Source organism: Methylophaga sp. UBA2012 (genome assembly GCF_002335235.1).
In the GTDB taxonomy this organism is placed as follows: Bacteria; Pseudomonadota; Gammaproteobacteria; order Nitrosococcales; family Methylophagaceae; genus Methylophaga; species Methylophaga thalassica.
Genome location: NZ_DDCG01000005.1, coordinates 173,411 through 229,751, shown reverse-complemented (window position 1 = coordinate 229,751; position 56,341 = coordinate 173,411). Strand labels below are relative to the sequence as shown.

General features: G+C 43.9%; 65 protein-coding genes (2 of these 65 cut by a window edge). 45 read left to right on the top strand and 20 right to left on the bottom strand.

The features are described from left to right. Nucleotides 1-410, top strand: the 3' portion of a protein-coding gene (locus tag B2248_RS05935) for a CsiV family protein (RefSeq protein ID WP_273182367.1). The gene continues 226 nt to the left of window position 1, outside the view; only the last 410 of its 636 coding nucleotides appear in the window; its start codon lies beyond the left edge, outside the window; its stop codon occupies nt 408-410. Here the strand turns inward: B2248_RS05935 and B2248_RS05930 are convergent. Both B2248_RS05930 and B2248_RS05925 read right to left on the bottom strand, forming a co-directional pair. Further along, nucleotides 407-1,153: an S-methyl-5'-thioinosine phosphorylase gene (locus B2248_RS05930; protein ID WP_273182369.1), complete on the bottom strand. Its 747-nt coding sequence runs from the start codon at nt 1,151-1,153 to the stop codon at nt 407-409. The two genes, B2248_RS05935 and B2248_RS05930, sit on opposite strands and share 4 nt — an antisense overlap. Continuing rightward, a complete protein-coding gene (locus tag B2248_RS05925; protein WP_273182372.1) occupies nt 1,154-1,693 on the bottom strand; it encodes a hypoxanthine-guanine phosphoribosyltransferase in 540 nt (179 codons plus the stop codon). Between the two features lie 60 nt (nt 1,694-1,753). Between B2248_RS05925 and B2248_RS05920 the strand changes: the two genes are divergently transcribed. The 4 genes from B2248_RS05920 to B2248_RS05905 are packed head-to-tail and all read left to right on the top strand — an operon-like array spanning nt 1,754 to nt 4,978. Continuing rightward, nucleotides 1,754-2,668: an ABC transporter substrate-binding protein gene (locus B2248_RS05920; RefSeq protein WP_273182374.1), complete on the top strand. Its 915-nt coding sequence runs from the start codon at nt 1,754-1,756 to the stop codon at nt 2,666-2,668. Further along, entirely contained in the window at nt 2,661-3,434 is a 774-nt protein-coding gene (locus tag B2248_RS05915; RefSeq protein ID WP_273182377.1) for an ABC transporter ATP-binding protein, read from the top strand. The genes B2248_RS05920 and B2248_RS05915 overlap by 8 nt, the downstream gene beginning before the upstream one ends. After that, the gene (locus B2248_RS05910) at nt 3,431-4,390 is read left to right on the top strand and encodes a FecCD family ABC transporter permease (protein WP_273182379.1); all 960 of its coding nucleotides are present in this window, start codon (nt 3,431-3,433) and stop codon (nt 4,388-4,390) included. The genes B2248_RS05915 and B2248_RS05910 overlap by 4 nt, the downstream gene beginning before the upstream one ends. Before the next feature lie 45 nt (nt 4,391-4,435). After that, nucleotides 4,436-4,978 carry a YcbK family protein gene (locus B2248_RS05905; RefSeq protein WP_273182381.1) on the top strand — a complete coding sequence of 181 codons (543 nt, stop codon included), beginning with the start codon at nt 4,436-4,438 and terminating at the stop codon, nt 4,976-4,978. On the opposite strand, the gene B2248_RS05900 is transcribed toward B2248_RS05905, so the two are convergent. Continuing rightward, nucleotides 4,975-5,391: a hypothetical protein gene (locus B2248_RS05900; protein ID WP_273182384.1), complete on the bottom strand. Its 417-nt coding sequence runs from the start codon at nt 5,389-5,391 to the stop codon at nt 4,975-4,977. The two genes, B2248_RS05905 and B2248_RS05900, sit on opposite strands and share 4 nt — an antisense overlap. 176 nt (nt 5,392-5,567) lie before the next feature. On the opposite strand from B2248_RS05900, the gene B2248_RS05895 reads away from it, so the two are divergent. Together B2248_RS05895 and ggt are read left to right on the top strand one after the other, a co-directional pair. After that, nucleotides 5,568-6,560, top strand: coding sequence for a rhodanese-related sulfurtransferase (locus B2248_RS05895; protein ID WP_273182387.1), 993 nt, complete (start codon nt 5,568-5,570; stop codon nt 6,558-6,560). A 1-nt stretch (nt 6,561) separates the two neighbouring features. Further along, a complete protein-coding gene (gene ggt, locus B2248_RS05890) occupies nt 6,562-8,226 on the top strand; it encodes a gamma-glutamyltransferase (protein ID WP_273182389.1) in 1,665 nt (554 codons plus the stop codon). On the opposite strand, the gene B2248_RS05885 is transcribed toward ggt, so the two are convergent. Both B2248_RS05885 and B2248_RS05880 read right to left on the bottom strand, forming a co-directional pair. Continuing rightward, entirely contained in the window at nt 8,227-8,697 is a 471-nt protein-coding gene (locus B2248_RS05885; protein WP_273182391.1) for a hypothetical protein, read from the bottom strand. Nucleotides 8,698-8,714: 17 nt separating this feature from the next. Next, complete coding sequence (locus tag B2248_RS05880; RefSeq protein WP_273182394.1) at nt 8,715-9,158, bottom strand: hypothetical protein; 444 nt, start codon at nt 9,156-9,158, stop codon at nt 8,715-8,717. 37 nt (nt 9,159-9,195) lie between these two features. Here B2248_RS05880 and B2248_RS05875 point away from each other — a divergent pair, with 37 nt between their 5' ends. After that, the gene (locus B2248_RS05875) at nt 9,196-9,960 is read left to right on the top strand and encodes a TatD family hydrolase (protein WP_273182395.1); all 765 of its coding nucleotides are present in this window, start codon (nt 9,196-9,198) and stop codon (nt 9,958-9,960) included. Here the strand turns inward: B2248_RS05875 and B2248_RS05870 are convergent. Next, a complete protein-coding gene (locus B2248_RS05870) occupies nt 9,957-10,253 on the bottom strand; it encodes a ferritin-like domain-containing protein (protein WP_273182397.1) in 297 nt (98 codons plus the stop codon). The genes B2248_RS05875 and B2248_RS05870 overlap by 4 nt on opposite strands. 130 nt (nt 10,254-10,383) lie before the next feature. Between B2248_RS05870 and B2248_RS05865 the strand changes: the two genes are divergently transcribed. The 8 genes from B2248_RS05865 to B2248_RS05830 all read left to right on the top strand — a co-directional run bounded on the left by B2248_RS05865 (nt 10,384) and on the right by B2248_RS05830 (nt 16,938). Continuing rightward, nucleotides 10,384-11,295, top strand: coding sequence for an AAA family ATPase (locus tag B2248_RS05865; RefSeq protein ID WP_273182399.1), 912 nt, complete (start codon nt 10,384-10,386; stop codon nt 11,293-11,295). A gap of 14 nt (nt 11,296-11,309) precedes the next feature. Next, the gene (locus tag B2248_RS05860) at nt 11,310-12,266 is read left to right on the top strand and encodes a DUF58 domain-containing protein (protein ID WP_273182402.1); all 957 of its coding nucleotides are present in this window, start codon (nt 11,310-11,312) and stop codon (nt 12,264-12,266) included. Then, a complete protein-coding gene (locus B2248_RS05855) occupies nt 12,253-14,301 on the top strand; it encodes a transglutaminase TgpA family protein (RefSeq protein WP_273182404.1) in 2,049 nt (682 codons plus the stop codon). Before B2248_RS05860 ends, B2248_RS05855 begins: the two co-directional genes overlap by 14 nt. A gap of 70 nt (nt 14,302-14,371) precedes the next feature. Further along, nucleotides 14,372-15,109: a tRNA threonylcarbamoyladenosine dehydratase gene (locus B2248_RS05850; protein WP_273182405.1), complete on the top strand. Its 738-nt coding sequence runs from the start codon at nt 14,372-14,374 to the stop codon at nt 15,107-15,109. Then, nucleotides 15,102-15,605, top strand: a complete 504-nt coding sequence (locus B2248_RS05845; RefSeq protein WP_273182407.1) for a hypothetical protein — start codon at nt 15,102-15,104, stop codon at nt 15,603-15,605. Before B2248_RS05850 ends, B2248_RS05845 begins: the two co-directional genes overlap by 8 nt. Nucleotides 15,606-15,738: 133 nt before the next feature. After that, nucleotides 15,739-15,993 (top strand): type II toxin-antitoxin system Phd/YefM family antitoxin, encoded by a 255-nt coding sequence (locus B2248_RS05840; protein ID WP_273182408.1) that lies wholly within the window; start codon nt 15,739-15,741, stop codon nt 15,991-15,993. Next, entirely contained in the window at nt 15,986-16,249 is a 264-nt protein-coding gene (locus tag B2248_RS05835) for a Txe/YoeB family addiction module toxin (RefSeq protein ID WP_273182409.1), read from the top strand. Before B2248_RS05840 ends, B2248_RS05835 begins: the two co-directional genes overlap by 8 nt. Nucleotides 16,250-16,443: 194 nt before the next feature. Then, on the top strand, nt 16,444-16,938 hold the full coding sequence (locus tag B2248_RS05830; protein ID WP_007145843.1) for an aminoacyl-tRNA deacylase: 495 nt from the start codon (nt 16,444-16,446) through the stop codon (nt 16,936-16,938). A gap of 74 nt (nt 16,939-17,012) precedes the next feature. Here the strand turns inward: B2248_RS05830 and B2248_RS05825 are convergent, their stop codons facing one another. Continuing rightward, on the bottom strand, nt 17,013-19,373 hold the full coding sequence (locus B2248_RS05825) for a mechanosensitive ion channel domain-containing protein (RefSeq protein WP_273182411.1): 2,361 nt from the start codon (nt 19,371-19,373) through the stop codon (nt 17,013-17,015). Between the two features lie 234 nt (nt 19,374-19,607). Here B2248_RS05825 and B2248_RS05820 point away from each other — a divergent pair, with 234 nt between their 5' ends. Both B2248_RS05820 and B2248_RS05815 read left to right on the top strand, forming a co-directional pair. After that, complete coding sequence (locus tag B2248_RS05820) at nt 19,608-20,825, top strand: MFS transporter (protein ID WP_273182413.1); 1,218 nt, start codon at nt 19,608-19,610, stop codon at nt 20,823-20,825. Between the two features lie 105 nt (nt 20,826-20,930). Further along, on the top strand, nt 20,931-21,392 hold the full coding sequence (locus B2248_RS05815; protein WP_273182416.1) for a DUF2846 domain-containing protein: 462 nt from the start codon (nt 20,931-20,933) through the stop codon (nt 21,390-21,392). Nucleotides 21,393-21,448: 56 nt separating this feature from the next. On the opposite strand, the gene B2248_RS05810 is transcribed toward B2248_RS05815, so the two are convergent. Continuing rightward, nucleotides 21,449-22,243 (bottom strand): SDR family NAD(P)-dependent oxidoreductase, encoded by a 795-nt coding sequence (locus B2248_RS05810; protein ID WP_273182417.1) that lies wholly within the window; start codon nt 22,241-22,243, stop codon nt 21,449-21,451. A 195-nt stretch (nt 22,244-22,438) separates the two neighbouring features. Continuing rightward, nucleotides 22,439-23,239 carry a response regulator gene (locus B2248_RS05805; protein ID WP_007145848.1) on the bottom strand — a complete coding sequence of 267 codons (801 nt, stop codon included), beginning with the start codon at nt 23,237-23,239 and terminating at the stop codon, nt 22,439-22,441. Between the two features lie 260 nt (nt 23,240-23,499). Here B2248_RS05805 and B2248_RS05800 point away from each other — a divergent pair, with 260 nt between their 5' ends. The 6 genes from B2248_RS05800 (at nt 23,500) to B2248_RS05775 (ending at nt 29,954) form a co-directional block, all read left to right on the top strand. After that, nucleotides 23,500-25,470, top strand: coding sequence for a methyl-accepting chemotaxis protein (locus B2248_RS05800; protein ID WP_273182420.1), 1,971 nt, complete (start codon nt 23,500-23,502; stop codon nt 25,468-25,470). Nucleotides 25,471-25,619: 149 nt separating this feature from the next. Then, a complete protein-coding gene (locus tag B2248_RS05795) occupies nt 25,620-27,152 on the top strand; it encodes a bifunctional GNAT family N-acetyltransferase/carbon-nitrogen hydrolase family protein (RefSeq protein WP_273182421.1) in 1,533 nt (510 codons plus the stop codon). After that, nucleotides 27,149-27,535, top strand: coding sequence for a YybH family protein (locus B2248_RS05790; protein WP_273182422.1), 387 nt, complete (start codon nt 27,149-27,151; stop codon nt 27,533-27,535). The genes B2248_RS05795 and B2248_RS05790 overlap by 4 nt, the downstream gene beginning before the upstream one ends. Before the next feature lie 31 nt (nt 27,536-27,566). Further along, nucleotides 27,567-28,154: a hypothetical protein gene (locus tag B2248_RS05785; RefSeq protein ID WP_273182424.1), complete on the top strand. Its 588-nt coding sequence runs from the start codon at nt 27,567-27,569 to the stop codon at nt 28,152-28,154. Between the two features lie 13 nt (nt 28,155-28,167). After that, nucleotides 28,168-28,590 carry an MAPEG family protein gene (locus B2248_RS05780; RefSeq protein WP_007145853.1) on the top strand — a complete coding sequence of 141 codons (423 nt, stop codon included), beginning with the start codon at nt 28,168-28,170 and terminating at the stop codon, nt 28,588-28,590. 113 nt (nt 28,591-28,703) lie between these two features. Then, nucleotides 28,704-29,954, top strand: coding sequence for an EAL domain-containing protein (locus B2248_RS05775; protein WP_273271297.1), 1,251 nt, complete (start codon nt 28,704-28,706; stop codon nt 29,952-29,954). 49 nt (nt 29,955-30,003) lie between these two features. Here the strand turns inward: B2248_RS05775 and B2248_RS05770 are convergent, their stop codons facing one another. From B2248_RS05770 to B2248_RS05750, 5 genes are all read right to left on the bottom strand, one after another. Next, nucleotides 30,004-31,947 carry a methyl-accepting chemotaxis protein gene (locus B2248_RS05770; RefSeq protein WP_273182771.1) on the bottom strand — a complete coding sequence of 648 codons (1,944 nt, stop codon included), beginning with the start codon at nt 31,945-31,947 and terminating at the stop codon, nt 30,004-30,006. 23 nt (nt 31,948-31,970) lie between these two features. After that, nucleotides 31,971-32,336: an MCP four helix bundle domain-containing protein gene (locus B2248_RS05765; protein ID WP_273182428.1), complete on the bottom strand. Its 366-nt coding sequence runs from the start codon at nt 32,334-32,336 to the stop codon at nt 31,971-31,973. 152 nt (nt 32,337-32,488) lie between these two features. Further along, a complete protein-coding gene (gene arsB / locus B2248_RS05760; protein WP_273182429.1) occupies nt 32,489-33,529 on the bottom strand; it encodes an ACR3 family arsenite efflux transporter in 1,041 nt (346 codons plus the stop codon). Beyond that, complete coding sequence (locus B2248_RS05755; RefSeq protein ID WP_273182430.1) at nt 33,526-33,936, bottom strand: arsenate reductase ArsC; 411 nt, start codon at nt 33,934-33,936, stop codon at nt 33,526-33,528. Before B2248_RS05755 ends, arsB begins: the two co-directional genes overlap by 4 nt. A 1-nt stretch (nt 33,937) precedes the next feature. Continuing rightward, nucleotides 33,938-34,315 carry an ArsR/SmtB family transcription factor gene (locus tag B2248_RS05750; RefSeq protein WP_273182431.1) on the bottom strand — a complete coding sequence of 126 codons (378 nt, stop codon included), beginning with the start codon at nt 34,313-34,315 and terminating at the stop codon, nt 33,938-33,940. Nucleotides 34,316-34,431: 116 nt separating this feature from the next. On the opposite strand from B2248_RS05750, the gene B2248_RS05745 reads away from it, so the two are divergent. Further along, nucleotides 34,432-35,094, top strand: coding sequence for an SDR family oxidoreductase (locus tag B2248_RS05745; RefSeq protein WP_273182434.1), 663 nt, complete (start codon nt 34,432-34,434; stop codon nt 35,092-35,094). Nucleotides 35,095-35,096: 2 nt separating this feature from the next. Here the strand turns inward: B2248_RS05745 and B2248_RS05740 are convergent, their stop codons facing one another. After that, nucleotides 35,097-36,152: an acyltransferase family protein gene (locus tag B2248_RS05740; RefSeq protein WP_273182438.1), complete on the bottom strand. Its 1,056-nt coding sequence runs from the start codon at nt 36,150-36,152 to the stop codon at nt 35,097-35,099. A 175-nt stretch (nt 36,153-36,327) separates the two neighbouring features. Then, entirely contained in the window at nt 36,328-37,074 is a 747-nt protein-coding gene (locus B2248_RS05735; RefSeq protein WP_273182439.1) for a ferredoxin--NADP reductase, read from the bottom strand. Between the two features lie 121 nt (nt 37,075-37,195). Here B2248_RS05735 and B2248_RS05730 point away from each other — a divergent pair, with 121 nt between their 5' ends. From B2248_RS05730 to B2248_RS05720, 3 genes are read left to right on the top strand one after another with little or no spacing between them, the layout of a single operon-like run. Next, a complete protein-coding gene (locus tag B2248_RS05730; RefSeq protein ID WP_007145862.1) occupies nt 37,196-37,654 on the top strand; it encodes a GNAT family N-acetyltransferase in 459 nt (152 codons plus the stop codon). Between the two features lie 12 nt (nt 37,655-37,666). After that, nucleotides 37,667-38,071, top strand: coding sequence for a hypothetical protein (locus B2248_RS05725; protein WP_273182441.1), 405 nt, complete (start codon nt 37,667-37,669; stop codon nt 38,069-38,071). A gap of 3 nt (nt 38,072-38,074) precedes the next feature. Continuing rightward, on the top strand, nt 38,075-38,437 hold the full coding sequence (locus B2248_RS05720) for a lysozyme inhibitor LprI family protein (protein ID WP_273182444.1): 363 nt from the start codon (nt 38,075-38,077) through the stop codon (nt 38,435-38,437). Between the two features lie 7 nt (nt 38,438-38,444). On the opposite strand, the gene ribF is transcribed toward B2248_RS05720, so the two are convergent. Further along, the gene (ribF, locus tag B2248_RS05715) at nt 38,445-39,377 is read right to left on the bottom strand and encodes a bifunctional riboflavin kinase/FAD synthetase (protein ID WP_273182446.1); all 933 of its coding nucleotides are present in this window, start codon (nt 39,375-39,377) and stop codon (nt 38,445-38,447) included. Nucleotides 39,378-39,504: 127 nt separating this feature from the next. On the opposite strand from ribF, the gene B2248_RS05710 reads away from it, so the two are divergent. From B2248_RS05710 to folE2, 5 genes are read left to right on the top strand one after another with little or no spacing between them, the layout of a single operon-like run. After that, nucleotides 39,505-39,750: an exodeoxyribonuclease VII small subunit gene (locus B2248_RS05710; RefSeq protein ID WP_273182447.1), complete on the top strand. Its 246-nt coding sequence runs from the start codon at nt 39,505-39,507 to the stop codon at nt 39,748-39,750. A gap of 26 nt (nt 39,751-39,776) precedes the next feature. Further along, complete coding sequence (gene ispA, locus B2248_RS05705) at nt 39,777-40,643, top strand: (2E,6E)-farnesyl diphosphate synthase (protein ID WP_273182772.1); 867 nt, start codon at nt 39,777-39,779, stop codon at nt 40,641-40,643. 12 nt (nt 40,644-40,655) lie between these two features. Then, nucleotides 40,656-42,479 carry a 1-deoxy-D-xylulose-5-phosphate synthase gene (gene dxs, locus B2248_RS05700; protein ID WP_273182449.1) on the top strand — a complete coding sequence of 608 codons (1,824 nt, stop codon included), beginning with the start codon at nt 40,656-40,658 and terminating at the stop codon, nt 42,477-42,479. Between the two features lie 44 nt (nt 42,480-42,523). Next, nucleotides 42,524-42,907, top strand: coding sequence for a 6-carboxytetrahydropterin synthase QueD (gene queD, locus B2248_RS05695; RefSeq protein WP_040576268.1), 384 nt, complete (start codon nt 42,524-42,526; stop codon nt 42,905-42,907). Continuing rightward, nucleotides 42,908-43,720 carry a GTP cyclohydrolase FolE2 gene (gene folE2, locus B2248_RS05690; RefSeq protein ID WP_273182452.1) on the top strand — a complete coding sequence of 271 codons (813 nt, stop codon included), beginning with the start codon at nt 42,908-42,910 and terminating at the stop codon, nt 43,718-43,720. 57 nt (nt 43,721-43,777) lie between these two features. On the opposite strand, the gene B2248_RS05685 is transcribed toward folE2, so the two are convergent. Beyond that, nucleotides 43,778-44,422 (bottom strand): retropepsin-like aspartic protease family protein, encoded by a 645-nt coding sequence (locus tag B2248_RS05685; protein ID WP_273182454.1) that lies wholly within the window; start codon nt 44,420-44,422, stop codon nt 43,778-43,780. Nucleotides 44,423-44,460: 38 nt separating this feature from the next. On the opposite strand from B2248_RS05685, the gene mobA reads away from it, so the two are divergent. The 3 genes from mobA to ttcA are packed head-to-tail and all read left to right on the top strand — an operon-like array spanning nt 44,461 to nt 47,713. Next, nucleotides 44,461-45,576, top strand: a complete 1,116-nt coding sequence (mobA, locus tag B2248_RS05680) for a molybdenum cofactor guanylyltransferase MobA (protein ID WP_273182456.1) — start codon at nt 44,461-44,463, stop codon at nt 45,574-45,576. Nucleotides 45,577-45,578: 2 nt separating this feature from the next. Further along, a complete protein-coding gene (locus B2248_RS05675) occupies nt 45,579-46,838 on the top strand; it encodes a bifunctional molybdopterin-guanine dinucleotide biosynthesis adaptor protein MobB/molybdopterin molybdotransferase MoeA (protein WP_273182458.1) in 1,260 nt (419 codons plus the stop codon). Further along, a complete protein-coding gene (gene ttcA / locus B2248_RS05670) occupies nt 46,835-47,713 on the top strand; it encodes a tRNA 2-thiocytidine(32) synthetase TtcA (RefSeq protein ID WP_273182459.1) in 879 nt (292 codons plus the stop codon). The genes B2248_RS05675 and ttcA overlap by 4 nt, the downstream gene beginning before the upstream one ends. A 250-nt stretch (nt 47,714-47,963) precedes the next feature. Here ttcA and B2248_RS05665 read toward each other — a convergent pair whose 3' ends face one another. Then, a complete protein-coding gene (locus B2248_RS05665) occupies nt 47,964-48,359 on the bottom strand; it encodes a VOC family protein (protein ID WP_273182461.1) in 396 nt (131 codons plus the stop codon). A gap of 75 nt (nt 48,360-48,434) precedes the next feature. Continuing rightward, nucleotides 48,435-49,316: a DMT family transporter gene (locus B2248_RS05660; protein WP_273182463.1), complete on the bottom strand. Its 882-nt coding sequence runs from the start codon at nt 49,314-49,316 to the stop codon at nt 48,435-48,437. A 72-nt stretch (nt 49,317-49,388) separates the two neighbouring features. On the opposite strand from B2248_RS05660, the gene dapC reads away from it, so the two are divergent. The 9 genes from dapC to B2248_RS05615 all read left to right on the top strand — a co-directional run. After that, nucleotides 49,389-50,582, top strand: a complete 1,194-nt coding sequence (gene dapC / locus B2248_RS05655; protein ID WP_273182465.1) for a succinyldiaminopimelate transaminase — start codon at nt 49,389-49,391, stop codon at nt 50,580-50,582. A gap of 23 nt (nt 50,583-50,605) precedes the next feature. Further along, entirely contained in the window at nt 50,606-51,427 is an 822-nt protein-coding gene (gene dapD / locus B2248_RS05650) for a 2,3,4,5-tetrahydropyridine-2,6-dicarboxylate N-succinyltransferase (RefSeq protein WP_007145878.1), read from the top strand. An 88-nt stretch (nt 51,428-51,515) separates the two neighbouring features. Beyond that, a complete protein-coding gene (locus B2248_RS05645) occupies nt 51,516-51,854 on the top strand; it encodes an ArsC family reductase (protein ID WP_273182468.1) in 339 nt (112 codons plus the stop codon). Then, nucleotides 51,832-52,344: a hypothetical protein gene (locus B2248_RS05640; protein ID WP_007145880.1), complete on the top strand. Its 513-nt coding sequence runs from the start codon at nt 51,832-51,834 to the stop codon at nt 52,342-52,344. The genes B2248_RS05645 and B2248_RS05640 overlap by 23 nt, the downstream gene beginning before the upstream one ends. Before the next feature lie 20 nt (nt 52,345-52,364). After that, on the top strand, nt 52,365-53,495 hold the full coding sequence (dapE, locus tag B2248_RS05635) for a succinyl-diaminopimelate desuccinylase (protein WP_273182471.1): 1,131 nt from the start codon (nt 52,365-52,367) through the stop codon (nt 53,493-53,495). A gap of 9 nt (nt 53,496-53,504) precedes the next feature. Continuing rightward, on the top strand, nt 53,505-53,795 hold the full coding sequence (locus B2248_RS05630; RefSeq protein WP_273182473.1) for a hypothetical protein: 291 nt from the start codon (nt 53,505-53,507) through the stop codon (nt 53,793-53,795). Between the two features lie 91 nt (nt 53,796-53,886). Further along, the gene (locus B2248_RS05625) at nt 53,887-55,254 is read left to right on the top strand and encodes an outer membrane beta-barrel protein (protein WP_273182474.1); all 1,368 of its coding nucleotides are present in this window, start codon (nt 53,887-53,889) and stop codon (nt 55,252-55,254) included. 9 nt (nt 55,255-55,263) lie between these two features. Further along, nucleotides 55,264-56,157 (top strand): metal ABC transporter substrate-binding protein, encoded by an 894-nt coding sequence (locus B2248_RS05620; protein ID WP_273182475.1) that lies wholly within the window; start codon nt 55,264-55,266, stop codon nt 56,155-56,157. Further along, nucleotides 56,154-56,341, top strand: the beginning of a protein-coding gene (locus tag B2248_RS05615) for a metal ABC transporter permease (protein ID WP_273182477.1). The gene runs 577 nt beyond the window's last position; the window shows 188 of its 765 coding nt (coding positions 1-188); it begins with the start codon at nt 56,154-56,156; its stop codon lies off the right edge, out of view. Before B2248_RS05620 ends, B2248_RS05615 begins: the two co-directional genes overlap by 4 nt.

Sequence of the window (56,341 nt, the reverse complement as noted above, 5' to 3'; positions counted from 1 at the left end):
CTGGCGTTGTATCACGACTCAATAATGCGTCCAATTATCGCGTGCTCTACCACCAAGCCTGGCAACAACCGATTATGAGTAAAGGCAGTGCAAGAAGTATTCAAATCAATTCAAGTAATGGTCTGGTCGAAGGCCAAATCAAACTGTATCGGGTTAATTATCTGCATGCTGATATTGATGTCTGGTTTAAAGAAAACGGTAATCTGCCTGTCAGCAGTACTGGCACAGCGACTGAATCACAAACCTACCCCAATAACCCACATCTGAGCCAAATTCGTCGTATCCGTAGTAAAAACTTAATTTACTTTGATCACCCACGTGTGGCAGCCATTCTGGAGATTGTTCCGGTAGCGACACCGGCTTCAGCGGTATCAAAAACACCGGAAACTTATTCTTTACCTGAAAACTAGCCTGATAGCTGTTTCATCACATTGGCGATGATGGTTTTCACATCATCAATGCCACCGGCAAGGGTTTGTTGAATTTCATCCATTGTCAGCACATTATTTGTAATGCCCGCTGCCCAATTAGCCACGACAGCCAATGTCGCATAAGAAAGCTCAGCTTCTCTGGCCAGGCAGGCTTCCGGCATTCCTGTCATCCCGACCAAATCACAACCATCTCTTGCTAAACGACGAATTTCCGCAGCAGTTTCCAGTCTCGGGCCCTGAACCGCGGCATATGTTGCACCATCTAAAGCTGTCAGGCCCGCATCAGCCGCAGCTTTTAATAATATTTCACGCAGTTCTCGATCATAAGGCCAGGTAAAATCAATATGATTATCAGCGCGGAATTGTTCACTAAAAAAGCTTTGTTCCCGACCATGGGTGTAATCAATAATTTGATCCGGCACAGCCAATACACCCGGTGCAAACTTATCTGTAATACCGCCCACCGCGGCAACAGCCAAAATATCGGTGACACCGATGGTTTTCAATGCATGAATGTTCGCCCGGTAATTAATGCGATGCGGCGGAATATTATGCCGATCGCCATGACGTGGTAAAAAAGCCACTTGTTTACCGTTCAACGTGCCTATTTTTATCGCTGCTGAGGGATCACCATAAGGTGTTTCGACGTGTTTTTGTTCCGTTATTTCCAAACCTGGGTACTGCGTCAGACCACTTCCGCCAATGATGCCTAATAAACGCATTTACGACTCCTTCAGAGCATATACAGCGGGCAGATTACGCCAAAAACCACCCATATCCATACCAAATCCAAATACATAGCGGTTGGGTACCGTTAGACCAATATATTCAGGACGAATGCCAACTTTATTATTGTGGTCTTTATCAAATAAACACACACATTTCACTGAAGCAGCCCCTTCACCGACACAATATTCTCTCAGTGCAGCCAAGGTCACACCTTCATCAAAAATATCTTCAATCAGTACCACATGCCGTCCTTGTAATTGGGTGACGGGTTTCGCTTGCCAACGAATATCACCACCCACGGTTTTATCACCATAACGCGTAGCATGAATATAATCCTGTTCCAGCTTAAAGTTCAGGCGAGGTAATAAATGACCCGCAGTGATAACCGAACCATTCATCACACACAGCATGACCGGTAGCTTATCGGCGTAATCCTGCTGTAACTGCTTTGCCAGACTATCCAGTGCGGCGCTTATTTGGTCCATATCAAAAAGCAAATCCGACTTGGATAGCAGTTCGTCATACTCTGTCATTGCATACTCTCTAATTGTAATTCAGGCCTTATAATGACCGATTTGTGCTTAGGATAATTTATGCGCCGTTTCTGGCCTTTAGTCGTGTTTATAATGATTTTTTGCATCGTCTGGCTACTCGCAGATAATGCACAGAAGCCTTTATCAACAGTAAAAAACTATCAGCGGATCATTACCTTATCACCTAGCCTGACAGAAACCGTGTTTGCATTAGGCCTGGGAGATCATGTTGTCGCGGTCACCGATTATTGCGATTATCCAGCACAAGCTCAAGCTTTACCAAGCGTCGGAAGTTACACCAATACCAGCCTTGAAGCCATTACCCGTCTGCAACCCGACTTGGTCATTATGTTAAACGGTCAGCAGCAGCGACAACAACAGTTGGAACAATTAGGAATAAAAACCTTAGTACTTGATAACTCGACGATTGCTGATATTAAAGAAACCATTCAAAAAATAGCGGATCTGACTGACAGGCAAAACGAAGCAGATAAATTACTTACCAGCATTCAGGCTCAGATTGACTACGTACACAACAAAGTCCGTGGCCTTGTCCCGGTCAGAACCTTGGTGGGTATCGCTCACTATGTAAATAGCGATCAACTTGATACAGTTTATATTGCCGGACAACATGACTTTTATAATGAATTACTTAAACTTGCCGGCGGTGTTAACGTATACACCGATACCACAGTTAAAGTCCCTTCCGTATCAGCAGAAGGGATTATTCGGATGAATCCGGATGCCATTATTGACGTTTTTCCGGAACAAAAAGATCATCAATCCGATATGAAACAGGTCATCAAGCAATGGCAATCCCTGCGCAATGTCAATGCAGTAAAACAGCAGCGGATTTATATCATTGAACATGATTATGCGAGCATTCCCGGCCCCCGGATTTTTAAATTATTACCTGAGATGGCGCAGTTATTACATCCAGAACTGGACTGGCAGGATCATCAGCTCAATGATTAAGGTCAAAAACCTCTCAGTACACATCCAGGACAAAATATTGCTGGAGAATATTCAACTTGATATCTCTGATGGCGATTACTGGGTCATTGTCGGTCCCAATGGCTCAGGCAAAAGTACCTTACTGAAAACCCTAATGGGTATTCAAGCTCCTCACTCCGGTCAAATTACCCTGAATCAACGTCATATCAAGCAATACAAACAACGTGAGCGGGCACAATTGATGAGTTATGTGCCTCAAAACAGTGGTCGGGAATTACCTTTCACCGTTGAAGAGTTTGTGAAGATGTCACGTTATAGCTATCACTCCCCATTATCAGAATGGTCCAAGCAAGATCAACTGGCTATTGAAGAAGCCTTGGTGATTACTGACACCCAGTCATTTCGCACACGCCTGATGAAAACCCTTAGCGGCGGTGAATGTCAGCGCGTGATGATTGCGGCCGCCTTAAGCCAACAAACACCGCTCATATTGTTGGATGAACCCACCAGCTATCTTGATCCTCACCATCAGGTAGAAATCCATCAGCTGATTAATCAGCTCAACAAAACACATCAGATGACCGTTATTGAAGTGAGTCATGATATTAATCATGCCGCACATCCTGATAAACAGGTATTAGCGTTACGCGAAGGGAAAGTCTTGTGGCAAGGCAGCGGCCCGGAATTACTCGATAAACAGCGACTGAAGCAACTCTACCAGCAAGATTTTACCTTTGTTGTACATCCGACTAATCAGCGCTTATTTGCAATGGCAGAAACACCATGACCTCATTGCATAAATTGATACTTATTACCCTGAGCAGTTTTGTCGTTGCTTTTGCTGCACCCTGGATAGGCCTAGGTGATATTAAAAATGTGATTGTTCAACAACAAATTCTGCTGGATATTCGCCTGCCACGGGTGTTGTTTGCCTTTGTTGCCGGTGCAGGCTTATCCCTCTGTGGCATGGTGTTTCAGGCCATGTTTCATAATCCTTTAGCCACGCCTTTTACACTCGGTGTCGCCAGTGGCGCTTCTTTTGGCGCAGCTTGTACAGTATTTTTGGGATTAAATGTCACATTACTTGGATTTGACGTTATTACCGTAGGTGCTTTTATTGGCGCGCTGGTCGCCATTACCTTTGTCTTTTTTATCAGCCAATTACAACGTGGTTTTTCCAGTGAAACCTTACTACTCACCGGTGTAGCGACCAGTTTCTTTTTCTCCAGTCTGATTTTGTTTATTCAATACCTCAGTGATATGACCGATTCTTTTATGATCATGCGGTGGCTGATGGGAGGATTGAGTTCAGCCAGTTATCACTCGCTATTACAGCTTATTCCGATAGTGACAATCAGTACGGCTATCATTTTATGGCTGAGCCGTGAATTAAACCTGTTAATGGCCGGTGACGATATCGCTTTAAGTCGTGGTGTTTCAGTAAAACAGGTACGTTACCTGTTATTTTTCTCCACCTCTTTATGTGTGGGTGGCATTGTCGCCTTATGTGGCCCGATTGGTTTTATAGGCATGATGGTGCCGCATATCTGTCGATTGTTAATCGGTACCGATCATCGCTGGTTGACACCTGCAACCCTTATGTTTGGCGGTGGCTTTTTAATTCTGTGCGATGCTGTTGCCAGACTGCTTATTGCTCCCGCAGAAATCCCTGTCGGCGTTATTACTACCCTGCTGGGCGGCCCATTTTTTCTGTGGCTGTTAATTAAACGTCGACAACGTTAATTCAGGATCTGCTACTCTCTGCCAAGATCTCAAAGGGCTATGCTGATGCAGACATCAAGACGACAGTTTCTACAATGGGGACTAACCTCAACATTGCTTTTACATGCGCCTTTATCACTGGCGGAAAAGCTAAAACAGCCGCCCAGACATATTGCTTTTGATAATCTGCATACCGGTGAAAAACTTGAGCTGACCTACTGGGAAGAAGGGTTTTATCAGCCCGAAGCACTGAAACAGGTCAATCATATTCTGCGTGATCATCGAACTGGTGAACAAATGCCCATCGACCGACATCTGATTGATTTACTTAACGTATTACATAAAAAAGTCGAGAGTAAAAAACCGTTTCAAATCATCTCTGGTTATCGCTCCAGTCAAACGAATTCCATGCTCAGAAAAACCAGCGATGGTGTGGCCAAAAAGAGTCTGCATATGGTCGGTAAAGCAATTGATGTGCGCTTAGCTGATGTGGAACTAAGTCAACTGCGTCAAGCAGCACTAGAGTTGAATGTCGGTGGTGTAGGGTATTATCCAAAATCGAATTTTATCCATCTCGACACCGGTCGGCCACGGCACTGGAAAGGTTAATCTAACTCGTTCAGTAATCGCTCTGCCAGCTCCCTGACACGCTGCATTTGTTTCTGATAATTTCGGGAAAAGCGCTCATGCTGTTTTTTCATTTCCTCATGTCTTAGCTGCATTTTTCGATGCATTTTCTGATGTTTTTCCAGATCGATATGGCTCGGGCAAGTCGTTAAACAATGTTCATCAAGGCCACACTCATAACGAACGATTTCCGTATTGTGCTCATCGATACGTTGTTTATGTTTTTCAATACTTGATGAATGCTCTGGTAAGGATTTTTCCAGTAAGTAAATGAGCGCCACCATACGCTGTGTTGAGTGCTGCCAGTGTTCAATTTCCTGCTGCCAGCGCTGATCATCTTCCTGCCACTTTTGATTATAGTGTTTGAGCTGTTCTCTTTCTTCCATTGCGTTCATACCAACACCCTTGTGTTATGCAGCTGCTTATCAAAATTATCTGACAAAAATATTAGCGCTGAAATTCATCAGTCAGCACGGTAAATTTGCCTTATTTTTTATGAATTATTCATAGCAGGACAGCGACGTTAAATAAACGTAAAATAACGAGATTTATTTCAGTTTCAGGAAACACCATGTCCCATATTGTCGTTTGTGCGTTATATAAGTTTGTCACGCTAGACAATTACACCGAGTTAAAAGCGCCGTTACTTGATTTCATGCTCGAACACGAGGTTCGTGGCACATTATTGCTGGCACAAGAAGGTATTAACGGCACCGTTGCAGGCTCAAGAGAAGCCATCGATGCCTTGCTGGCTTATCTGCAACAGGATCCGCGACTGGACCCGATAAGTTACAAAGAATCCTTCACGGATACCGCGCCCTTCATGCGTACCCGGGTCAAACTCAAAAAAGAAATCGTCACCATGGGTGTAGAAGGTATTGATCCAAAACAAGTCGTCGGCACGTATGTAAAACCCAAACAGTGGAACGAACTGATCTCTGCCTCAGATGTGTTATTAATCGATACCCGTAATGATTATGAAGTTCAGGTGGGTACTTTCAAAAACGCAGTTAATCCACAAACAGAGAGCTTTAGAGAGTTTCCTGATTATGTGAAATCGCATCTGGATCCTGAAAAACACAAGCGTGTCGCCATGTTCTGCACCGGCGGTATTCGCTGTGAAAAATCTACCGCATTCCTCAAAGAACAAGGGTTTGAAGAGGTATACCATCTGGAAGGCGGCATTCTGAAATACCTGGAAGAAGTCCCCGCAGAAGAATCCATGTGGGAAGGTGAATGTTTTGTGTTTGATGATCGCGTCACGGTGAATCACAACTTGGAAAAGGGCGATTATGACCAATGTCACGCCTGCCGCCTGCCCATCACTGAAGAAGAAAAACAAAGCCCGCTTTATCAAAAAGGCGTGAGCTGTCCGCATTGTTACGACAAAACCACACCGGAACAAAAAGCCCGTTATGCTGAGCGCGAAAAGCAAATTCAACTAGCCAGACAACGTGGTGAAGCTCATATCGGTGTAGAAACTCAGGAAGCAGTTGAAAAACATCGTGCAGAGAAAAAACGTCGTCGCGAATTAGATCGTCAGGCAGCCAATAAAAAGGCTTGATATGTATCTACTCCGCCTTCTCTGTCTGAGCTTTTGTTTAGGGTTTAATCCAGTCTGGGCTAGCGAACATGATGTTGCTGTCGCCACTGCTCACCCATTAGCCACACAAGCAGGTATTGAAATTCTACAACAAGGCGGCAACGCTTTTGATGCCGCTGTAGCCGTTACTGCCGCCTTAGCCGTAGTCGAACCAGCAGGTTCAGGTCTGGGTGGTGGCGGTTTCTGGTTGCTGCATCAGGCAGAAACCAATAAAGATATCATGCTAGATGGACGTGAAATGGCACCGGGTAAAGCCAGTGCAGATATGTATCTCAATAAACAAGGCGAGTTTAAACAATCACGTTCACTCAATGGCCCACTTGCTGCCGGCATTCCCGGTGTGCCTGCCGGTATCGTTTATCTAAGCGAACACTATGGCAAACTGCCCCTTAAACAAAGCCTGGCACCGGCTATTCGTTATGCCTTGGAAGGCTTCGCAGCGGGTCAGCACTACACAGATATGGCGCGCTTTCGGTTGCCGGTATTAAAGCAATATGCTGCCAGCCGTCAGCAGTTTCTTAAGTATGGGCAAGTCCCCAGTGCGGGCACTATCATTAAACAGCCTGATTTAGCGCATACTCTTAATAGCATTGCCGAACAAGGCAAAGCAGGTTTTTACCATGGCGAGATAGCCGAGCGTTTAGTGCAAGCTGTTCAGCAACAAGGTGGCATCTGGACTTTAGATGATTTACAGCGTTATGAAGTCAAACTCAGACAGCCTATAAAAGGTCACTATCAAGGTTATACCATCACCTCTGCAACACTTCCTTCTTCCGGCGGTATAGTGATGGTTAATGCATTAAATCAGCTCTCTGCTTTTGACTTAAGCGATACAGATATCACACAAAAACGTCATCTGGTGATCGAAGCTATGCGTCGGGCATATCGAGATCGTAGTCGTTTTCTGGGTGATGCTGATTTTGTAGCTATTCCTGACTACTTAACCTCAGTCGACTATGGCAAACAACTCAGTGACACGATTGATCCTGTCCATGCTACGCCTAGTTCAGATGTCGCAGACAAAACCATTGAAGGTGAAGACACCACTCACTTTTCCATAATGGACAGTCAGGGCAACCGGGTGGCCGCGACCTTAAGTGTGAATTACCCCTTTGGTTCAGGCTTTGTTGCAGAAGGTACCGGGGTCTTATTGAATGATGAAATGGATGATTTCTCTGCCCCTTCCGGTGCTGCCAATGTCTATGGTTTGGTAGGGAATGAAGCCAATGCTATCGCCCCCTATAAACGCCCGCTGTCGAGTATGACACCGACCTTTGTCGAAAATAACGATGAGTTATTAATTACTGGCACACCTGGTGGCAGTCGCATTATCAGTATGGTTTTACTCAGCGTGCTTGATTTTGTCGAAGGCAAAACTGCACAAGCTATCGTTGCCGCACCGCGTTATCATCATCAATATTTGCCAGATGAAGTGCAAGTAGAAAATGTCGGATTCAGTGAGCAGGAACTGGATGCACTGAAACAACGTGGTCATTACATCAGCCCGCTGTCACGCCAGTACGGTGATATGCACATTATCATCCAAGACAAACATAACGGCACACTGAGTGCGGCCAGCGATCCTCGTGGTGAAGGTCAGGCGACAGTCACCACGCTGAAAAAATAATCACAGCCGCATTTTTTGCGGCATGATGCCTTTTCTGGCTTGCGCTAATGCGCTGGTTTCTAAAATAATCAAACCCACCACGGTGAGTGAAATCGGGATCAGACAAAACCAGCCAATAACAGCAAGCTGAATGATTCGCATATTCGGATCTTCCTGTCCTTGTAACACCGCCCAGGCGATAATAAATAAGACGAGTGAGACGACATAGGACACGATAAGAAAACGACTACGTCGCCATGCACACTGCCAGTGAGCTAATACCAGCGCTGTTTTATTGGCTGGTCTATGCGCTTGAATCCAGATCGATAAAATCATCATCAGTGAACAAGCGATCGGCACAGCAAAGATCAGCCACAGATTTTCAGTGGCAAAAAGAACGGCAGGTAATAAAAAGTGAAAGATAGCGATATTAAACATCATCCGCTCATGCGGCTGACTGGCGAGATGTGCAGTGTTATCAGTTTCAGACATAAAGACTCCCCTATTGATTATTTCGCACCTTTGCGTGCATCAGATAAAGCGGTCATTTCCAACATAAATAAAACTAAAACCATCAATAAAATAGGCACAGCAGCAATTCGGCTAAACACCACGAGCATAATGGTCGCCATATTGTGATCCGGCTGAACAGACGAAAGCAGCCAAGCCACCAGCATAATCAGAGCAGACACACCATAGCTGATAAGCAACCACTGAGCATGTCGCCATGCCAACTGCCAATGCTGCTGAATCAACACAGTATCATATTGAGCAAACTTGGCTTTCCAGGCAATCCAGCCTATGCTGACTAAAGCGCCAATCAGTGCAACACTCAAAATCCAGGCAATATGCCCGGAGCTGAATGCAGCCACAGGAAGTAATAAATGAAACAAGGCAAGATTGATCATCATTCGTTCGTGCGGCAGACTGGCTTCTTTTATATCATTGTTCATCATTTCATCCATTAACATTTGCTAATATAGCTTTATGATGAACCTGATAGACAGTCATTGCCACCTTGATTTTGATGCTTTTGATGAAGACAGAGAAAAAATTCTTTCTGAATGTGCTTCTTCCGGCATCCAACAGATCATCGTACCCGGCGTTACTGTATCCCAGTGGCCAAAACTCATTAAAACGTGTGCCCAGTATCCGGCGCTTAGGCTGGCTTTGGGCTTACATCCGATGTTTATGGCAGAGCATAAGCCTGAGCATATTGATCAGTTACGCACAGCATTAATACAGAACAAAGCGATTGCGGTTGGTGAAATCGGTCTCGACTTTTTTATTGCCGATGCTGACAAAAATGCACAAACTGAGCTATTTAAAGCACAACTGAAATTAGCTGCTGAATTCAACTTGCCAGTGATTCTTCATGTGCGCAAAGCGCATGATGAAGTGTTAAAACTGCTGAGAGAAATTAAGGTGTCCGGCGGCATTGTGCATGCTTTTAATGGTAGCCTGCAGCAGGCAGAGCATTATCAAAAACTGGGATTTTTATTTGGGGCTGGTGGCGCCATTACCTATCCTCGGGCCAACAAATTGAAAAGCTTGTTTAGTCAATTGCCAGAAAAACATATTGTGCTAGAAACGGATGCGCCGGATATGCCTCTGGCGGGTTATCAAGGGCAGAGAAATACGCCAGAACGACTTCCCATGATTTTAAGCATGCTGGCGGAACTTCGTCAGGTATCAGAGCAATCGCTGGCAGCGGCTACCACAGCCAACTGCCAGAGAGTGTTTCATCTTTCTTAATCGTGATGACCAATTTCACCTTCCGTGAATAAATAGTCTTTCAACTGATCATTAAACTTAGGATCACGACGACGAATCCATTCCAAAGTCATCGCAGCATGTTCTTTTTCTTCATCACGATTATGTTCCAGAATCTTTTTCAATTCCGGATCATGACAGGCATCTACCCGTTGGTTGTACCAGTCAACAGCTTCAAGTTCTTCCATCAATGAAACAATGGCACGATGCATATCGCGAGTTTCATTGGATAATTCTTCAATAGGTTCGTGATAGCCTTCACTTGAACCGGCCATAAAAAGCTCCTCTCTCTTAAAAGTTGGTTGTATACGACGTTCTTGTGAACGATGCTAAAACTAGCATGTACAGCGATAAGTTGGCACTATCAAAGGTTAAAAAACACCATAAATAATTCTCGGGATAACCATGGCAAATAAAGATATTTCACTGATTCTAGATACTGTTAACGACATTATTATTGGAAAACAACAACCTATAAAACTGGCACTAGCCTGTCTGTTAGCCAGAGGCCATTTGCTGATTGAAGATCTGCCCGGTGTAGGCAAAACCACGCTCGCTCACACGCTTGCGGCCACCATGGGGCTGACTTTTCAACGCATTCAATTCACCAGCGATATGTTGCCAGCCGATATTATTGGTATCAGTGTCTATGATCGTGAATCGTCCAGATTTCATTTTCATCCCGGACCGGTTTTTACTCAGTTTATTCTGGCTGATGAAGTGAATCGCGCCTCACCGCGCACCCAAAGCGCACTGCTTGAAGCCATGGAAGAACAGCAAGTCACTGTAGATAACGAAACCTTAAATCTGCCTGAGCCATTTTTTGTGATTGCCACGCAAAACCCCAGCCATCAAATTGGCACCTTTCCCTTACCTGAGTCCCAACTGGATCGTTTCCTGATGAGGATTGAGCTGGGCTATCCCGATGCTAAAGCGGAACGACAATTACTGATGGGCTCAGATCGTCGTCAGCTGTTAAAACAACTTCAGGCGGTCACTTCAGCGGAATCATTACTGACACTGCAACAACAAGCCAGCCAAGTTATTGTGTCTCATGCGCTGGTTGATTATCTGCAAAAAATTCTGCAGCACACGCGTGAGTCTGGTCATTATCACCATGGCCTGTCTCCCAGAGCCGGCTTAGGTTTACTCAGTGCAGCAAAAGCCTGGGCGTTTATTGCAGGTCGCGATCATGTTTTGCCCGAAGATGTACAAGCTGTTTTACCTAGTGTGGTCAATCATCGTTTGCAATTAGTTGATGAAACACAAAAGCCAGACTGGATAGATAGTTTAATTCAACACGTCCCTATTCCTTAACGATGGTTAACAGCATGACTCAGCTCTGGCAAAAATGGCAGCAGCGTCAGCGGCAACGGATTTTTATCATGCCGTCAGCGTATGGTTATGCGTATGTCGTATTACTGCTAATCATGTTGCTGGGAGCGATTAACTACAATAACAGCCTGGGGTATTTACTGTGTTTTTTACTGGTCGGCCTGGGTCAGGTTGCCATGCACCACAGTCACCGCAATATCAAAGGGCTGAGTGTCAATGTACATGGGCTCGATTCTGTTTTTAGCGGCCAGCCAGCACAGTTTCGGCTGACTACCACCAATCACAAACCTTATCCCAGTTATCAGCTTGAGGTGCGGCATAAAAGCAGTGCCAAGAAGTCACGTTGGCCATTTATCAAACGCTATCAATCACTGCAGTCATTAGATGTGGTTGATAGTAATAATAACCAGTCATCAACCCTCAGCATTCCAACGCAACAGCGTGGTTGGCAGTCATTAAATACCCTCAGCCTTGTCAGTTTTTACCCTTTGGGTCTGTTTCAGTGCTGGACATTATATAAAACCACAGCTCAGGTGCTGGTTTACCCTAGCCCTGAAGGTCAAAAACCCCTTCCGATAACCGCTCAGACTGGACAGGAGTCACATCAAAAAGAACAGCATGGCGAAGATGACTTTGCTGGCTTAAGACCTTATCGTGAAGGCGAAGCTCTGCATCGCGTTGCCTGGAAAGCGATGGCACGTGATGATCAGATGCGCAGTAAACAATTCTCCTCTCCACAAGGCAGAGAGCTGCTATTTCGTTGGGAGGATGTGATGGATCTGAAAGACACTGAACAAAAATTATCTCAGCTCTGCCAGTGGATTTGTCAGGCAGAACAACAAGGCGATCGTTATGGCTTGATCTTACCTCAAACCAAAGTATCGCCTTCACATGGCCCATCACATCAGCAGCATTGTTTCAAACAGTTGGCATTGTTTGATGAAAAAAGCTGATTTATCGCCACCACAATCTACGATAAACGCATTAATTATCGCATTATCCATTGGCGCGATTCCGCATATCATCTATCAACCAGCGTGGGTGGGCATGATGTTTGTCATCATGATCAGCTGGCGCTTATTACATCACTGGAAAGGCTGGCCTTTGCCTGCAGCGAGTCGCTGGCTAAAAATGTTACACAACGGTACAGCCCTGCTGACCATCGTGATCCTGATCGCTCAATTTGGCCTCACAATTGGCCGTGATGCAGGTGCTGCTTTGCTGACTATGATGCTGGCGTTTAAGGTCGTCGAAATACGCTCTCTACGTGACTTTTACCTCAGCTGTTTCCTGGGTTTCTTTTTAGTTATCACCAACTTTTTTTATAGCCAAAGTGTATTTATGGTGATGTTAATGCTGATTGTTGTCATCGCTCTGGGGTATTGCTTACTCAGTGTGAACAGTCAGGCAAGCGCACTCAATATCAAACAACGCTTATGGTTATCCAGCAAAATGGTGTTACAAGCCACTCCGATGATGCTGTTTTTGTTTGTATTGTTCCCACGAATCTCTGGCCCAATCTGGGGTTTACCACAAGATGCTAATGCTAGTCAGTCTGCTCAAATGACAGAGCAACTGACCTTAGGTGATTTACCGCCATCACAGGGAATGTCAGGCATTAATGATCAGATCCAAATGGGTAAAATCAGTCAGCTTATTCAGTCTGACGCCATCGCGTTTCGGGTGAAGTTTACTGACAATGAGCTTCCGCCAAGTGCAAAACTGTATTGGCGTGGTCCCGTTTTGTGGACAACAGATGGCACCGTCTGGTCGCCAATAGCAGAAAAACAATTACAGTCACAACAACCCCATATTCAGGTTTCAGGATCGTCATACCGCTATCAGATGACCTTGGAACCACACAATAAAACCTGGTTATTCGCCCTCGACTTTCCAACAGAACAGCCACAACCCCTTGCAAGCCACCTCACCAGCGATGGACAATTAAATAGTGATAAGCCGATAAAACAACGCACGCAATATTCGCTGACATCCAGCCCGTCTTACACATTTAATGCAGCGGCAGAACCGAACCTTCATGCAGCATTGCAATTACCCGAAGGCAAACATCCCCAGACACTCGCTCTGGCAAAACAATGGCAACAACAGACCGACACGCCTCAGCAGTACATCAACACTGCGTTAGCATTTTTTAAAAACGATGGTTTTGTGTATTCATTAAGCCCGCCAAGATTAAATGGCGATACCGTCGATCAGTTTTTATTTCAAACCAAAGAAGGTTTTTGTGAGCATTATGCTGCCAGCTTTACCGTGTTGATGCGGGCAGCAGGCATTCCAGCTCGGATTGTCACCGGCTATTTAGGCGGCGATCTTAACCCTGTAGATGATGTGCTGACTGTCAGACAGCGTGATGCTCACGCCTGGACAGAAGTCTGGTTGCCCCAGCAAGGTTGGCTACGCATTGACCCTACGTCCGCAGTATCTCAACAGCGTATCGTTCAAGGCATTGGCCGGCTGTTACCTCCAGGCAGACAATCCCCGGCGATGCTGGGTGACAATAACCAACTCGTCGTCGCTTGGAATAGTCTGAAAAATAACTGGAATGCCTTTAATACCGCCTGGGATATGTGGGTCGTATCATTCGGGCCAGAACGTCAGCTTGAGCTGTTATCAAAACTCGGTATGTCCAATCCCAACTGGCAAAAAATGACTGTTGTGTTGACGCTCTTATTTGTTCTGACCGGATTGGTCATGATGCTCAGCGTCTGGTTTAAACGACCGCATCACGATCCAGGGGTAGCCTTGTATCAGCGATTCTGTAAAAAGCTTGCCAGACTAGGTATAGAAAAAGCAGACCATGAGGGACCACAGGATTTCGCCATGCGCGCGCAAGCGGCTTTACCCGAATATCACCATCAAATCGATAGAATTACCTCACTGTTTACAGCATGGCGTTATCGCCAGCAGGATGAACAGACACTGTCTTCCTTGCGTGAACAGATAAAGGCTTTTACTCCAAAGCGTTAAGTCGCTTTGCCAAGCAGCATTAATTTACGGAAAATAGGCAACCTTAATTCGTTGGTTTTAAGGAACACGCATGGCACATTCCAATCCCCTGTTCGAACGTACTCACATTTTGATTGGTGATGAAGGTATCGAAAAGCTGCAAAACAGCCATATTTTTCTTGCCGGTATTGGTGGTGTCGGTTCATACACAGCGGAAGCGTTAGCCAGAATGGGCGTGGGTAAAATGACACTCGTTGATCATGATGTGGTGTCAGGTTCCAATATGAACCGCCAGCTTGTTGCGCTGCGTTCTACAGTGGATGTACTAAAAGCAGACGTCATCGCAGATCGTATTAAAGATATTAACCCGGACTGCCAGGTCACCCTAATCACCGACTTTTTAACACCCGAATCTATTCCGACTGTTTTATCTCAAGGTTATGACGTTGTCATTGACGCCATCGACAGCTTGAGCAGTAAAGCCGCATTACTGGAAACCGCCTGGCGTAATGAAATGACCGTATTTGCTAGCATGGGCGCAGGCGGAAAACTCGATCCCACCCAAGTCAAAACCGGTGATTTAATGGATACCTCCATTTGTAAACTTGCTAAACACCTTCGTGGTCAATTACGCAAACGCGGTGTAGGCCGAGGTATTCAAACTGTGTATTCATTAGAAGCACCGCTGCCTCCTCTACCACCAGAACCTGTCAGTCGTGGTCGGGCACGTGCCGTAAATGGCACAGTCAGTTATATGCCGTCCATCTTTGGCTTAACCTTAGCAGGCCTGGTTATCAATCATATTATCGGTAACTCACGACGTGTCTGATCCGATAGATGTTATTAACTGCAACGACTTTATGTTGCATCAACTACACACCCTACTCAGCAAATACGGACTGGAAATAGAAAGAATCTCAAGTGATGAAACAATTCCCGGCAGCTTTTTTGGTGAACGTGAAGCGGGTTTAATTGGCAATAAACTTATCGTCCGTTCAGATACGCCAGTTCATTCTGTCTTGCATGAAGCGGGACACTATATCTGTATGGACCCAGAGCGTCGAGCCAACTTACATACTGATGCTGAAGGTGACTACGACGAAGAAAACGGCGTCTGTTATCTGCAAATTCTGTTAGCCAGTCATATCCAACAAATGGGCCGGGCTCGTATGCTCAGAGATATGGATCGCTGGGGTTACAGCTTTCGTCTGGGCAGTGCCAAAGCCTGGTTTGAACAAGATGCTGATGATGCTCGTCAGTGGCTTCAGCACTTCAATATTATTGATTCAGAACAACAACTCACCGGGCTGGTTCGTAACAGATAATCATTAAACCTATCCCTGTTTTCTTTTTATATATCAGTCCTTTTCGCTAAAATATAGAGTTGAACAACTTTCTGTACATGTATTAAATTCTTATCTATACTTGTCCAATAAGTTGTACATATTGAGGTGTGATATGAAAGTTGTTTCTTTTACCGAAGCGCGTAATAGTTTGAAGGCTGTTTTAGATCGGGTTATCAATGACGCCGACACTACGGTTATTACACGTCGTGACTCTCAGGATGCGGTGGTCATGTCATTAGATTATTACAATAGCCTAATGGAAACCGTTCATTTACTTCGCTCACCCGCAAATGTTGAGCATCTGAATAAATCCATTGCCCAGTATAGACAGGGAAAAGCGATACAACGGGAACTACTGGATGAGTAAACGACTGCTGACCTGGACAGATGAGGCATGGAATAGCTATTTATATTGGCAGACACAAGACAAAAAAACGCTCAAACGAATCAATAAATTGATTGCTGATGTTAAACGTTCTCCATTTGAAGGCATCGGTAAACCAGAGGCGTTAAAAGAAAATTTATCTGGCTTCTGGTCACGGCGAATCGACGATACCAACAGATTAGTCTACGCCGTAGATGACGGTGCTATCACCATTATTTCTTGCCGTTATCATTATTAAGGTCATATCGAAAAGAAAATCATCCATCGTTGGGTTTCGCTAGCGCTCTACCCAACCTACACAATAAAAAATTCTCTTTCGTAGGTTGGGTTGAAGCATGAAACCCAACAAATACAACTACTTCAAAAATCTCATTTTCACTGTACACTGACCACTAAAATCAAAACTTAATTAAGGCACTTACAGGAGGCACAATGAGTACGCCGATTTCTTCTCCCGTCACTGATTTATTGGAAGCACAAGGTATTACGTTTGAGGTGATTGAAATCCCCTTAACCGAAGATAAAAAACCAGTGCGTAATCTGGAAGAGCTGTTAAGCAGTCAGGGCCATGATCCGAAGTCTGTGGTGCGTAGTCTGCTCTTTAAAACGGGTTCTGATAATTATGTGCTGCTGGCCGTCGCCGGTGGTGGTCGTGCAGATTGGGGCATATTAAGAAAACATTTGGAAGAACGAAAACTGCGTATGGCCGAGTTTGATGAAGTGCCAGAAGCGACTGGCTACGTGGTGGGTGCTGTGCCACCGATTGCTTTACCTGATAGCGTGACAGTATTGCTCGATGAGAGCGTGACTCAGTTTGATAATGTGGTGATTGGCAGTGGCGTATTAGGTTACGCTTTAGGCTTAACCTCAGCCGACTTACAAAAAGTGATGGCTGATGTCGATCGCGGTACCTTTGTTAAAGAATAAATACCTGTATCGATAAAGAAAAAGGGCTGACATCTTTCAATGTCAGCCCTTTTTTTATGGCTTAAACCTAAAACTCAATCTGCGTCGTCAAAGTCCCCTTTCCGGGTGGGATTGGGTTTAGCAGACTTAGAACGTTTCTCAGCTTTTTCATGATGTGAGTCTGAATGCTGTTGATGATCAGATTCATCATTAAACAGCTCTTTCACTTCCACCTCATTCACCATACGCAGTGGTGCCGCAGGTGCTTTACCCTGTTTGTCCTCACCGAAGTATAAAGTGAGATGTGGGAAAGGAATTTCGATACCCGCCGCATCCAGATGACGTTTCACCAGACGGTTATAAGCACGACCAATACTCCACTGACTGCCCGGTAAGGTTTTGATCCTGACACGCACATTGACTGAACTATCTGCCAGCGCAGTGACCCCATGCACTTCCAGTTCTTCTATCAGGATTTGTGAACGATTAGCATCATCCGACATCAACTCAGCAAAGGCTTCACGTAATTTAACTATCACTTCATCGGTATCTTCACGATAAGCGACACCATACTCACCGACATGGTAGGCAAACTCACGCATATAGTTAGATACAGTACCGACAGATGAGAACGGAATAATATGGAAAGTGCCTGACAAGTCGCGCAAGCCCAGCGAGCGAATAGTCAGCTTCTCAGCCACACCGGTAATACCATCTGCAGTGACCACATCACCGGTATTAATCGCATTTTCTAACTGGATAAATATTCCGGTAATCACATCTTGCACCAGCTTCTGAGCACCAAAGCCAATCGCTAAGCCCATCACACCAGCACCAGCAATCAAAGGACCGATATTGATACCAATTTCAGACAGCACAATCATCGTCGTCATCACAATAATAGTGATGGCAATGGCATTTCTGAAAATAGTAAGTAAGGTTTTCTCTCTGGCGCTGGGCATGCGACCGCTTTCTTCCGGATTTAAGCGGTGCTCTATCCAGCTTGCCAACACGATCCAGGTCAACATGGCCACCGCAATAATGAAGAAAATCGAAATGGCTGAGGTGATCACATGCATACCAACTGGCGACGCAAGCCATGCAGCTAAATTAACGATGCCCCACGCATCCAGAATTGTGCTGATAATGAGCAGTACAACAATCAGTTTGAACACTTTGAATACTCGAGGCAGCTGCTCGTTTATTCGTGCCTCTGCATTGGCTAAGTGCTGGTTGAGGACATAAGGCAGTCTGATGTTATAGCCCGCTGCCATATCCAGTATAGCGATAATCCCCATACCTACTAATGCAGCGATCACCGTTTTCAGTGTGGCTAATAATATGATGGGTAAGGCTTCTTCAGAATTGACGAGTAAACCTGCACCCAGTACTAAAAAATACGCAATGGCAAACCAATGCCAGGTTTTCGCCAGCACACGCAGGGTGACATCATTCACACCAAAATGACTATGTTTCGCTGTAGCAATCAACTGCTCTCTCACGGTGTTTTTATTACGTAAAACCACACTTAACGCAAAAATCACCGTAAATAGAACAATAAACAAATTCGCTAATTGACTCAGGCTTTCTGAAATTGACATGGCAAGGAATGGCACGATAAACAACGTGCCATAACCCACTAATGAGACGATTGTTGAAAAGAAGCTAGACCAGTAACGGGCTGTTTCCGAGGACAGACTTAATAAACGTAACCCTTCGTTTCTGGACGCAAAGATCGCTCTGATAACAACTTTGGTTAATTCCACTGCCAGGAAAATATTCAAGAATAAGGTTTCAGAAACCGCGATTTCCCCCATTTTCCCGACACCTAACAGCGCCACGCCGTATCCGGCAAGCCACGCAAATGCCACTACGGCGATATCTACTACGGTAGCAATGATGACCGCGGTGACTTTGATAACCAGCGCATGGGTATTGTGTTCACGCAAGGCGAATTGGTTAGTACTACGGAAAATAATGCGGGCCAGTAAGCGAAACACGATAAAGCTGGCAATGGTAGCAGCCGCAACAATCGCCACTGTGATTAAATCTGAGAACCAGCCTTTAGTGGTTTTATCTGTGCCATCCCAGATTGAAGTCAGTGCCTGCCAACTTCCTGTTAACGTCGACATCATGGTTTGCACAACGGTCTGACTTTTTTCAGCAATGACTGCAGCAAAAGAATCATCTACTTTCTTTTCAGATGCTTTTGCTTTCTCAGCAGATGAAGTTTCAGTGCCCGGTTTATCCGCATTTTCGGATAAATCTTTTAGCTCTTTGATTAGCTTATCGCGAGAATCAGGATTTTCGATAATATTCGCTAAACTTCGATATACATCTGCCTGAGAGTCGCTACCGGAAGCGGCGGATTGTTCCTGAGCGGCAGTATCGGCCATGGCTTTGACCGGTAATGAAACCGCCAGCATAAAAATAAAGAGAAAGAAAAATTTAGTCACAGAATTCGTTATTAAAACGTTTGGCACAAAACACTCCCAAATTAGGCCAGATTAAATATTGCGAAAAAGATAATGGCATGCAACCTTACCAATTCAGCAAAGCACATACAAATTACTGTATATGAATGACAGTAAATAAATCGTGATGATTCCATCGCCTATCACACTGGTAGAATAACCCTACTCTTTACCAAAGACCATGACTAACCAGACGCATTAAATATAGGAATTATTATGGATTCTGATATCCGACTCAGCTACGCCGGATTGTTAAAAAATCATTTTGGATTAATTGCTGCAGCCTACCTGGCAGTGTTTACCGGTAATCTGGGACAAAGCTTTTTTATTGGTTTGTTCAGGACTGATATCAGCGAATACCTTAATATTTCTGCCGGTGAGTTTGGCTCACTCTACGCAGTCATTACTATGATAAGTGGTTTTCTGGTGATGCATTTTGGCCCTAAAATCGACTGGATAGCGCCCCGACGTTACGTACTGAGCGTACTCACGGCACTGACCATCGGCGTATTAATGCTCACCCTTTCTCCCTGGTGGGGGTTATGTATTTTCGGGCTGGGTCTACAACGTTTATGTGGTCAGGGCTTGATGACTCACTTTGGCAGCACCCTTGCCGGACGCGAATTTAAAACCAATCGTGGTAAAGCCCTAGGACTTGTCACTTTAGGCATGCCTACTGGTGAAATCATCTTACCGCCCATTATTGCTTTGATGGCCGTCAGCTACAGCTGGCAACAAGTCTGGTGGAGTATTCTGGCTGTACTTATTGTGCTGTGGGTGTTACTGATTCTATTTGTTGACTGGCCTCAAGCACCACGTCAAAAGCATGAAAATAAACAACATAAAGAAGCTGGCCCCAGCCCAACTCGCGATCTGCGTTTCTGGTTATTGCTGCCTATGCTGATGGTATTACCTATTACCCTGACCGGTATTTTTATCTATCAGGCTCAGATGACACTCGACTTATTAGCCAGCCCCACCACTTATGCACTGGCGTTAACTGGCCTCGGTATTGCTCGATTCCCAGGTGCATTATTAGGCGGCCGCTGGATTGATGAATACGGTGCCACCACACTCGCCAAACTCTATTTATTGCCGTTTGCTCTGGCCTTATTATTTGCTGCGATCATCGGTGGTGATATCGGGATCTGGGTATTAATGCTTGGAGCAGGTACTGCTCTGGGTATGTCCTCCCCTATCGGTGATACCTTATTAGTACGGCTGTGGGGACGTGATCACCTGGGCCAGGTACGATCATTAAAATCCGCTTTTTTAGTGTTTTCTACCGGTATCGCACCGGCATTTTTGGGCTTTATGATCGATGCTGGTGTGACCTTCCAGAGCATCCTGTTAGGTATGCTGACTTTTTTAGTCATCGCCTGGGTATTAGCACAGGGGCCAATCAAAGAGGCACATAAGACTACGGAGATATAATTTCTTTCATTCTACAGATTTTCCGTTATTATCAAATCAACCTTAAATAACCTACGTTATTTAAGGTTAATCATTCCCATTTAAATTTAAAAACAAGGAAAGTAGATGAAAAAAGTATTATTTGCTGCTGTTTTGGTAGCAGTAACATTCCTATCTGGTTGCGCTTCTGTTCCAATGGAAAGCAAAGAAAATACAGCGCTGGCAAAACAATTCAACACTCCCTCAGAAGGTAATTCAGGCTTGTATGTTTATCGCTCAGGCAGCTTTGGTGGTGCACTTAAAAAAGATGTGTGGGTTGACGGTGATTGCCTGGGTGAGACTGCACCAGATATGTTCTTTTACAAAGAAGTAAAAGGTGATGAGCAGCATAAAATTGCTACCGAATCAGAGTTCTCACCTAACGACTTGTTGCTGGACACAGAGACCGGTAAAAACTATTTCATTAGACAATATATGAAAATAGGTGTTTTTGTGGGTGGTGCCGGAGTAGAACTTGTTGATGAAGAAAAGGGCAAAAAAGACATTAGCTCTTTAAACATGGCAAAAATAGGAACATGCAGTAAATGATATTAAAAACCAATGAGGGATATCACTTCTCTCATTGGTTTGACTATTACTTCGTTCTAAGGGCAGGTATAACCACCATCAATCACCAAGTCTGTGCCAGTCATAAATGATGACTCATCAGAGGCCAGAAAAATCGTGCCGTAAGCGATTTCGTGAGGTTTACCAAAGCGTTTCATCGGCACCATTGAGATAAGCGGTTCCCATTCCTCTTTTGGCACACTGCTTTCAAATAAGTTGGTGTCAAACATCCCAGGACAAATGGCATTGACACGGATATTGTCACCGACAAATTCCATGGCCGCAGATTTGGTCATTAAACGCACAGCGCCTTTTGTGCTCTGATAAGCGGTTGAAACACCGGCCCCGGCAATACCGTAAATGGAAGCAAAGTTGACTATCGAACCACCACCAGCACGTTTCATCGCAGGCACGGCGGCTTTCATGCCTAATAAAACACCTAGCTGGTTAATATTTACTATCTGGTAAAACTTCTCGACGGTGTGTTCTAGTAAGCCCGCGTGATAATAAATCCCGGCATTATTCACCAGCACATCCAGACGACCAAAGTGCTTTTCGGTTTCCGCTACCGCCTCAATCCAGTCTTGCTCCTGGGTGACATCAAGTGCGACAGCAATCGCTTCGCCGCCATTCTGGTTTATTTCTTCAACCAGATTAACGGTCTTTTTCCAGAGGGCATCAGCAGGTTGTTCATCAGCAATGATCGGATCTTGCTTTAAGTTAGCAGCAACAATTTTTGCCCCTTCTTTTGCCATCATCCGAACCTGCTCACTACCCAGCCCACCACCCGCACCTGTGATTAAAATGACTTTATTGTCTAATCTACCCGCCATTATCGTTTCCTCTAATCTTTTTAAATAATGAAAAACAATGGAATTACATTGCTTGTTGGAAACATGGTATGAGCGAAAAAAAAGTGCCGCAAGACGGCACTTTTCAGAGACTTAGTTACTTAAAAGTAACCTATGGAATCGATTCAGAACGAGTTTTTTATCTAAGCCAAGAAAAAGACTGATGTGGCAGATAAATTAATCCGCATCAAACACCCTGACTAATAATTGGCGTATTGCTTCCGGTTCAAAGGGTTTATCACAAATGGCAGTCACACCTGCGGCTTTCACTTCACCCAAACGGGCAGCATCGTCATCACTGGTGACCATGATAATGGGAATAAACGCATTATTAAGTTCGTTACGCACATATTCCACTAATTGTTTGCCATCCATATTGGGCATATTCAAGTCGGTAAAAATAAGATCAAACTCATTATTTTTAACGGCTTCTGCCCCCTGCTTGCCATCATTCGCCTTGGAGATATCACTCATCCCCAGATTTTTTAACACACGAGTAATGTGGTTTCGGGCAGTCAGGCTATCGTCAACGACCAGCACTTTAAGTGCTGTAATATCATAGTTATCTAACTCAAGCCTGGCAGGTTCCATGAAGTCAATGGTGGTTGCCAGGGCTTTTTCTAAATCATGACTATCGAAAGGTTTTGGCAGCAGAGCCACAATTCCAGCTTGGCGAACATCGTCTAATTCTTCAAAACGGGTTTCACTAGAGACCAGCATAAAGTGAATATTGGTTTCACTTTTGATCTTACGAGCTAATGCAATCAGTTTTGCTGCATCCATATCCGGTAAATGCAAAGCACTAATCACCAGATCTGGCGGGTATTGCATCATGATTTTTAACGCTTCCATACCGGAAGCCACACCCTCAATGTTATATACACCGGCCTGTTGCAGGTGGGTGACAATAATTTTCCGTTGGGTTGAAGATGGCTCTACTAGAACAATCGACAAATCCGACAAACTCACTGAAGCCATAGTCCAACTCCGTTGTTATAAAACAGGCTAAGCCTAATATAGCAAGAAGAAACAAAGCTTCATAATCTAAAGTCGCGATTGTGCTTGTAGATTAATAGCAGTCAACTTTAATACTTTTCTCCTAACTATTAGCTAGTTAGCTTTGGATTAACAAAACTCATCATTAAATTACTAAATTTTCATTTTTTAAGGTCGTTAAGGATTAAAGGTAGTTATGAACCATGTCTTGCCAACTGCAGACGTTTTCTCGAGGAGTAAATATGAGCATAGGAAACATTTATCACAATGCATCAGTGATGAAAAAATCGATGATTCCACCTGCTGTCATGACTGTGATGCTCACTATCCTACTCATCGTCATCACAACAAACCTCAAAACTGTCTCTAATAACATTGATGATGTTGTTTACAACTTAGCACCGGATACGGATTTAGCTGCCCAAATCATGAACAAAGTGAATGAGAAAAGGCTGCAGGTGAAAAACTATATCAAGACTTCCGATAACAGTAATGTAGAAAAATTTAAGTCGATAGCTGACGAATTACAACAGCTTATTACTACGGCTCAGACAGACATTAAAGCATCAGATCGCGTCAAGCTGATTAATGAAATTGATGAATTAAACAGTCGTTATGATGAAGCTTTTCATAATGATGTTGTCGCTAACATGTCCATCAGAAATAACATCGTTTATGACAACTTAAATAAAAATGGGAAGTTAGCTGAAAAAAGTTTAGATGGCATACTGAATTCTGCCCACGATAACTATGATATCGAAGCCACTTTTTATGCAGGGGAAACACTTAAGTCTTTTTTATTATCACGACTCTATGTCTTCAAATATTTAGATACCAATAGTATTGATGATAACAACCTAGCTCAAAAAGAACTTGAATCCACCCAACAATGGTTAGAAGAATTACTCGCCAACACAATAGACAACCAAAGCTTGCAGTCTGCCCGTGAAGCAGCCATACAAATCGAAGCGTATAAAAACGGTTTTATCGAGTTAGTCGCAGCTATTACAAAAAGAAACAATGCTATCAATAATGTCTTGGACACAAATGGCCCTATCATTTCCAGTAAAACGCAGGCTCTGAAAGACAGTGTGTTTAAGTCAATGATTGAGCAGGGAGAACAGGCAAAAACAAATATCATCAAAACTGAACGCTTTAGCTACCTTGTCTATGCCATTGCGGCTATCGCTGGCATATTTATTTCTTTCAAACTCGCGCAGGGCATCGTTAACCCCATTGAAAAAATGAAAGGCGTTATGGACAAAGTGGCTGATGGTAACCTGACCCTGCGTATCGATATCAATAACAAAGATGAGCTGGGTCAATTTGCCGCAAATTTCAATCAATTTGTCGCTCAATTAGAACAGTTAATCAAACAGATTGCACTGGCAACAGAGCAGCTATCTACCGCCGCCGAAGAAACCTCCAGTGTGACAAGAGATTCCACACAAAACATCCTTAAACAGCAAAATGAAACCAGTCTGGTCGCCACCGCCATTAATGAAATGACAGCCACTGTTCGTGAAGTCGCCACCAATACGGAACAGGCTTCTCTAGCCGCATCCAATGGTGATCGCGAAGTTCGCTCAGGTCAGCTGGTTATCAAACAGATGGTGGAATCTATCGGGCGTTTAGTGAATGAAATTGAGGATTCATCGGGCGTTATTCAAACGCTCAAAACAGGTAGTGTCAACATTGAAACAGTGTTAGACGTGATTAAAAGCATCGCCGAACAAACTAATTTACTGGCATTGAATGCCGCTATAGAAGCTGCTCGTGCTGGAGAACAAGGCAGAGGCTTTGCTGTTGTTGCAGATGAGGTTCGCTCACTGGCGCAAAAGACACAAGAATCAACATTGGAAATTGAACAGCTTATCGCCACATTACAGTCCAATGCTGACGACGCAGTTAACTCAATGAATTCCAATAAGCTCAGCGTCAGTGCTTTGGCTGAGAAAACTAGCCAGGCAACCGAATCATTGAATAGCATCACTTCTGTCGTTTCATCCATCACAGAAATGAATGCTCAAATCGCCACAGCAGCTGAAGAGCAAAGCTACGTTGTCGAGGAAGTGAACAACAACGTCCACAATATTCAGATTATTTCAGAGAGTAATGCCACGGCTTCTCAACAAATATCATCAGCCAATAATGAAATTGCAGACTTAAGTGCCAAACTCAAAATTCAGGTAATGCGATTCCAGGTTTCCTAACTTATAAAGATGATCCAGCCAGTCTCTTTAAAGAGGCTGGCTATTTTTTTACTTCCCAACCCCTCATTTTCCTGTCAAATTTTTCACACTGACTTTTATATTATTAGTGACTCACCTATGCTGTATGTGTCAACTGATAAAGGAACCTTATGCCTGAAGATCTGCACATCAAGATTCGTAACTTGGAAAAATCCGATTATCCCCAACTCAAATTATTGATGGATAAAATTTACGATGATATTGGTGGCGCCTGGCCAGAACATACTATTTTCAAACTGATTGATGACTTACCTGAAGGCCAGATTTGTATTATCGATCACGACACCATTATCGGTGTGGCCTTGTCGGTACAAGTGAACTATCAACGTTTCAGTAATCCGCATACCTACGATGATTTAATCAGTAAAAAAGAAACCATTCTGAATAATAAAAATGGTGACGCTCTATATGGGCTGGATGTACTAATTCATCCGGATTATCGGGGTTACCGCCTAGGCCGTCGTTTATACGAAGCAAGAAAAGAGCTGTGTCGCCAACATAATCTTAGAGCCATTCTGGCCGGTGGCCGTATTCCAAATTATCACCAGTATGCTGACGAAATGACGCCTGCCGAGTATTTTGAGGCCGTCAAAAACAAACGTATTTACGATCCCATTCTCACCTTTCAGTTATCGAATGACTTTCAGGTGACGCGTTTATTAAAGCAATACCTGCCTGAAGATGAAAAATCTCAGGGTTACGCGACGTTGCTGGAGTGGCGCAACATTTTTTATGAACCGGAAAGTACCGTTATTGAGACCCGGAAAACTCAGGTTCGTATCGGCGCGATTCAGTGGCAGATGCGTGAAGTCGAGTCTGTTGAAGAATTGTTAAGTCAGGTCGAATATTTTATTGATGCCTTATCCAGCTATAAAAGCGACTTTGCTCTGTTCCCTGAGTTTTTCAACTCTCCATTAATGGGACTTAGCCCCGATCAACGCAATCAAACCGAAGCGATTCGTTTTTTAGCCAGCTTTACTGAACGTTTTAAAACAGAAATGTCGCAAATGGCTGTGAGCTATAACATCAATATCATCACCGGCTCCATGCCATTATTGGAGGACGATGTTCTCTATAATGTTAGCTATCTGTGCCGTCGCGATGGCACGATTGAACGACAAACCAAAGTTCATATCACCCCACATGAACGTCGTGACTGGGTGATTGAAGGCGGTGATCAATTACAAGTCTTTGAAACCGATGCAGGTCGTGTAGGCATATTGATTTGTTATGACGTCGAATTTCCTGAGCTGGCTCGTTTATTGGCACAACAGGATATGGATATTCTTTTTGTACCGTATTGGACTGATACCAAAAATGGTTATCTTCGGGTACGTCACTGTGCCCAGGCTCGCGCCATTGAAAATGAATGTTATGTAGTCATTTGTGGCAGTTGCGGCAACTTGCCTCAGGTAGAAAATTTGGATGTGCAATATTCTCAGGCGGCGGTGTTCTCCCCTTCTGATTTTTCCTATCCTCACGATGCCGTGATGGCTGAAACAACTCCAAATACCGAGATGATTATGTTCTCTGATCTGGACTTGGATAAACTCAAACTGACTCGCAGTGAGGGCTCGGTAAATAACCTAAAAGACCGACGAACTGAACTCTACACACTGAAGTGGAACGGCAAAACTAAATGACAGAGCATCCAATCATCAGTCAGATCAAAGCAGCAGACGAAGCCATCATCGCAGAAGACTTCGATACGTTATTAGATATTTACACTGACGATGCGCTGCTAGTGGTACAACCCGGCATGAATGCGATCGGCAAAGCTCAGATCCGTCAGGCATTTGAGAAGATTGCTGTTTATTTTCAACATGGTTTACAGATAAAACAGGCGGCATTAGAAATTTTAGAAACCGGTGATAGCGCTCTGGTACTAGCCAATACCATTATCTCTGCACCAGGTATCGAACCGACCACAAGACAAGCGACGTATGTCTTTGTTAAAAACAGCGATGATATCTGGCGATGTGCTATTGATAACTCTTATGGACATGCCATTCTTCAGAACAAATAAAAGCAGTGTTACTCATGAATACGAGGCTAAAATGGAATTAGAAACACAAACAGCTCATATCGCTATGGAAACGAATATTGACCCTGCTGCTGGAGATCAAGCCTATTTTTCTGTATCCACCACCAAGCTGAAATGGCTTTATCTCGCCACATTTGGTTTATATGGTATCTATTGGTTTTATAAAAACTGGAAACTTCAGCAGCCTTTTATCGATGGCAAAATTATGCCGGTGATGCGTGGCATATTTTCTATTTTTTTCACTCATGCATTAACTAAACGCATCAAACAGAGTATGTTGCGCCAAGACATTCCGGAGAATAAACATTTAGGTTTTCTCGCAACCATGTTTGTCTTACTGGTCATTCTTGGCAACCTCGCAAGCACCTTAGCTGATAATCATGTGGTACCTGAATATTTCAATATTATCTGGCTGGTATTGTTTTACCTGAGTGTTTACCCATTGATTGAGCTACAAGACAAAATCAATATGCTTAAGGACGACCCGATTGGCGCCATTAACTCACGCTACGACTGGCGAGGCTATGCCGCCTTATTAATAGGGGGCGTACTGTGGCTGTTGGCTATCCTTGGTGCAGTTGCCTTAATCGCACAAAACTAAAAGGAGACATATTGTGACATTAGAAAACGTATACCACATCGCATTTACCGGTTTATTTATCATCTTGTTAACGCTGTTAGTGCAATGGTTTATTGCCAGTAAAACCAAAGCCTCACAACCGGGTGCCATTCCAGGAAAAATTGATGAACACTTGAGTCATTCCTCATTTGTGTTCCGTGCCCACCGCACCTTTATGAACTCACTGGAAAACCTGCCTTTGATGCTTGGAACATCATTTATGGCAATTCTTATTGGCGCCAATGCTCTATGGACGGGGATTTTTATCTGGGTATTTGCCATCGCACGAATTATCCATATGGCCTTATATTACAAAATTGCCACTGAAAAAAACCCCAGCCCAAGAACAGTATTTTTCATGATTGGTTTACTGGCAAATATCGCACTATTGGTCCTGTGCGCCATCACACTTTTATAATGTTGTGTTGATTTAAAAAATCCAAAATTAACCAACGTTAAAAACACCACTCTCGACAAAATATAAAATATTGGTAATCATTCAACGACAATACCAAGGCAGGCCAATAGTAGATGGATAACATGGTAATGCGAGAGACCATCCTCAAAGGATTAGAAAACGAATTATCCTTAACAGAAGCAACAGAAATCACTGATAACTTAAGCTATATTTTGTCTGTTATCCGTAAACATCTGGAGATGGATGTTGCTTTTATCTCCGAGTTCACCGATCAAATACGAAAAATTGAAGTGGTCGACTCAGCAGAACGAGACATTTCTCTAAAACCCGGACACGCTGACCCTACTGAACTGACTTACTGTCGGAAGATTGTTGATGGTGAACTGGATGAAATCATTGCTGATACTTCAGAAAATCCATTGACTAAATCGATGTCGATTACACAAGAGCTGGATATTGGTAGCTACTTAGGTGTGCCCATCGTACTTAATGATGGTGAAGTCTATGGTACTTTCTGTTGTTTCAGTCATACGCCTGACACAACGCTAAGCGAACGAGACTTAGCATTAATGAAAATTTTTGCTGACATAGCTGCCCGTCAAATTGATAAGCAACTGATCAAGAGTCAGGAAGAAAATCAAATCAAAAGACGAGTCAGCAAAGTCTTGTCAGATAAACACATCAAAACTGTTTTCCAACCGATATATCACGTCGACGAAAAAAGAGTGATTGGTTATGAGTGTTTATCCCGTTTTCTCAACACACCATATCGCACGCCAGATATCTGGTTTGAAGAAGCTCAATTTGCCGGCCTGGGAGAGGAGCTTGAAATAATGGCTATTACAGCGGCCCTTGAAAAGATGAATCTTTTCCCAGCCGACATCAATTTTTCTCTAAACATATCACCTGAGTACGTAATAAATGGTGCCGTTGAAAGAGCTCTAGACCAGCATATATTTAATAAAAAAATTATTCTTGAAGTCACTGAACATGCTCAGATAACAGACTATCATGCCTTTCGTAAAGCTATAGAATCACTGCGAAAACAAGGTGTGCGTCTTGCCATTGACGATGTTGGTGCTGGTTATTCCAGCCTCCACCATATCTTGGAACTGGGTGCAGATATAATCAAATTGGACATCAGCCTAATCAGAAATATTGATACTGATACATCCAGAAAAGCACTAACCGCTGCGTTACTTGCTTATGCCAAAGAAACCTCATGCGAAGTTTTAGCCGAAGGTGTGGAAACCAAGCAGGAATTCTCTGAGTTGGTTCGACTTGGCATCAAGAAAATACAAGGCTATTTCATCAGCCAGCCGCTGGAGTTAGAAGACGCAGTGAATTTTATCTGCCCTATATAACAAATAACAGGCATACCATTACTGGTATGCCTGTTAATTTTTTAACTCATTAGACTTTAAACTGTTTAACCAAATCGTTGAGCGTCGTCGCAAGGCGAGCCAGATCTTTACTTGCCACAGAGGTTTGCACCGTCCCTTCAGCGGTTTGGTTGGTCATATCATTAATCGACACAATATTACGATTAATTTCTTCAGCCACCGCCCCCTGCTCTTCTGCTGCTGTGGCGATTTGACGGCTCATATCATTAATATGTGAAATGACTTCAGAAATCATTCTCAATGCCTCCTTGGTTGAATTCGCCTGGGTCAAAGCTTCATTGACTTGTTTCTGACTTTTCTCCATTGAATCCACGGCATTATTGGAGCCTTGTTGCAGCATATCAATCATATTGGTTATTTCACCAATCGAAGCTGTCGTTTTACTTGCCAGTGTCCTCACCTCTTCAGCTACCACAGCAAAACCACGACCATGCTCCCCGGCACGTGCCGCTTCAATAGCCGCATTTAATGCTAATAAATTCGTCTGCTCTGCAATATTGTTAATCACATCCAAAACAGTAGAAATATCCATACTGCGTTTTTTCAGTTGATTAATAGAAGCGACTGCCGTCTCAGTCACATCAGCTAGCTGTTGAACAAGTGAGGCTGTTTTATCCATCGCGACAATGCCTGTATCCACCTGCTCAGCAGCTTTGTCTGTAGCCATAGATGTATCACTGGTATTTCTTGCGACTTCTTGTACTGTAGCCGTCATCTCATTCATGGCTGAGGCGACCTGAGTGGTTTCACTCTGCTGTTTCTGAACTGCCTGGCTGGTTTGCTCTGTGATCACAGAGGTTTCTTCTGATGCCGCGGCAATTTCGCTACTCGCATCCGTGACATTGTTCATGGTTTTCTGCATCGTGATGAGCATATTATTGAGGGCTTTGCTGGCATCACCAATTTCGTCAGTACGCTTCATATCCAGCCGTGCGGTCAGATCCAGATCTTTTGCCACGCCAGAAATAAAGTTTGATATTTGCAGAATTGGAGTCGAAATCAGATTGGATGCTTTAACCGCAAACAGTACGGCTAATAAGGCGACAACAACAAGAATCGATAATCCATACAACCATAAACTGTTTGATAACTGATTAGCTGGTGCAAACGCTTCTGCTTCATCAATCTCCGCTAATATTGCCCAGTTCAAACCCGCAATATCCAGAGGAGCGAAAGCAGACAACACATGGGTGCCACGATAATCTGTAATGATGTCAAACCCTGACTTACCAGCCAATGCATCCTCAACACCATGACTGTTCACCGGCAAAATACCTAATGCTGTCCCCTTACGTTCAATCAAATTTCTGCTTTTATCATCGATAGCATGGGTTTCTGCCAACATCTCTAGATAAGCAGCTTTATCCTCAACTAAAAACCGGCTTTCACTACGTAAACGTTTATCAGGACCGACCAGATAAGCTTCACCTGAATCGCCCAACCCTGCTTCCATCCATTTTTTCTCAAAGGTCATAATCTGATTAATTCGATCCACAGGCATTTGGAAAATCAGTACCCCTTTTTTACTGCCATTCAGGGAAATCGGTGCTGCCATGAAACTGGCAGGGCTCTCATAGGAAGGCAAATATGGAGCATAATCAACCATCGCTACTTGTTCATCGGGCCCCAGTTCTAGTGCTTTCTTAAATGCCTGACCAAGGGCAGTGCTGGCATAGGGTCCATTTTTCAGCGATGTAGCGTAATCAAGTTCTTTGAATACGCTATACACCACCATCCCGGTATCGGCATCCACCAAGAAAATATCGTAATAACCAAACTTCTCTAAAAAATCTTTCAGATATGGATGATATTTAGCATGATAGCTTGCATAGCTACTGCCATCATTTGCCTGAACCATATCGTCTTTTTCACCTAACTGTGCTGGATTATCAACAATATACGTTTGTTGCAGTGCTAATCCATTCACATCAAGTTTGGACAACACATCGTCCATATTCACGGGAGGCTTTACACCGTTTAAAGACTCGTAACGTGAGAAAACGTAACGTCATAATAAGTCTTCACATGTTGGTGAAGGCTGGCTTTGTTGTACTCTCCGATATCATCGGCATAGTTCTGTGCGGCTGTATTCAGATCACCTAAGGCCTCAGTAATCAAGCTAGAATTTGCCAGATTAGTCAGTTGATTTTTAATTGTTGCGAAATAGTCTCTGATCTGATTTTTCTTAACATTACGAAGAGAAATCAGACGCTCTTGAGATAATTCACGTAGTGCAATACTCGATTCATTAGTCGCGATATAGTTGGTAAGTGCGGTAGAAATAAGGATTGGCGTAAGAGCGATAATAATCGCGGCCAAGGTGATTTTTTGTTTTATTTTCATCTCAAGTGCTCGTAATAATGAGGATAGCTAAAGCCTTGCTACTAATATCGTCCTTGATGGAGATTTATTTAATCCATTGCGTACTTAACTATTGTCCACATTCATTTTACGAACACATGAAAAATAACCAACAACTGAAAATATTGTTGATTTTATTTAAAGATATGTTTTGTCCTGTTTGCCAAAGCGACCAATGACAACATCACTGGCACTTCAACCAAAACACCGACCACCGTGGCTAATGCAGCGCCCGAATTCAAACCAAACAGGCTAATGGCAACAGCTACCGCCAGTTCAAAGAAATTAGACGTGCCAATAAGTGCAGCGGGTGCAGCGACATTAAACGGTACTTTCCACAAATAAGCCCAACCATAAGCAATGGCAAAAATGCCGTAGCTTTGTATCAGTAAGGGAATAGCGATCAGGGCAATAACCAGCGGTTTAGCCAGAATGGTTTCGGCCTGGAAACCAAACAGTAAAACCACCATGGCTAGTAAGCCAATGATTGAATAAGGTTTCACTTTTTGTGTAAAGCGAGCAATTTCATGATGGTCCTGACCATTATCAAGACGTTTCCGTGTGATATAACCTGCCAGCAATGGAATCACCACATACAGTACAACTGATAGAAATAAGGTTTCCCATGGCACGATAATATTGGTCATACCCAGTAGAAAGGCTGTAATCGGAGCAAAAGCAAACACCATGATTAAGTCGTTAATTGATACTTGCACCAGTGTGTAGTTTGCATCACCTTTAACCAACTGACTCCAGACAAAAACCATGGCTGTACAGGGCGCAACCCCTAATAAAATCATCCCGGCAATGTATTCTTTTGCTGATTGAGGATCGACCCAATCTGCAAACAGAATCTCAAAAAATAGAATGCCCAGCCCGGCCATAGTGAAAGGTTTGATTAGCCAGTTCACCACCAGCGTGAGGCATAATCCTTTTGGCTTTTTACCGACATCTTTGATCGAGGCAAAGTCCACATTGACCATCATCGGGTAAATCATCAACCAGATAAATACGGCGACAGCCAGATTCACATTGGCATATTGCCAAGCGGCCACCATTTGAAACACTGATGGAAACAACGACCCTAAAGCGACACCAGCAACAATACAAAGGCCAACCCAAACCGACAAATATCGTTCAAAAAAGCCTATTGCTGAACTAGATGACGAGTTCATACCAACTCCTTTTCAATACGTGTTTTTAGGAGCTGAAACGCTTCATCAAAGGCGGCTTCAATTTGCGCATCCGTTCCCTCCGCTTTTGCAGGATCGGGAGTGCTCCAATGCAGTTTTTTATACTCACCATAAAAAATAGGACAAACTTCGTTGGCGGCCTGGTCACAAACAGTAATCACATAATCAAAAGGCTGGCCCGCAAACTCATCCCACGACTTGCTGACCGGATGACCTGGATCGATGCCATGGCGTTTTAATGTTTCTATTGATTTAGGATGAACATAACCCGCAGGCTGACTGCCAGCACTGACAGCATGATATTCAGCCCCCTTAAGCTGATTAATCAAAGCCTCTGCCATCACTGAACGACAAGAGTTACCCGTGCATAAAACCAGTACTTTCTTCATTTCAACTCTCTGTATTAACGGATTTAGGTTTACAACAATCAACAAACTCTACAACCGCACAATCGGCATTATCGGCCTGGTGCAATCGCGCTAAATCACTACTGCAGCAATCCTGGATCATAAAGGCAATTAAGTCCCTCATCTGTTCAAAATTAGCCATGTAGATAATAGAGCGACCTTCTTTACGTGATGTCACCAGTTTGGCCTGACTCAAATGGGTCAGATGAAATGACAAGGTATTATGCGGAATGCCAAGTGCATCACTGATAACACCAGCCGCCATTCCCTGTGGACCGGCTTCAACCAGCAATCTAAAGGCCTGCAGGCGTGTATCCTGAGACAAAGCGGCAAAAGCGTTAAGTGCAGTTTCTAGTTTCATATGTCGATAATAGTCGACATATATTCTATATGTCAATAATTATGGACATATAAGCAGAAAGCTTAGCCATGTTAAAGTGATCGACAAGTATGAAAATGATCGTAGGGGGATAAACGATGAGTAAAACATTAGTCATTGGAGCCAACGGCCAGATTGGAAAACAACTTATAAAGTTACTCTGTGCTGATGACAATCAGGTGAAAGCGATGATCCGAGACTCCCAGCAAGCCACCTACTTTCAGGAATTAGGTGCTGAAACCATTATTGCCGATTTGGAATCCCCATTACCGGAAACAGCATTTGAGGATTGTGACAAAGTCGTCTTTACCGCAGGCTCAGGTGGAAAAACCGGCGCTGACAAAACCATCCTGATTGATCTATGGGGTGCGGTGAAAGCTATTGATATGGCCAAGAAACATAATATAAAACAATTTGTTATGGTCAGCGCCAGAGATGCTGGCAATCCTGAAACAGGCACTGAGGCCATCAAACACTACAATATTTGTAAACACTTTGCCGACGAGTATTTATTAGCTAGTGGCGTGCCTTACACCATCCTACGTCCTGGCAAACTGATTGATGACAAAGCCACAGGCCATATTTCCACACAACGGACAGGCGAGGCTGATAAGGATGTCATTACCCGTGCTGACGTCGCTGCCTGTATTCACTATTGCCTGAACCATACCGAGTCCATTAACCAGATAGATGAACTCTACAATGGTAATGACACTATTCCGCAGGCATTTATCAACAGTGTGTCGGGACGATTGGGTTAAATTTACCAACCTGTCAGAGAGCGACTGTAGTGGCCAGCAACGCGTTTTATCAGATAAGCCATGGCCAAGCTGATAATAATAGTGAGCGGAAAGGTAACAACAAACTGTACCAATCCGCTCATCTCTTCAATATAAGGCAGCCACTTGTATCCGACCAGCGATATCAACACCCAGGGATGAATAAAGTAAATGGCAAAACTCGCGTCGGCTAATAACATCAGTGCAGGAATATCAGGATAACGTTCGCTCAACTTTTGCAGTAGAGACAAAAAGAAAAAACATAAAACGATTTTCTGCAAAATCAGGATATCCAGACCATCAAAGGTGAATGCATGTAATTTATGTAGATTACCGAATCCGGGATAAATCAGCGCCTGTACTATCGCCAGAAAGATAACGCCTGCGGCCAATACAATGGTTTTGTTCCCAATGTAGGACTGAACAAAATCACGATGCATGGATACCAGAATGCCTAATAAATACATAGGCAAAAAATACAAAACGGCATGCCAGGGCGACAGATTACCCGCTGGGCGATGGACAATCATCGCCACCACTAAGGCGATAAAAAAAATAGTGATACGTGTTTTTACACCCAAGCGGATGTAGCTGATAAACAATGGCGACATCAGAAATATCAGCATAATAAACGGGATATACCAATAGGCAAACGAGGTTCGGCCAGTCCAAAAATACAGGCCAAACATGGTTAAATAATCTTGCCAGTGACTGAGCGACGTGACTCCCAACTCTTTGGCATCGGGTAAAGAAACACCTGAACTTAAATAATAAATCAGTGCTAACGACGATAAAAACAGATAAGGCAGCAAGACATTTTTAACTTTCTTCAGCATAAACTGGCTGTATGCAAATTGCCTGTAAAAGATATGATGGAAAAAAAAACCGGAAATAAAAACGAATAAAGGTGAGCCCCCCTGAATTAAGTTGGCAATCACTCTTTCGTCAAAACTGGTGATGGATTTATAGCTAATACAATGTCCGGCAACGATGCTTAAAATGGCAATGGCCCTGAAATAATCAAAGGCAATCAACCTCATTTAAGCAACTACCACAGATATTAACCACCGCATCGGCTTATCACTCTTCTACAGACAAAACAGGCGAACAATACACCAAAATCACACTTTTTATCATGATTTATAAAAGCTGCGTATAAAACCGATTTGAGCGACTTTTCTGGCCTTTGTCATCCGCTGTTCGGCCTATTGTTTATTACCAGTATTTTTCAATACTGATTTGCCCTGGATCACGTCGGGAGTGTTTTTTCAGACCATGGGTATTGATTAACACATCCATGGTTTCATGCACCATTTCCGGGTTACCGCACAACATCACCTGACTGTCTTCTGCATTGATTTTCAGACCAGTGCGTTGCTCCAGACGACCATCTTCAACAGCCTGAGGTATACGTCCTGTTAAGGCATCAGGTGCTTGTTCACGACTGACAAAAGGCACATAAATAAACTGCTCCGCTCGTGTTTGTTTTATCGCATCAATATTGTCCTGATAGGTCAGTTCGTTTTGATATCTGACCGCATGTACCAAAACCACTTTGTCAAACTGCTGCCAAACGTCCTGCGTATTTAAAATAGACAGAAAAGGGCCAATACCCGTGCCGGTGGATAGCAAATAGAGATGCTTGCCCTCAGGTAATTGATCCAAGGTCATTAAGCCGGCTGCTTTGGGTGCGACCAAAATACTATCACCAGCTTTAAGTTTGGCTAGTCGGCTAGAAAGCAAACCATCAAGCACCTCAATAAAATAAAAATCGAGTGGTCTTGTGTCTGGACTGTTCACCAAGGAAAAAGGTCGGCTGACAAGTTCACCCTCAATTTCCAGAGCTAAACGCGTAAACTGCCCAGCTTTGAACGTTGGATAATCGACATCCAGCCTTAATGAATGCAAACGATCATTCCATTGTTTATTTTCAACTACTGTAGCCGTCAGCCAATCAGCCATTGTGCTGTCTCCTTTTTTGTCGGGTTGATATCACTTTCTGGTTTATGGTCATGCTACTATCATTCCACTTTTAATACGACGTACAAAGCCGACATCACCTGAGCTCAAGGATTAACGCTAAATGACCAACCACATCATTGCCGAAGCGACATTAACCGATCTTAATGCCATTACCCAGTTGCTGACCGTCCTGTTTACTCAGGAAGCTGACTTTGAACCACAACCAGAAAAACAAATGCACGCTGTCAGTGATATTCTCAGGCATCCCGACAAAGGCCATTTTTTACTTATCAAACATCAGTCTAAAGTTGTCGGCGTAGTGAGTTTGTTATATCTAACCTCAACCGCCATGGGTGGTAAAGTCGCTTTATTAGAAGATATGGTGATTGCTGAACAACATCGCGGAAAAGGCTTCGGCTCGGCTTTGTTAAGTGCTGCGGTCAACTTTGCCAGACAACAAGGTTGTCTGCGTATTACCTTATTAACCGATGCCGATAATGCTATTGCCCAGAAAATGTATCAGGACGAGGGGTTTACTCACTCCGCGATGATTCCAATGCGGTTAATTTTAGACACATAAAACAGACACTCCATGGATGCCATTAACCCCAAATTATTATGGGAAATTTTTAAACATATACAACGTTGGTTGGCGAATCTTAATCGCGCAGGCGAACAACGTCAGCAGCAATCCAAAACAGCGCTAAGAAATGTCATTATCGCTGCCCGTGAAACCAGTGTGTATGTCAGACAGATACAAGATACCCAACAAGCCGATCATGCGACTGAGCGGCATCTGGCGAAATGCTGGACCCAACTGGGATTTGACTTAGACGATTTAGGACTGAGTAAACTGGCGAAACGCTGCCACATAACGGGTAAACATTGGGCTGACCCTAAGTTTTACACCGATGATTTTCTGCAAAAAGCCGATATCAGCCTGGATAGAATGGAAACATTAGCAAAACAGATTTTAGTGAATATTGATAAACTCTAAATCATGAAAAAAATCATCTTATTTAGTCTATTTGTTTTATTAACTCCATTGGCTCAGGCTCAGTCGCTGTGCCCAATGACAAATGCTGATGCCATGCAAGCTTGTCTCGATGAGAAACTGCAATCAGCAATTGATGAAATGGTCAGTGACTTAACGATGATCAAACAACGTCATGCTGAAAACGATGCACTGCTAAAGTCGCTTGAGTTATCACAACAGACATGGGATGCCTACCGAAAAACGCAATGTCTGAATGTCTATCAGACCTGGCAAAAAAATGCGCAGCAACAAGCCGTAACCGCCAGTTGTGCCATTGAACTGACGAGACAACGTAATCAGTTCTTACAAGACTATTATCTGAAGTAAACCCCGTTCAGACTTGTGAAAAATATTGGCGCGCCTGTTCGGCATCCTGATGAATCTGGGTAATCAAATGGTCCAGACTGTCAAAACGCTGTTCATCACGAATCTTATGTAAGAAAAAAACCTGAACATGCTCGCCGTAGATCTCTCTCTTAAAATCAAACAAATGCACTTCCAGCAAGGCTTTGTCACCACCAATAGTCGGTCGAATACCAATATTTGCCACACCATTGACTGGTTCTTCATCAATACCAAATAGCTGCACAGCAAACACCCCTATCAGTGGAATTTTATGCCGATGAAGATGAATATTTGCCGTGGGGAATCCCATCTTGCGACCACGCTTATCGCCATGCGCTACCCGACCACTCATCCGATAAGGTCGTCCTAATAACTTCTCAGCTAAGAGTAAATCACCACTGCTTAGCGCATTTCTGATACGGGTGCTGCTTACCCGATCTTGGTCGATAGCAAAGGTGTGCATGTTCACCACCTGAAAACCATATTGCCGTCCGGCTTTCTGTAATAACGCAAAATCGCCTTTTCTTTCACAGCCAAAGCGAAAGTCATCCCCCACCACCAGATATTTAACGTTTAATCCTTCCACTAATAATTTTTGGATAAAGAGTTCAGCCGACATCTCTGCCAACTGTTGATTAAACCTTAAAACACATAATTGCTGGATGGAATAACAGCGCAAAGCCTCCACTTTTTCACGAAACCGCGTCAATCTGGCTGGGGCTTTTTCCGGAACAAAATATTCAAATGGCTGCGGTTCAAACGTAATCACTACGGCGGGTAATTTCAGCGTATCGCCTTTCATGGCTAACTGTGTCAATACCGCCTGATGACCTAAGTGAACACCGTCAAAATTACCAATGGTGGCCACACACCCTTGTGGTGAAGCAGGTAAATTATGAAAACCGCGAATGATTTTCGGCATAAGACGTTGTCTACCAAAAAAATAACTAAACACAACAGAGTAACGACAAATAAAAAAACAATCCAGCAGGCAAGCCCACGCCTATTACCTTATAATAGGCGCAAAATTATTTCGGTCAGAGGCAAGAATGGCAGCGAAACAAAAAAAACTGGATTATGAAGCTGCAGTTAAAGAGCTGGAAGCATTAGTTGAACGCCTGGAACAAGGCGATATCAGTCTGGAAGAATCACTCAAACTTTATGAACGTGGCGTACTACTCACACGTGATTGCCAGGAATCATTACAAGCGGCAGAACAAAAAGTGCAAATGCTGTTACAACAATCTGGCCAAAATAATCTGGTAGATTTTGATCCGGAAACTGGTGACGCGTGAACGTAAAGTTTCCTCTGCAGGACTGGATGTTAAAACACCAGTCTCAAATCGAATTTGTTCTGGAAAAACGTCTTCAACAGGCACAAAAGCCAGGTTCAGCGCGTTTATTTGAAGCGATGCGCTATGCCACATTAGGTGGCGGCAAACGCTTACGCGCCCTGCTCGTTTATGCTACTGGTCAGGCACTAGGTGCCAAACAGTCTGCCATGGATGTCGCGGCAGCGGCAGTGGAAATGATTCACGCCTACTCGCTTGTGCATGACGATATGCCGATCATGGATGATGATGATCTGCGCAGAGGTCGTCCGACCTGTCACAAAGCCTATGATGATGCGACAGCACTTTTAGTCGGTGATGCATTACAAACACTGGCTTTCGAAACCTTGTGTGATGATATCCTGACCGAGAAACAACAAAGTCGTATGGTCAAAGCACTGACTCAGGCTTCTGGTGCAGCTGGTATGGCTGGCGGTCAGGCCATTGATCTGGAATCAGTTGGCAAAAAACTGGATATCGATGCCCTACAGGCAATGCATAAATTAAAAACTGGCGCTCTCATCCGTGCCAGTGTTGTGCTTGGTGCTCTCGCTGCCGAACACTATGATGAAGTGACACTGGAACATCTTGATCGTTATGCAGACTGCATTGGACTGGCGTTTCAGGTTCAGGATGATGTGCTGGATGTTATCACTGACACTCAAACTCTTGGAAAGACCCAAGGTGCCGATATTGCATTGAATAAACCCACATATCCTGCTTTACTAGGTCTTGAAAAAGCACAACAAAAAGCGGTTGCCCTGATTGAAAAAGCACTGACTCACCTTGATGAGTGCCCATTTAATACAGAAGTGCTGGCCGAATTAGCTCAGTTTGTTGTGAAACGCTCACATTAAGAAATCGACAGAATGGATACTATACTCACTCATATCAACAGCCCAGAAGATCTGCGTCAACTGGACAAAAAACAGTTGCCCCAGCTGGCAGAAGAGTTGAGAACACTCATTATCGATAGTGTGCAACAAACCGGCGGGCATATTTCCTCTAACCTAGGTGTTATCGAGCTCACTATCGCCCTGCATTATGTTTTTGACACGCCCACTGATCGCTTAGTCTGGGATGTAGGTCACCAAAGCTATGTTCATAAAATCCTCACCGGTCGCCGAGATCAGATGAATACTATGCGTCAGCCCGGTGGTTTATCAGGTTTTCCTAAACGCAGTGAGAGTGAATATGACACTTTTGGTGTGGGTCATTCGAGTACATCCATCAGTGCCGCCCTTGGCATGGCAATCGCTGCACAAGCCAACAATGATCCACGTCATGCTGTCGCTATTATTGGTGACGGAGCCCTCACCGCCGGACAAGCGTTTGAGGCACTGGCACATGCTGGTGACTTAAGTGCGAATTTATTAGTCATTCTCAATGATAATGAAATGTCGATTTCAAAAAATGTCGGCGGCATGGCAAATTATCTCGCCAAATTATTATCAGGCAGCTTCTACGCTAGTGCTCGTGAAGGTAGTAAACGCGTATTGGAAAAGATTCCACCAGCATGGGAAATTGCCAAACGCGCAGAAGAGCATGTCAAAGGCATGATGGTTCCTGGCACTTTATTCGAAGAAATGGGCTTTAATTACATTGGCCCCATCGATGGTCATGATATCGATACACTCATTGCGACTATGACCAATTTGAAAAAACGTAAGGGACCACAATTTCTTCATATCGTCACCAAAAAAGGCAAAGGCTATGAGCCTGCCGAATTACATCCCTGCAAATACCATGGCGTGAGTCCAGCCAACAGTAAGTCTTCCGGCCCGACGTATACTCAAGTTTTCGGCCGTTGGTTATGCGATATGGCTCGTCTGGATCCGGATTTATTCGGCATCACACCCGCGATGTGTGAGGGCTCGGGGCTGAATCGTTTTGCTGAAGACTTTCCTGAGCGCTACTTTGATGTCGGCATCGCTGAACAACATTCTGTGACCTTAGCAGCAGGCTTGGCCTGTGAAGGAAAAAAACCCGTTGTTGCGATTTACTCGACCTTTTTACAAAGAGCCTACGATCAATTAATTCACGATGTAGCTATTCAGAATCTGAATGTGCTGTTTGCCATTGATCGCGCTGGCCTGGTTGGCGCAGATGGTCCGACACATGCAGGTAGCTTTGACTTAAGCTTTTTACGCTGTATTCCTAATATGATCATCATGGCCCCGGCTGATGAAAATGAATGCCGGCAGATGTTAACCACCGGTTTCCGTTATAACGGACCGGCAGCAGTACGTTATCCGCGGGGCAGTGGCAATGGCACCCCTGTTGAGCCAGCTTTAACTTCATTAGAAATAGGAAAAGCCCAATTAAAACGTCAGGGTGAGAAGGTCGCGATTCTGGCCTTTGGCAGCATGGTCACTGCAGCTGAACAAGCCGCAGAACAAATCAATGCCACGGTGGTGAATATGCGTTTTGTCAAACCTTTAGATACAGACACCATCAATCACATTGCTGACTCGCACGATTTGATCATCACTATTGAAGAAAATGCTGTGATGGGGGGCGCAGGTAGCGCTGTAAATGAATATTTAAGAGAAATAAATCATCCTGTCGCCATAAAATTGATGGGATTGCCCGATACATTTATCGAGCATGGCGTTCATAGCAGCATGTTAAGTGAATGTGGTCTGGATGCTGCAGGTATTTTACATACCATTAATCAGCACTTTGCGGCATAATACGCTGTCTTCGTGAACGATTCCTGAGTATAATAGTCAACATTATGAGCGCAACGTATACCCTGAAAATTCTGGCCGATTTTGCCTCGGCACACACCTTGAGAGATTATCCAGGTGATTGCCGTCGTATGCATGGTCACAACTGGAAGCTGGAAGTCGAAGTCACTGCTATTGATCTAAATGAACATGGCATGGGAATGGACTTTAAAACCATCAAAACAGCTACTCGTGAGTTGGCAAAAACGCTGGATCACCGTTATCTGAATGACATCCCACCATTCGATACCATTAATCCAACGGCTGAAAATATTGCCAGATTTTTTTACCAAAAGCTCAGTGATACGTTAAATAACGATATCGCTAAAGTTTCCGGTGTCACCTTGTGGGAAACAGATCGCGCTTGCGTTAAATACAGCGAGGACAATTGAATGAGCACAACCCCAGCTAACACTGAGATCAAAGACGAAATCGAAGACGTACAGAATATTGCCGACCAGCGTAAAATCGCTATTGATAAAGTCGGTATTAAAGATATTAAACACCCGGTCAAAGTCAGTGACCGTACAACCGGTGAACAGCACACCATTGCTAACTTTAATATGTATGTGAACTTGCCTCATCAATTTAAAGGTACACATATGTCTCGTTTTGTTGAGATTTTGAATCAGCATGAACGTGAGATAACCGTTAAATCTTTCCGTGAAATGCTGGGTCAAATGACTGAGCGTCTTGACGCGGAATCAGGCTATATTGAAATGAACTTCCCTTATTTTGTGAATAAGGAAGCACCTGTTTCAAAAGTGAAAAGTCTGATGGACTATGACGTGACTTTCATCGGTGAAATCACTGGCACTAAAACCATGATGACAGTTAAAGTCGTCGTTCCTGTGACCAGCTTATGCCCATGTTCAAAGAATATCTCAGATTATGGCGCACATAACCAACGTTCACACGTCACTTTGACCGTTCGCGTCGACAGCTTTGTATGGATTGAAGATCTCATTGATCTGGTTGAGAAAGAAGCGTCTTGTGAAATCTTTGGTTTATTAAAACGTCCGGACGAAAAATTCGTCACCGAACGTGCATACGATAATCCAAAATTTGTTGAAGATATGGTGCGTGATATTGCAGCTAGATTAAATGATGATTCTCGTATCACCGCTTACACAGTCGAATCAGAAAACTTTGAATCAATTCATAACCACTCTGCCTATGCATTGATTACCAAAGGTTTTGATTGATACATATATCATCAATCACAAATAAAAAAAGCCCGGTTAAACCGGGCTTTTTTATGCTCAATATTTTTGTCTTAAATCGAGACGCTCACCATTATGTTGAATATCCAGTTGGCCAAGAAAAGACATGCCTAGTAACGTCACTGAAGGTTCTTCACCATCTAAAACGACAGCATCAACATTATGTAGCTTTATCTGTTCAAGTTGCACATAATCCAGCTTCACCTTATATCCAACACTACTGCCTGATGCCGTTCTGATGCCAACTTGCTGACCGCGAAGATAATCAATACCGAGGCGGGATGCTGTCGCGGCATTCATAGCGATGGTGCTGGCGCCGGTATCAACTAAGAAACTTATCGTATAACCATTGATATTACCGGTAGTGGTATACATCCCATTGGTTGGCCACAACGTCACTGCTGTTTTTTTCTCAGCTTCTATGTAATTGCTATTAATCCGATCACCCAATGGAAAAATTTGTTTTTCGCCATTGATTTCAAACGTTGCGCTGTTACTGTTAGCAGCAATTAACTTCAGGCCCTCTGGGCTGGTTTCTCCAACATTTAAAAAATGCTGTTGACCATCGACTTCAACCACAGCTTTGTCTTTAAACAGGCCAACCACCATAATGTTAACAACGACAGCCTCTGCTCGACTGCTAATTAACAGTATAATAAGCATCATTAATATGACTTTAGCCATAACGTTTCTTTTTAATCAGGTTTATCACTAACACCATCATGAGTGCATTCTCCCCTATTACAGTATCTGGTGTACTGCTGGCTGGCGGCCAATCCCGCCGGATGGGTGGTCAGGACAAAGGTTTGCTCCCCTATCAGGGTCGCTCGATGGCTAGCCACGTCATTACTACCATATTACCGCAAGTTGATGATTTTTATATCAGTGCAAATCGACATATTGAAGAATATCGATCATTTTCTTACCCAGTCATAACGGATGGGCTTGATAATTTTCAAGGTCCTCTCGCCGGCATCCTGGCTGTGATGGAGCAAATCGATTCTGACTATCTGCTGACAGTGCCTTGTGATAATCCTGTTATCAGCCCTCAACTGCGACAACGTTTACTGGAAGCCTTGTTAACGACTGGAAGTGATATTGCGGTAGCTCATGATGGCACACAATTACAACCGGTATTTTCATTAATTCCTCGACGTTTACAATCATCATTAACTGACTTTTTAGCCTCCGGTCAGCGCAAAACCCGTGACTGGTTATTCCAGCATAAGGTCGTTGAAGTCGACTTTTCTGATCAGGCTGACTGTTTTATCAATATCAATACGGCTGAAGACTTACAAAAAAAACCAAAAATACGTTCAACTATTCCGGTCCTTGGCTTTGCTGCATTTAGTGGAACAGGTAAAACCACATTACTCACCAAACTGATTCCTGCGCTGAAAAATAAAGAGATACATGTCGCTGTGATAAAACATGCCCATCACAATTTTGATATCGATAAACCGGGTAAGGACAGCTATCAAATTCGTGAAGCAGGTGCCGAGGAAATCATTATTGCCTCAGCAAAAATGATGGCGCTAATGAGAAAACATCACGATGAACTCATTGAACCTGAATTACAGCCATTAATCCAACGCCTCGATACCAATAATATCGATCTCATTCTTGTCGAGGGATTCAAACACGAGAATTTCCCCAAAATAGAATTAAACCGTGCGGAACTGGGTCCACCGACGTTGTTCAAAGAGGATCCGCATATCATTGCAATCGCCTCTGATAAAACCGATAGTCATGATGACACGCCCTTGATATTAGATATCAATAATATCCCCGCCATGGTCGAGTTTATTGAACAGTTTATTTTTTCATGGAACAGCTAAATATGGCCGAATTTACCCCACAGCCCAGTTGTGCTGATGATGTTGATCACAATAACCTGACTGTTAAACAGGCCAGTCAGCGAATTCATGATTTATTATCACCGATATCGAGCTGGCAGAAAGTCTCCTTAAGACAGGCTTTGGGTCAGATCCTACACCAAAGTGTTGTCTCTCCCCGTCAGGTGCCTCCCTATAATAATTCAGCTATGGACGGTTATGCCTTACGTAGTACTGACATAAAAAAAGCCCCCTTTTCACTCACTAATATCGGTGTGGCTTTTGCAGGGAAACCTTACCAAGGTCGGGTCGAAGCCGGGCAATGTATTCGCATTATGACTGGCGCAAAAATTCCTGATGACTGTGACACGGTGGTGATGCAGGAACAGGTGCAACCACATGAAGATATGATCACCATCCATACTGATCTAAAAGCGGGACAAAATGTCCGACTTGCCGGAGAAGACATCGACAACGGTGATACGGTTCTACCTGCTGGACGAAGATTAACAGCGGCCGATTTAGGTCTACTGGCATCGCTTGGCATCGCAGAAGTCGTCACTTACCGGCCTCTTCGTGTCGCGTTTTTTTCTACTGGCGATGAGTTGTGTGGATTAGGTGAGAATTTAGGCGATGGACAAATCTATGACAGTAATCGTTACACACTGTTTGGTATGCTCCGCCAGCTGAATATCGATGTGATTGATATGGGTGTGGTCCCCGATAATAAAGCCGCGTTAAGAATTGCTTTGCAACAAGCTTCCGCTGATGCAGATGTTATTATTTCTTCTGGCGGTGTATCCGTTGGTGACGCTGATTATGTCAAAGATATGTTAGCTGAGCTGGGTCAGGTCAATTTCTGGAAAATTGCGATGCGTCCGGGGCGTCCTTTGGCCTTCGGGCAAATAGACGAAGCCATGTTCTTTGGTTTGCCCGGTAATCCGGTGTCAGTGATGGTCACTTTCTACCAATTTGTACAACCCGCGCTAAAACGTATGGCAGGTGAAACTGACTCCGATCCCATCATATTCAAAGTACCATGCGATAATGTAATTAAAAAACGTGCTGGTCGCTTTGAATTTCAGCGCGGCATTTTATTCAGAGACAATGAAGGCCAACTCAGAGTCAGCACAACCGGAGCACAAGGATCGGGTATTCTTCGCTCAATGAGTATGGCGAATTGTTTTATTTTACTTGAAGAAAACTGTGACGGACTTAGTGCCGGCAGTCTTGTTAACGTTCAACCCTTTGCAGGTCTGGTATGACAGAATCCACAACCGAACACACTTTGGTCAAACAACAACGCGAGTTTAATAAACTCCGTAAACGCTTACGACGCAATGTTGGTCAGGCAATTGCCGATTACAATATGATTCAGGACGGCGATAAAGTGATGGTCTGTTTATCTGGCGGTAAAGACAGTTATACCATGCTCGATATTCTGATTAATCTGAGAGACCATGCCCCGATTAAGTTTGATCTTATCGCTGTTAATCTCGATCAAAAGCAGCCTGGCTTCCCTGAGCATGTATTACCCGAATATTTGTCATCGATTGGTGTGCCATTCCATATCATTGAAAAAGACACTTACAGCATTGTTAAAGAAGTGGTGCCAGAGGGTAAAACCACCTGCGGCATCTGTTCACGTCTGCGTCGAGGCTCTTTATATGGTTACGCAAGGCAAAATGGCATCACCAAAATAGCATTAGGCCATCACCGTGATGACATTATTGAAACGCTGTTTCTGAATATGTTTTATGGCAGCAAAATAAAAGCGATGCCACCGAAATTATTAAGTGATGATAAAACCAATATCGTGATAAGACCCTTAGCCTATGCGCAAGAGTCTGATATTGCCCGTTATGCAGAAGCCATGAAGTTTCCAATTATTCCCTGTAATTTATGTGGCTCGCAGGAGAATCTGCAACGTCAGGCGATCAAAACCATGTTGCAAGGCTGGGAAAAACAATTTCCGGGCAGATTGGAAAATATTTTCCGCAGTATTCAGAATATTTCGCCATCACAAATGGGCGATCTTGATTTATTTAACTTCACCGATCTTGAGCAGTTTAGACAGGAACCAACAGGAGAAGAAGATCGGTTTCAGGATGATATTCAACAGCCTGCGCTGGCAAGATAGCCACAGACTTATCACCAGTTATGAGAAGTATTACAAAACTAATACAAGTATCATCGCTAAGTCATTGAATCTGATTAAATCTACCGTAACATACTGATATATATAACTTTAATAAAATGGTCATTTTTTAACCAAAACCGTCAGCATTGTTACGTAAGAATGACTTAGCGATTTTCACAGAAGTTAATCACAGAGTTATCCACAGAAATTGTGAGTAACTCTGTAAGTCATTGATCGCTTCTCTAAGTCCTTATTTTTCGATTCGCTTGGGCGTAAAATCTTCAGCAAACTCCAGAGCATTACCATCCGGATCACGACAGAAAAATGCAGCCCTGCCCGACTTGCTTCGAGAAAATTCATAACCCGCATTTTCCAGGCGTTCACCTAAGGCTTCTAAATCGTCTACGACCAGTGCCAGATGGCGATCACGTCCACCATGAGCTGGACGACCTTCTATTGAGTCCGGATTAGGTAATACCATCAGATGTATCATTTGTCCGGTATCGGCAATATCCAGCCAGGCGCCATCGTAGGCAAACTCAGGTCTGTTGGGATTAAGTGGTAGCTGCAATACGTCACAGTAAAAACGTAAAGAAACGTCTAGGTCTTTCACCAGAAAACTGGCATGTGCTATCGATTTGATCATATTTCACCTGGATAAAAACATTTAAAAGTCCTGATACCATTTTAACGTGAAGCAATCTATGCTCCCAAATATCGTTCAGGCTTTACCTTGCTTAGCCATACCATAAGCGGCGATAAAAATAAGCGCGCCACCTAACCACTCCGTCTGGCTCATTTGTTCATTGGTCAACCACCAGGCAGAGATGGCAGCCACCACAAGTTCAGATAACATCAAAATGGCTGAACGAAACACAGGCATCCTTGCTAGGCCATACAATACTGCTACTGTCATGGCTGTAAAACATAAGCCACCAAGAACCATTACCGCAATCCATAAATTAAGACTGATATCAGGGACACTTGATTGCTGCAGAACTAAGACAAGCCCTGCCACCATAACGACGCCCCAGTAAACTATCGTAGTTTTGACTTCCATGGCCACATCAGCAAGCTTACGACTTAAAACGTTATTTACCGAAAACATAAAACCCGCAAATAACGCTAACCAATCTGCCATATCATTGGGCCAGGGCATGCCAATTTCTGGATGCCATAACATAATCATCGTGCCCGACATCGCCACAATGATCATCAACATAGACAGTCGGGAAATCTTTTCGCCTAACCACCAGCGGCTCAAAAGTACTGACCATAAAGGCGATAAATAGAACAGCAACATGACCCGCATCACCTCGCCCTGAGTGAGAGCCACTAAAAAAGCAATATTGGTGACGCCCGCTGCAACAGCTAACGCCCACAAACTAAGCGGCCAATGTCCGGCAAAATCTTTTATCTGTTTAAACAACATCACACTGGCAACGATTGCCGCCGCTAAATACATCAGCAATGTTGACCAAACGACGGGGAGTCCTTGTTGTTCGAGTATTCGCATCGGATACCAAATCAATCCCCACATGGTTGAGGAAAATAAGATGCCGAGCACAGCCAGATTAAATTGTTTGTTATTGCTATTTGTCATGGCTCACCTTATAACACGAGATTGCTTCAACCCGTTATAATGGTCTGATTTTTTCACTCATCGTTTGGAATTATGAATCCAGAACTGGCAAAACTTCACCCTTACCCTTTCGAGAAGCTGGCACAACTTAAACAAGGCTGCGTGCCACCGGAAGATAAAGCACATATTGCTCTATCAATTGGTGAACCGAAACATCCAACGCCAGGTTTTATTACTGAAGCCGTGATCGCACATCTGCATGGATTGTCGACTTACCCCACCACCGCGGGTAGTAATGAACTGCGTCATGCTATTTCGACTTGGCTTGATACTCGATTCAAATTAGACGGCCATATCAATGCCATGACACAAGTGTTGCCGGTCAATGGCACGCGTGAAGCCTTATTTGCCTTTGCTCAGGCAGTCATTGATCGTGATAAAGACCCATTGGTATTAATGCCCAATCCGTTTTATCAAATCTACGAAGGCGCAGCGATTTTGGCTGGCGCAGAGCCTTATTATATGAATTGCTCTGTCCAAAATAACTTTATTCCCGATTTTGATGCCATTTGTGATGATGTCTGGCAGCGCTGTCAGTTGATCTATATTTGCAGTCCTGGTAACCCAACAGGTGCTGTTATTGACCAGGCAACGTTAACGCGTTTAATTGAGCTGGCGCATCAATATGATTTTGTGATTGCGGCTGATGAATGTTATTCGGAAATCTATCCGGATGAAACCAATCCACCCGTTGGTCTATTGGAAGCCGCCTACGCAGCAGGCTATACCGATATGAGTCGTTGTGTAGTTTTCCATAGCCTATCGAAACGTTCTAATGCACCAGGATTGCGTAGTGGTTTTGTGGCTGGTGATGCGGACATTCTGAAACAGTTTCTGCGTTACCGTACCTACCATGGTTGTTCAATGCCACCAGCGACTCAGGCGGCATCCATTACCGCCTGGAATGACGAAGATCATGTTGTCCATAATCGTGAGCTGTATCTGGAAAAATTCAATGCCGTATTAGAAATATTATCGCCAGTGATGTCAGTGTCGATGCCACAAGCGGGCTTTTACCTCTGGGCTGAAACGCCGATTGCTGATACCGCATTTGCCAGACAGTTATTCGAACAACAAAATGTCACCGTTCTACCAGGCACTTATCTGGGCCGTGATACCACTGCAGGCAACCCTGGTTCAAACCGTATCCGTATGGCTTTGGTTGCCCCACTAGAAGAATGTATTGAAGCTGCACATCGTATTCGCAGCCTTATTGAAAATTTATAATTAAATCAATGGAGTAGACACCAATGAGTGATATTCAACAAATTATTGAAGAGGCGTTTGAACGCCGCGCTGATATTAACCCTGCTAATGCTGACAGTGATGTCAGAAATGCGGTCAATGAAGCATTAGCGATGCTGGATAATGGCACTGCTCGTGTTGCTGAAAAACAAAATGGTGACTGGGTCGTCAACCAATGGCTGAAAAAAGCGGTTTTATTATCATTCCGTCTGAATGACAACAAAATCATGCCTGGCGCAGAAACCAACTATTTCGATAAAGTGGATCCTAAATTCGCCAGCTTTAATGAAGATGATTTCAATAAAGCCGGTGTCCGTGTTGTACCACCAGCAGCCGTTCGTCGTGGCTCTTATATCGCACCAGGCGTTGTATTGATGCCTTCTTATGTCAACATCGGTGCATACGTCGATTCTGGCACCATGGTCGATACCTGGGCAACAGTAGGTAGCTGTGCTCAAATCGGTAAGAATGTTCACCTTTCTGGTGGTGTTGGTATCGGCGGTGTATTAGAACCTTTACAAGCTGGCCCAACAATCATTGAAGACAATTGCTTCATTGGTGCACGTTCTGAAGTGGTTGAAGGCGTGATTGTTGAAGAAGGTTCTGTTATCTCAATGGGCGTTTACATTGGCCAAAGCACAAAAATCTTCAACCGTCTGACAGGTGAAATCACTTATGGTCGTATCCCTGCGGGTTCAGTAGTAGTTTCAGGTAACCTACCATCTAAAGATGGTTCATACAGCTTGTACTGTGCGGTTATCGTCAAACAAGTTGATGAAAAAACACGAGGCAAAGTTGGTATCAACGAATTATTACGTGATATCTAATACCCTCACAAATAACTAAAATAAAGGGGATGAGACGCATGAGTGACTCATCCCTTTTTGTTTATAGCCTGATAACAGGTAAGCAATTATGATTCTCTACGGTATTAAAAACTGCGATACAGTAAAAAAAGCCAGGCATTGGCTTGATACACACTCTATTGACTATCAGTTTCACGATTTTCGCCAGCAAGGTTTGGATGAGAACACCATCAGACAATGGCTTCAATCCGTTGATTGGCAGACTTTATTGAATAAACGAGGAACAACCTGGCGCAAGCTGGATGATCCCCGTAAAGAGCAGCTGGATGAAAACACCGCTGTTGAACTAATGCTGGACAACCCGACTCTGATTAAGCGACCAGTTGCGGTGAGCAATTCATCAACCATAGTGGGGTTTAATGAAGATGTGTATCAACAATTTATTTAAATTAAGTGTTCGCAATAACATTTTTGCCCTGTTATTGCTGTGTGCCCCGATAGCTTGTTTTGCAGATGATACAAAGCATCAAGATGATTTTTTTGATCACTATTATCTTCAGGCTGGCACTTATATGCATTACACCGATAGTGATGACTATACTGGCTCAAAAATATTTACTTCTATTGAAGGCGTTAAATCTAATGACTGGCTATACGGTCTTGCCTTATTTGATAACTCCTTTGGTCAGTTTTCTCAATATATCTACACTGGAACCAGCTGGAACTACCACGGCAAATTTGAAGGTTTCCATACCAAACTGACAGCAGGTTTTATCCACGGCTACCGTGGCGACTATAAAGATAAAATCCCCCTGAATAACCTAGGTATCGGGCCAGCGATAATCCCTGGTATCGGCTATGATAATGGCAAATATGGCGCAGATATCATTATGCTAGGTGGCGCAGGATTGTTATTCACCGTCGGTACCCATTTATAACTTCACAACAAGAACTTTTCATGTCCGAAACCATACAACTGACCCAAGAATTAATTCGTCGCGACAGCGTCACACCCGAAGATAAAGGCTGTCAGATCATGATAGCTGACCGTCTGGCACCTTCTGGTTTTCATGCAGAACATATGTGTTTTGATGATGTCGATAACCTGTGGTTAAGACGCGGTAAAAAAGGCCCGGTCATTGCCTTTGCCGGCCATACTGATGTGGTGCCAACCGGCCCACTTGAGAATTGGAGCCATCCACCTTTTTCAGCGAATATCATTGATGGCATGATGTATGGCCGCGGTACAGCGGACATGAAAGGTAGTATTGCTGCATTCATCACCGCGTGTGAGCGTTTTGTAGAAAAACATCCGGACCATGAGGGCAGCATTGCGTTTTTGATTACCAGTGATGAAGAAGGTCCGGCCATCAACGGGACTGTCAAAGTTGTCGAAACATTACAAAGCCGTGGCGAACATATTGACTGGTGCTTGGTCGGCGAACCATCTAGCACAGAAAAAGTCGGTGATATCGTCAAAAATGGTCGTCGTGGATCACTTAATGGTCGTCTCAGCATAAAAGGTAAACAAGGCCATATTGCCTATCCACACCTGGCGAAAAACCCGATTCACTTGTTAAGTCCTGCCCTCACTGAATTATGTGAAATTGAATGGGATCAAGGTAATGAAGACTTCCCACCTACCAGCTTTCAGGTATCTAATCTGAACTCGGGCACAGGTGCCACCAATGTCATCCCTGGCACCGCTGAAGTTGTCTTTAATTTCCGTTACTCCACTGAAGTCACTCACGACGAATTAAAACAGCGCGTACATGCCATTTTAGATAAACACGAACTCAATTATGAATTGAACTGGGAGCTCTCTGGTCAGCCATTTCGGACAGCTAGCGGACAGTTATTAGAAGCGGTTCAGCGTGCTATTTTTGATGTAACAGGCTACCAGACAACTCTTTCAACCTCGGGTGGTACTTCTGATGGGCGCTTTATTGCACCAACCGGAACTCAGGTCATCGAACTTGGGCCATTAAATGCCACCATCCACCAAATTGATGAGTGTGTTTCTACAGCAGATCTTGACACCTTGTCTAAAATTTATGAGACTCTGCTGACTTATTTGCTGGTTAGCTAGGCTATTCCCTTGTATCAAAGACATTATAAACGACACTACATCTATGTGTTAGCAGCGATTGTGCTGCTATTGCAGTCGTTTGCTGTCTGGCATGATGCTGAACATCCTTTCCATAAAGCGGAAGCGCAATGTGAGCGCCTCAATGCGATTGGTCATTTCCCACTTGCCGATGTAGCTGCTGATGTCAGCATTTATCTGCAACAAGCCGTTATTAGTCTCGAAGTAGACTCTCCTGTAACCACTCTGCCTTTCGCGCAGCGTCAATCCTATCTTATCCGCGCCCCACCCGTTTTTTCATAATCTCTCCAACTCAATCTATTTTTAATCACACTACAGATCCGTCGTTTGCAGATTGATCTGTAGCTATAGCTTATGGCTATGAGGAAAGTTTATGAAAAGCAAAAAACTGCTTGTGCTACTGATGACAGCTGCACTGGGCCCGATATCACCTGCGTTCGCTGGCGATATTGATGATTTGAAACAAGAAATCGCAAAAATGCGTGCCGATTATGAGCAACGTATTCAACAACTTGAGCAACGTTTATCTGAAGCAGAAGCCACTACCCAAGCTGTAGCTGATGAAGTAGCAACAGCGCCAGAATCTGCGGCTCCTGTTGCATCAGCTAATAGTAGTAATACCTTTAACCCAGCGATCAGCATGGTGTTAAATGGCTCATTTAATCAATATCAAAACCACGCGGATGATTACGCTTTGGATGGCTTTAATGTTCAAGGTGAAGGTGGTTTGGATTCGGAAGGGTTCTCTCTCGGTGAGAGTGAGTTAACAGTCAGCTCAAATATCGATCAACTATTTTATGGTCAGGCCACCTTAGCCGTTCACGATCATGATGATGAAACTGAGCTGGAAGTCGAAGAAGCCTTTATCGAAACCTTAGGTTTAGGCAATGGCTTAACTGTCCGAGCGGGTCGTTATTTTGCCCCTATTGGTTATTTGAACGAACGTCATGCTCATGCTTGGAATTTTGCTGATGCACCACTGATTTACCGGGGTTTATTTGGTAATCAGCTTTCTACTGACGGTGTGAAATTATCTTATCTGTTACCCACGGACTATATGCTGGAAGTAGGTACCAGTGTCGGTAATGGTGATAGTTATCCTGGCAGCGGCGATCATAGTGGTATTGGTGATTGGCTGGTCTATGCCAAAACCGGTGGAGATATTGGTATAGAAAGCAGCTGGCAAGCAGGCATTTCACACTGGCGTTCAAGCCCGGATGATCGCTCATACAGTAGCGGCCACAGTCATGGTGATGAAGAGGAAAGTTCAGCACTATTCAATGGCGACACAGATATCACCAACCTCTCCCTGGTTTACAAATGGGCACCTAATGGTAATTTCCGTCAAGAAAATCTGACCTTGATCGGTGAATTCATGTATCTGCATGATGACGGCAATATCAGTCATGGCAGCGATGAGTTTGCTAATTACGATGGAAAACAATACGGCGGTTATCTGGAAGGTATTTATCAGTTCAATCCGCAATGGCGTTCCGGTCTGCGTTATGACTGGTTAGGCAGTAAACATCGAGCATCGGATGATGAGTTGCTGGCAGATGCGGGGCTTGAAGGTGGCAGAAGCCATCCACAACGTACTAGTGCCATGGTGGAATACTTACCGAGTGAGTTCAGTCGTATTCGTGCGCAAATCAATCATGATCAATCGTACAGCGATGATGATTGGCAAATGATTCTGCAATACACCGTTAGCCTTGGCGCTCATGGCGCGCACCAATATTAGGAGTTCATAATGAAAACGCTTATTTTCACTGTTTTAATTTTATTGAGCTCACCTAGCTGGGCTCAACTGTCTGTGTTCGCTTGCGAACCAGAATGGGCATCATTGACTGAAGAGTTAGGGGGCGATGATGTATCAGTATTCAGTGCAACCAGTGGGTTACAGGATCCGCATTACATTCAAGCACGTCCGAGCCTGATTGCTAAAGCCCGTAAAACGGATTTATTAGTTTGCACTGGTGCTGAATTAGAAGTGGGTTGGTTGCCATTACTCCAACGTAAGGCCGGTAACCCCAATATCCAGATTGGTGCTGAAGGCTATTTCATGGCGGCCGATTATGTCCGTTTACTGGAAAAGCCTGCCACAGTTGATCGTAGTCAGGGCCATGTGCATGCGGCAGGTAATCCGCATATTCAAACCAGTCCGGAAAATATTTTTAAAGTGGCTGAAGCGCTGGCTGAGAGACTAAAACAACGTGATCCTGAACATGCCAGCAACTATGAACAACGCTGGCAAGATTTCCAACAGCGCTGGCAAACAGCCATGAAACAATGGCAGGAAAAAGCGGCTCCACTGAAAGGTGTGCCCATTGTTGTGCAGCATAAAAACTGGATTTACCTGACTAAATGGTTAGGTCTGAACGAAGTGGCTGTGTTGGAGGCAAAACCTGCTGTACCGCCAACGGTAAAACAGTTGCAATCAGTAGTTGAAAAGCTAAAACAGACACCTGCAAAAATGGTGATTCTGGCCGCTTATCAGTCACCAAGAGCCACTGATTGGTTGGTGGATAAAACAGGTATCAAAAAAGTGTTACTGCCATTCACCGTGGGTGGTGATAACAACAGTAACAATTTGTTTGAGCTCTATGATGACACCATCAACTTATTACTGGATGGCGCTAAATGAACCTGATCAATCTTGATTGGTCGCTAATATTGCCTGCCCTCGTGGCAGGCATGTTAGTTCTGACAACACATGTGCCTCTCGGTCAGGAAGTATTGAAACGAGGCATTATTTTTATTGATCTTGCCATTGCGCAAATGGCGGCACTTGGGGTGATGGCCGCCACTATTTTTATTGGTGATATGCA

Coding starts and splice junctions, on each gene's coding strand:
- B2248_RS05870 (WP_273182397.1), bottom strand. CDS start 10,253: ATGGCCGGTTCAAGTGAAGGCTATCACGAACCTATTGAAGAATTATCC.
- ggt (WP_273182389.1), top strand. CDS start 6,562: ATGTATCTACTCCGCCTTCTCTGTCTGAGCTTTTGTTTAGGGTTTAAT.
- dapD (WP_007145878.1), top strand. CDS start 50,606: ATGAGTGATATTCAACAAATTATTGAAGAGGCGTTTGAACGCCGCGCT.
- B2248_RS05740 (WP_273182438.1), bottom strand. CDS start 36,152: ATGAGGTTGATTGCCTTTGATTATTTCAGGGCCATTGCCATTTTAAGC.
- B2248_RS05770 (WP_273182771.1), bottom strand. CDS start 31,947: ATGGACGATGTGTTGTCCAAACTTGATGTGAATGGATTAGCACTGCAA.
- B2248_RS05865 (WP_273182399.1), top strand. CDS start 10,384: ATGGCAAATAAAGATATTTCACTGATTCTAGATACTGTTAACGACATT.
- B2248_RS05835 (WP_273182409.1), top strand. CDS start 15,986: ATGAGTAAACGACTGCTGACCTGGACAGATGAGGCATGGAATAGCTAT.
- B2248_RS05885 (WP_273182391.1), bottom strand. CDS start 8,697: ATGTCTGAAACTGATAACACTGCACATCTCGCCAGTCAGCCGCATGAG.
- B2248_RS05710 (WP_273182447.1), top strand. CDS start 39,505: ATGGCAGCGAAACAAAAAAAACTGGATTATGAAGCTGCAGTTAAAGAG.
- ispA (WP_273182772.1), top strand. CDS start 39,777: ATGTTAAAACACCAGTCTCAAATCGAATTTGTTCTGGAAAAACGTCTT.
- B2248_RS05895 (WP_273182387.1), top strand. CDS start 5,568: ATGTCCCATATTGTCGTTTGTGCGTTATATAAGTTTGTCACGCTAGAC.
- B2248_RS05840 (WP_273182408.1), top strand. CDS start 15,739: ATGAAAGTTGTTTCTTTTACCGAAGCGCGTAATAGTTTGAAGGCTGTT.
- B2248_RS05685 (WP_273182454.1), bottom strand. CDS start 44,422: ATGGCTAAAGTCATATTAATGATGCTTATTATACTGTTAATTAGCAGT.
- B2248_RS05730 (WP_007145862.1), top strand. CDS start 37,196: ATGACCAACCACATCATTGCCGAAGCGACATTAACCGATCTTAATGCC.
- B2248_RS05620 (WP_273182475.1), top strand. CDS start 55,264: ATGAAAACGCTTATTTTCACTGTTTTAATTTTATTGAGCTCACCTAGC.
- B2248_RS05790 (WP_273182422.1), top strand. CDS start 27,149: ATGACAGAGCATCCAATCATCAGTCAGATCAAAGCAGCAGACGAAGCC.
- B2248_RS05800 (WP_273182420.1), top strand. CDS start 23,500: ATGAGCATAGGAAACATTTATCACAATGCATCAGTGATGAAAAAATCG.
- dapE (WP_273182471.1), top strand. CDS start 52,365: ATGTCCGAAACCATACAACTGACCCAAGAATTAATTCGTCGCGACAGC.
- B2248_RS05850 (WP_273182405.1), top strand. CDS start 14,372: ATGGCACATTCCAATCCCCTGTTCGAACGTACTCACATTTTGATTGGT.
- queD (WP_040576268.1), top strand. CDS start 42,524: ATGAGCGCAACGTATACCCTGAAAATTCTGGCCGATTTTGCCTCGGCA.
- B2248_RS05855 (WP_273182404.1), top strand. CDS start 12,253: ATGAAAAAAGCTGATTTATCGCCACCACAATCTACGATAAACGCATTA.
- B2248_RS05625 (WP_273182474.1), top strand. CDS start 53,887: ATGAAAAGCAAAAAACTGCTTGTGCTACTGATGACAGCTGCACTGGGC.
- dapC (WP_273182465.1), top strand. CDS start 49,389: ATGAATCCAGAACTGGCAAAACTTCACCCTTACCCTTTCGAGAAGCTG.
- B2248_RS05915 (WP_273182377.1), top strand. CDS start 2,661: ATGATTAAGGTCAAAAACCTCTCAGTACACATCCAGGACAAAATATTG.
- B2248_RS05905 (WP_273182381.1), top strand. CDS start 4,436: ATGCAGACATCAAGACGACAGTTTCTACAATGGGGACTAACCTCAACA.
- B2248_RS05820 (WP_273182413.1), top strand. CDS start 19,608: ATGGATTCTGATATCCGACTCAGCTACGCCGGATTGTTAAAAAATCAT.
- ttcA (WP_273182459.1), top strand. CDS start 46,835: ATGACAGAATCCACAACCGAACACACTTTGGTCAAACAACAACGCGAG.
- B2248_RS05910 (WP_273182379.1), top strand. CDS start 3,431: ATGACCTCATTGCATAAATTGATACTTATTACCCTGAGCAGTTTTGTC.
- B2248_RS05745 (WP_273182434.1), top strand. CDS start 34,432: ATGAGTAAAACATTAGTCATTGGAGCCAACGGCCAGATTGGAAAACAA.
- mobA (WP_273182456.1), top strand. CDS start 44,461: ATGAGTGCATTCTCCCCTATTACAGTATCTGGTGTACTGCTGGCTGGC.
- B2248_RS05660 (WP_273182463.1), bottom strand. CDS start 49,316: ATGACAAATAGCAATAACAAACAATTTAATCTGGCTGTGCTCGGCATC.
- B2248_RS05775 (WP_273271297.1), top strand. CDS start 28,704: ATGGATAACATGGTAATGCGAGAGACCATCCTCAAAGGATTAGAAAAC.
- arsB (WP_273182429.1), bottom strand. CDS start 33,529: ATGAACTCGTCATCTAGTTCAGCAATAGGCTTTTTTGAACGATATTTG.
- folE2 (WP_273182452.1), top strand. CDS start 42,908: ATGAGCACAACCCCAGCTAACACTGAGATCAAAGACGAAATCGAAGAC.
- B2248_RS05675 (WP_273182458.1), top strand. CDS start 45,579: ATGGCCGAATTTACCCCACAGCCCAGTTGTGCTGATGATGTTGATCAC.
- B2248_RS05765 (WP_273182428.1), bottom strand. CDS start 32,336: ATGAAAATAAAACAAAAAATCACCTTGGCCGCGATTATTATCGCTCTT.
- B2248_RS05930 (WP_273182369.1), bottom strand. CDS start 1,153: ATGCGTTTATTAGGCATCATTGGCGGAAGTGGTCTGACGCAGTACCCA.
- B2248_RS05900 (WP_273182384.1), bottom strand. CDS start 5,391: ATGAACGCAATGGAAGAAAGAGAACAGCTCAAACACTATAATCAAAAG.
- B2248_RS05880 (WP_273182394.1), bottom strand. CDS start 9,158: ATGAACAATGATATAAAAGAAGCCAGTCTGCCGCACGAACGAATGATG.
- B2248_RS05875 (WP_273182395.1), top strand. CDS start 9,196: ATGAACCTGATAGACAGTCATTGCCACCTTGATTTTGATGCTTTTGAT.
- B2248_RS05920 (WP_273182374.1), top strand. CDS start 1,754: ATGCGCCGTTTCTGGCCTTTAGTCGTGTTTATAATGATTTTTTGCATC.
- B2248_RS05830 (WP_007145843.1), top strand. CDS start 16,444: ATGAGTACGCCGATTTCTTCTCCCGTCACTGATTTATTGGAAGCACAA.
- B2248_RS05925 (WP_273182372.1), bottom strand. CDS start 1,693: ATGACAGAGTATGACGAACTGCTATCCAAGTCGGATTTGCTTTTTGAT.
- B2248_RS05720 (WP_273182444.1), top strand. CDS start 38,075: ATGAAAAAAATCATCTTATTTAGTCTATTTGTTTTATTAACTCCATTG.
- dxs (WP_273182449.1), top strand. CDS start 40,656: ATGGATACTATACTCACTCATATCAACAGCCCAGAAGATCTGCGTCAA.
- B2248_RS05755 (WP_273182430.1), bottom strand. CDS start 33,936: ATGAAGAAAGTACTGGTTTTATGCACGGGTAACTCTTGTCGTTCAGTG.
- ribF (WP_273182446.1), bottom strand. CDS start 39,377: ATGCCGAAAATCATTCGCGGTTTTCATAATTTACCTGCTTCACCACAA.
- B2248_RS05815 (WP_273182416.1), top strand. CDS start 20,931: ATGAAAAAAGTATTATTTGCTGCTGTTTTGGTAGCAGTAACATTCCTA.
- B2248_RS05795 (WP_273182421.1), top strand. CDS start 25,620: ATGCCTGAAGATCTGCACATCAAGATTCGTAACTTGGAAAAATCCGAT.
- B2248_RS05640 (WP_007145880.1), top strand. CDS start 51,832: ATGTGTATCAACAATTTATTTAAATTAAGTGTTCGCAATAACATTTTT.
- B2248_RS05645 (WP_273182468.1), top strand. CDS start 51,516: ATGATTCTCTACGGTATTAAAAACTGCGATACAGTAAAAAAAGCCAGG.
- B2248_RS05860 (WP_273182402.1), top strand. CDS start 11,310: ATGACTCAGCTCTGGCAAAAATGGCAGCAGCGTCAGCGGCAACGGATT.
- B2248_RS05805 (WP_007145848.1), bottom strand. CDS start 23,239: ATGGCTTCAGTGAGTTTGTCGGATTTGTCGATTGTTCTAGTAGAGCCA.
- B2248_RS05665 (WP_273182461.1), bottom strand. CDS start 48,359: ATGATCAAATCGATAGCACATGCCAGTTTTCTGGTGAAAGACCTAGAC.
- B2248_RS05735 (WP_273182439.1), bottom strand. CDS start 37,074: ATGGCTGATTGGCTGACGGCTACAGTAGTTGAAAATAAACAATGGAAT.
- B2248_RS05750 (WP_273182431.1), bottom strand. CDS start 34,315: ATGAAACTAGAAACTGCACTTAACGCTTTTGCCGCTTTGTCTCAGGAT.
- B2248_RS05725 (WP_273182441.1), top strand. CDS start 37,667: ATGGATGCCATTAACCCCAAATTATTATGGGAAATTTTTAAACATATA.
- B2248_RS05810 (WP_273182417.1), bottom strand. CDS start 22,243: ATGGCGGGTAGATTAGACAATAAAGTCATTTTAATCACAGGTGCGGGT.
- B2248_RS05785 (WP_273182424.1), top strand. CDS start 27,567: ATGGAATTAGAAACACAAACAGCTCATATCGCTATGGAAACGAATATT.